The organism is Herbaspirillum sp. VT-16-41, from assembly GCF_001994935.1.
Taxonomy (GTDB): Bacteria; Pseudomonadota; Gammaproteobacteria; order Burkholderiales; family Burkholderiaceae_D; genus Herbaspirillum; species Herbaspirillum frisingense.
Map to the genome: position 1 here is coordinate 229,253 of NZ_MUXB01000099.1, position 55,863 is coordinate 285,115.

The window sequence follows — 55,863 nt, forward strand, 5'->3', positions numbered from 1 at the left end:
CCCGCACCGCACGACCGGCGCGTGAGTCGAGGAAGTTGACGACCGAAACCAGCGCCAGGATCACCACGCCCCAGATCAACAGATACATCGAGCCACCGTTGCCGAACTCGAAGCTGCCGATGCTGATCGCGGGGATGCCATTGATGCCGTCGTGCTTGCCCAGCATCTCCAGATTGCCGAACAGGTAGTACAGCGACAGCCCCCAGGCAATCGTGGACAAGGGAAGATAGTGGCCGGAGATGCGCATGGTCAGCGCGCCGATCACCAGCGCCGAGCAGGCGGTCAGGGCGATACCGGCCAACAGGCCGACCCAGGGCGAGAGGCCGAATTGCGTGGTGAGATAGGCGGTGGTGTAGGCGCCGATGCCGACGAAGGCCGCCTGCCCGAACGAGATCAGGCCGGCCACGCCGGTCAGCAAGACCAGCCCCAGGGCGACGATGGCATACAGGCCGACATAGGACAGCAGGGTCACCCAGAACGGCGGCAGGCCCAGCTGCGGCAAGGCCAGTACGATGACGAAGAACAGCACCGGCCAGGCGGCGCGATGGGTCATGAAGGATGGCATGGATGGCATGGTGGAGACCTCAGGCTTCTTCGTCGATGTGGTGGCTGGTCAGCGACCGCCACAGCAGGATGGGCAGGATGACCGTGAAGACGATCAATTCCTTGAACGAGCTGGCCCAGAACGAGGAAAAGCTCTCGACCAGGCCCACGGAGACCGCACCCAGTGCCGCCAGCGGATAGCTGGCCAGTCCGCCGAAGATGGCGCCCACGAAGCCTTTCAGGGCGATGATGAAACCCGATTCGTAATTGACGATGGTGAAGGGCGCGATCAGGATGCCGCACAGCGCACCGATGGCGGCCGCCATCGCAAAGGACAGCTTGCCGGCCTGGTTGATGCCCACGCCCACCAGCCTGGCGCCGAGCCGGTTGACGGCGGTGGCACGCAAGGCCTTGCCGGTGAGCGTACGTTCGAAGAAGAGATAGATCACCGCGATCAGCGCCGCCACCGTCACCAGCACGATCACGCTCTGCCCCGACACGGGACTCTCGCCCAGGTTGAACTGCAGATCGGTGAAGGGCCGGGTGTTGCTGCCTTCCGGCCCGAACATCAATAGCCCCAGCCCGACCATGGCCAGGTGCACACCCAGCGAGACGATCAACAGCACCAGTACGCTGGAATGCGCCAGCGGCTGGTAGGCCACGCGATAGATCAACGGCCCCATCGGCACCACGATAAGCAATGCCAGCAGGATCTGCAGCGGCATGGCCAGTGTCTGCAGATCGACGTAACGGGTGATTGCGACCACCAGCAGCGGCACCAGTACCTGCGTGACCAGCATCCAGGGCCAGCGTCGCCGCAGGCGCGCACGCGATTGCGGCAGGCGCAATGCGCTGCCGGCTTCCACCGCCAGCGTCACGCCGCCCAGTGCCAGCAACAGTAAGGCCGTGCCGGGGGCCTGGCCGTTCTGGATCGCCGCCAGCGTCAAGGCGCCAAAGGCGACGAATTCGCCCTGCGGCAGGAAGATCACCCGCGTCACCGAAAACACCAGCACCAGCGCCAGCGACAACAGCGCATAGATGGCGCCGGTGGTGATGCCGTCCTGCACCAGCACGGTCAATATGCTTGCATCCATTTGTCTCCTCCTTTTCTGCCCGGGCGTCGCAGTTCGGGCTGCGGCTGGCCGGGCAGGTCTCCGGCTCCGTCGAGCCGTTTATATTTTTTATATCATTTACGCAATCAATGACTGCCGGCATCCAGCCGTTCAGTCATGCCGCTATGCGGCCACCGGTCGCTTGGCCACCAGGGTCAGGATGTCGTAGGACGCGACCAGCTCGTCATCCTGGTTGCTGACCTCCACATCCCAGGCGACCACGCCCTGCCCCTGGCCATTGGCGTCCTTCTTGTTGCGGTCGATCTTGCGCTTGCAGGTCAGGCGGGCACGCAGGGTGTCGCCGATGCCGACCGGCTTGACGAAGCGCAGCGTGTCCAGCCCATAGTTGGCCAGCACCGGCCCGGGTGCCGGCGAGACGAACAGCCCGGCCGCCGCCGAGAGCACGAAGTAGCCGTGGGCGATGCGCTTGCCGAAGGGCGATTGGCGTGCCGAGATGTCGTCGAAGTGCATGTAGAAATGATCACCGGAGAGGCAGCCGAAATTCACGATGTCGGCCTCGGTGACGGTGCGTCGATGGGTGCTCAGCGAATCGCCGATCTGCAGGTCTTCGAAATAGTGACGGAAGGGGTGGATGTCCGATTCACGGACCTGGGCGCCGCGCACATGCTCGCCGACCACCGCCGCCAGCATGGTGGGCGAACCCTGCACCGCACTACGCTGCAGGTAATGCTTGACCGCCCGCGCCCCGCCCAGTTCTTCGCCGCCGCCGGCACGACCGGGGCCGCCGTGCTTGAGCTGCGGCAGGGGTGAACCATGGCCGGTGGATTCCGGCGCCGATTCGCGATCCAACACCAGCAGGCGGCCATGCCAGGCGGCGGCCGCAGGAATGACCCGCGCCGCCACGGCGGGTGTGCGCGTGACCAGGCTGGCCACCAGGCTGCCGCGTCCCCGGGCGGCCAGGGCCAGGGCTTCGTCCAGGTCGTCGTAGGGCAACAGGGTGCTGACCGGGCCAAAGGCCTCGACTTCATGCACCGGGCTGCCGGCGGCCGTGTCACGTGCCAGCAGCAGGGTCGGCGCGAAGAAGGCGCCCTCGGCCACACCCTCGCCCTGCGGCTGGAATGCCGTGCCGGCACCGAGCAGGATGTCGGCGCCCTGCTTCAACAGCGCCAACCGTTGCTCGACATCGCGCTGCTGGTCACGGGAAGCCAGCGGCCCCATGCGCACCGACTCCAGCGCCGGGTCGCCGACCACGATCTTGCGCAACCGCGCTGCCAGCCGTTCAGCCACGGCATCGACCTGCTGGCGCGGCACGATGGCGCGCCGGATGGCAGTGCATTTCTGGCCGGCCTTGGTGGTCATCTCGCGCGCCACTTCCTTGACGAAGAGCTCGAACTCTTCATCGTCCGCGCTCACATCCGGGCCAAGGATGGCGCAGTTCAGCGAATCGGCCTCGGCGTTGAAGGGAATGGCATTGGCAACCAGATTGGGGTGGACCCGCAGGCGGGCGGCGGTATCGGCCGAGCCGGTGAAGGTCACCACGTCCTGCGGCTGCAGGCGATCCAGCAGGTCACCGGTGCTGCCGATCACCAGTTGCAGGCTGCCGGCCGGCAGCAGGCCGGATTGCTGGATCAGACGCACTGCCGCCTCGGCCAGATAGCTGGTGGCGGTGGCCGGCTTGACGATGCAGGGCATGCCCGCCAGGAAGCTTGGCGCGAATTTTTCCAGCATGCCCCAGACCGGGAAGTTGAAGGCATTGATATGCACCGCCACGCCGCCGCGCGGTACCAGGATGTGACTGCCGGCGAAGCGCCCCTGCTTGCCCAACGCAAAGGCCGGCCCCTCATGCAGCAAGTTGGAGGACGGGAATTCATTGGTGCCGATGCTGGCATAGGTGAACAGCGTGCCGCTACCGCCTTCGATGTCGATCCAGCTATCGGCGCGGGTGGCGCCGGTGTGGGCGGAGATGGCGTAGAGCGTCTCCTTGTGTTCGGTCAGGTATTTCGCCAGGGCCTTGAGGCGGGCGGCGCGTTGCTGGAAGTCCAGCGCCAGCAAGCCGGGCAGCCCCTGCTGGCGGGCGTGATCCAGTGCTTCGCCGAAGTCGATCGCCTCGGCGTGGGTGGATGCGACGGCGCGGCCGTTGACGGCGCTGTGCAAGATCTGGGCGGGACTCTCGCCGAGCCAGCGGCCGGCAATGAAACTCTGTAGCTGCGGTGTACGTACCGTCATGGGAACTCCTGTAGACGTGAAGATGCTGGCGCACCCGGCTGAAGGTCAGCCCGGGTGCATGGCCGGCATGGGAATCAAATGGCCTGAAGAGGCCGACCTGCAAAGCGGATCAGGGCTGGTATTGCCAGGCGCCATCAACGATCTTGACCATCACCGAGGCGCGCTGGTCCAGACCCAGGTGGTCGCTGGCCGACATGTTGTAGACGCCGTGTACGCCGGTCACTTCACGGGTGGCTTCCAGCGCGTCGCGCAGGGCGGCGCGGAACTCCGGGGTACCGGGCTTGGCACGCTTCATCGCCACGGGAATGGCTGATTGCAGCAGCACGCCGGCATCCCAGGCATAGCCGCCGAAGAGGGAGACACTGTCCTTGCCGTGGGCGGCCTCATAGCGGGCGGTATAGTCCAACGCTACCTTGCGGATGGGATTGGTAGCCGGCAGTTGCGCCGCCACCAGCACCGGGCCGGCCGGCAGCAGGGTGCCGTCCAGCATCTTGCCGCCCACCCGCAGGTAGTCGGCATTGGCCACGCCATGGGTCTGGTAGATCTGGCCCTTGAAGCCGCGCTCCTTGAGAGCACGCTGCGGGACCACGGCCGGGGTGCCGGAGGCGGCGATGAGGATCGCGTCCGGCTTGGCCGCCACCAGTTTCAGGGCTTGTGCGGTGGCCGAGGTATCGGTCGGAGCGAAGCGTTCGTTCGCCACCAGCTCCAGCTTCTTCAGGCCGGCGGCCTTCTTGAATTCCTCGTACCAGCCTTCACCGTAGGCATTGGCGTAGCCGATGAAGGCCACACGCTGGTAGCCACGCGCCACCATGTCGCGGGCGATGGCCAGCGACATCATGATGTCATTCTGCGGGGTCTTGAAGACCCACTTCTTCTTGGCGTCCATCGGCTCGACGATGCGGGCCGCAGCGGCCAGGGAGATCATCGGCGTCTGCGCCTCGGCGGCGACCTCGATCATCGAGATCGAGTTGGGGCTGACGGAGGAACCGACGATGACATCGACATTGTTTTCGGTGACGAAGCGGCGTGCATTCTTGACCGCCTGCGTGGTGTCGGAGGCGTCATCGAGGACGATGTAGTTGATCTTCTGCCCGGCGATGGTGGTCGGCAGCAGCGCGATGGTGTTCTTCTCCGGAATGCCCAGCGAGGCGGCCGGACCGGTGGTGGAGACGGTGACGCCGACGTTGATGTCGGCGTGGGCGAGGTGCATGCAGCCGGCCAGGGCCAGTGCAAACAGCGGACGGAAAAGCGGCAGTCGAGGTGGACAAACAGAGGGCAGGCGGTACGGCATGGAGTCTCCTTGATGGTGTTGTCATTGTGGTGTTGCATGCCTGCAATGACGCGACCGATCAAGGGCTCACGTCATCGTTTCTTCCTGGGGACGCCGTCCAGGCCAACGGCGCCGATACCACCGAACAACAGATCGGACACGACCACCGCCATGCGCTCATGGGTCAGCTCGCCATCGGGCTTGAGCCACATGAACATCCAGTTGATCATGCCGAACAGAAGCATCGCCAGCGGCTTGGCCATGCGACTGCGATCCAGCTCCGGGCGCACCGCGCACATGGCATCGGCCACTGCCTTGACCACCTTGCGTTCGCCGGCCAGGATGCTTTCCTGGTCATCCGGCGCCAGGAAGCGCACGTCCTCGGTCAGCACGCGATGCTCGTTCTGGGCGTCGCGGTATTCCTCCACGAAGCGCTGGATCAGCAGGCGCAGGCGTGGCTCGGGTGGCAGGTCCTGCTGGGCCACTTCATCGACCAGAGCGCACAGGCGGTCGATATGGCCTTCGCAGATGGTCATCAACAGTTGATGCTTGTCGGTGTAGTAGTGATACAGCGAGGCCTTGGACAGGCCACATGCCAGTGCCACTTCATTCATCGATGTGCCGGCGAAACCGTTGCGCGCGAACAAAGCTGCCGCCTGTTCGATGATGGTCTCGCGCTGGTTGTCGTATCCCGCTGCACGCTTGCGTGGCATAAGTGCGTCCTCTTTGATATTTCCGCAAAGTCATGATTGTGCCGTAAATCAAAACTCTTACGAAACATCTACGCAACATCTGCAACCAGCACAGCGTCCGACCTCTCCAGCTGCCCTGCCCGACCATCGGTGCATCCCGAACTTTCCGATACCGGTCAGGAAAAACTTCAAAAACATTATTGACCAACCGGTCGGTCGAAATTATTATTCCCTAAAAAACAGCGACAGGCAAATGCTTTTTTCCCGCCTTCAGCCGGGAAGAAAGCAGCGCACAAGCCAGCAAGTTTCGCTGCAACGACAAGGCGGCGCAGCCCGGCAAGGGCCGCTGCACAAGGAGACGCGGTGCCCAGCTATGCGATCGAAGATGTGATTCCGGTGGTCGACCCCACGGCCTATGTGCATCCCACGGCGGTACTGATCGGCGACGTCATCGTCGGTGCCGATTGCTATGTCGGCCCGGCGGCCTGCCTGCGCGGCGACTTCGGTCGCATCGTGCTGCAGCGTGGCGCCAACGTGCAGGACACCTGCGTGATCCACGGTTTTCCCGGTCACGACACGCTGGTCGGGGAAAACGGCCACATCGGCCACGGCGCGGTGCTGCACAGCTGCACCGTGCAACGCGATGCGCTGGTAGGCATGAACGCGGTCGTCATGGATGAGGCAGTGGTGGGCGAACAGGCCATCGTGGCGGCCTGTGCCTTCGTGCGGGCCGGGATGCAGGTGCCACCGCGCACGCTGGTGGCAGGCCTGCCGGCCAAGGTGGTGCGCGAACTCTCGCCCGAGGAGATCGCCTGGAAGCAAGCCGGCACCAGCACGTATCACGACCTGACCCGGCGCAGCCTGCGCAGTCTGCGCGAGGTCAGCCCGTTGAGCGAGATCGAGGAGAACCGGCCGGTCCTTGCCGCGCCCCGGGTCCAGCCCTTGATCGCCGCCAGGCGCGCGTAGCGTTGCGACAGGACAGTTTTACCGATTTTCGATTCAGCAGTTTTTTCAGCTTTTCAGCTTTTTAGCTTTTCAGTTTCACCCACCTGAAGCGGGCCAATGCGGTCAGGACCTCGTTCGCCCGTCGCTCAGCGTGCAACCCTTTCACGGAGAAGTACCATGTATGCACAGATGGTAGACACCGGCCTGACCCAGGTGCGCAAAGCCGAGGAGATGTCGCCGGAAGAACTGGCGTTCCAGGCGCGCATCGATGCGGGCGTCAAGATCGAACCCAAGGACTGGATGCCGGAGGCGTATCGCAAGACCCTGGTACGCCAGATCTCGCAGCACGCGCACTCGGAAATCGTCGGCCAGCTGCCCGAGGGCAACTGGGTCACGCGCGCGCCCACGCTGCAACGCAAGGCCATTCTGCTGGCCAAGATCCAGGACGAGGCCGGCCATGGCCTGTACCTGTACAGCGCCGCCGAGACCTTAGGTGTATCCCGCGAAGACCTGCTGGCCGAATTGCACGCCGGTCGTGCCAAGTATTCCAGCATCTTCAACTACCCAGCCCTGAACTGGGCCGACATGGGCGCCATCGGCTGGCTGGTGGATGGCTCGGCCATCATCAACCAGATTCCGCTGTGCCGCTGTTCCTTCGGTCCCTACTCGCGCGCCATGGTGCGGGTGTGCAAGGAAGAATCCTTCCACGCCCGCCAGGGCTACGACATCATGCTGGCGCTGTGTCGTGGCACCCCCGAGCAGAAGCAGATGGCGCAGGATGCGCTGAACCGCTGGTGGTGGCCGGCACTGATGATGTTCGGCCCGTCCGACGCGACCTCGGTGCACAGCGCGCAATCGATGCAGTGGCGCATCAAGCTGTTCTCCAATGATGAACTGCGCCAGCGCATGGTGGACCAGACCATTCCGCAGATCGAATACCTGGGCCTGACCGTGCCCGACCCCGACCTGAAGTGGAACGAAGAACGCGGCCGCTACGACTTCGGCCAGGTCGACTGGGACGAATTCCACAACGTCGTGCGCGGCAATGGCCCCTGCAACCGCGAGCGCCTGTCCACCCGCAAGCAGGCCTACGAGGACGGTGCCTGGTTCCGCGATGCCCTGGTGGCGCACGCCGACAAACAGGCCACCCGCAAGGCCGCCTGATCCGCCGGTTGTCCGATCTTCAATCCCTTTCATTTCAATTCACAACAATGCCAGTGGCCGCCCCCTGAGCGGCCCGCCAACAAGGAAATCGATCATGAGCAAGGAATGGCCTCTCTGGGAAGTCTTCATCCGCAGCCAGCACGGTCTGGCCCATAAACACGTCGGCAGCCTGCATGCCCCCGATGGCGAGATGGCCATCAACAATGCCCGCGATGTCTACACCCGCCGCAACGAGGGCGTGGGCATCTGGGTGGTGCGCGCCGCCGATATCGTCTCCTCCAGCCCGGGTGACAAGGCGCCGCTGTTCGAGCCGTCCAACAGCAAGGTCTATCGCCACCCGACCTTCTTCCCCATGCCGGCCGAACTGAAGAACCTCTGAACCGGAGCCCGACATGACAAGCAAAACCGATTACGTGCGACGCCTGGGCGACAACGTCCTGGTGCTCTCGCAACGCCTCTCCGAATGGTGCGGCAAAGGGCCGGCGCTGGAAGAGGACATGGCCCTGATCAACGTCTCGCTGGACCTGATCGGCCAGGCCCGCCTGTGGTTGAGCTACGCCGGCGAGCTGGAGGGACAGGGCCGCAGCGAAGACCAGTTGGCCTTCCTGCGCGACGCCCACCAGTTCCACAACCTGCTGCTGGTGGAGCTGCCCAACGGCAGCTATGCCGATACGCTGGCGCGCCAGTTCCTGTTCGATGTGTGGCACTACTTCCTGCTGCAGGGCCTGTGCCAGTCCGACGATGCCCGCATCGTCGAGATCGCCCAGAAGTGCTTGAAGGAGGTGACCTACCACGTGCGCCGGAGCACGGACCTGGTGATCCGCCTGGGCGATGGCACCGAGGAAAGCCACCGCCGCATGCAGGTCGCCATCGACAACCTGTGGATGTACACCGGTGAACAGTTCACGCCCGACGCGCTGGACACGGCGATGCAGCAGCAGGGCCTGGCGCCTGCCCTGGATGAACTGCAGCAGAAGTGGCAGCAGCATGTGACCGAGGTCCTGCAGCTGGCCACCCTGCGCATCCCGGCGACCGGACTGTGGATGCAGAGCGGTGGCAAGCAGGGCCGGCATACCGAACATCTCGGCTACCTGCTGGCGGAAATGCAGTTCCTGCAGCGCAGCTATCCCGGAGCGGCGTGGTGAGCGTGAGCCCGGCAATCCAGGCCAGGCCGCTTCCCGCGCAGGCGGAGAGCGACCTGGAGGCGCTGCAAGCGCAGATCTGGCACTGGCTGGACCAGATCGCCGATCCCGAGATCCCGGCGATCTCGGTGGTCGACCTGGGCATCGTGCGTGCGGTGCAATTGCAGCACGACCCGGCGCAGCAGATGCACTGCACGGTGGTGATCACGCCCACCTACTCCGGCTGCCCGGCCATGGGCGTGATCGCGGCAGACATCGTGAGCACGCTGCAACAACATGGTGTCGCCCAGGTCAGTGTGCGCACCCAGCTGGCGCCAGCGTGGAACACCGACTGGATGAGCGAGAAAGGCCGCCGCAACCTGAACCACTACGGCATTGCCCCGCCGGCACAGCAGGTGATCGACATCGGCGGTATCAGCCCGCAGCGTCATGCCGCGCCGAAAGTGCCCTGCCCGCACTGCGGATCGACGCAGACCGTGTGCGTGAGCCAGTTCGGTTCGACCTCGTGCAAGGCGCTGTACCAGTGCAAGGACTGCCGCGAGCCATTCGACTATTTCAAGGCCCACTGAACCGGACCGCAGCGTGGCACCCGGTCTCACCCAGAACATGACAGAAGGCACAACAACATGAGCAAATTCTATCCACTGACCATCGACAGCGTGAAGCAGGATACGCGCGACACCATCGTGGTCTCCTTCGCCGTTCCCGGCGAATTGCAGGACAGCTTTTCCTACCTGCCGGGCCAGCACCTGACGCTGCGCTCGCAGGTCAATGGCGAGGAACTGCGCCGCTCCTACTCGATCTGTTCGGCCGTGCAGGAAAGGCGCCTGCGGGTGGCCATCAAGCGTGCACCGGGCGGGCTGTTTTCCAATTGGGCCAATGACCACCTGCAGGCCGGCCAGCAGATCGAGGTCATGCCGCCCATGGGGCAGTTCAATGTGCCGCTGGATGCGGCCAACCGCAGGCACTACCTGGCCTTTGCCGCCGGCAGCGGCATCACGCCGATGATGTCCATCATCAAGACCACCCTGCTGACCGAGCCGCGCAGCCGGTTCACGCTGGTCTATGCCAACCGGGCGTCGTCCTCGGTGATCTTCAAGGACGAACTGAGCGATCTCAAGGACAGCTACCTGGACCGCCTGAACGTGGTCTACGTGATGAGCCGCGAGCAGCAGGATGTGGAATTGTTCAATGGCCGCATCGATCGCGCCAAGTGCGATGCCTTCCTGGCGTCCTGGATCAGGCTGGACGATATCGACGCCGCCTTCCTGTGTGGCCCGCAGCAGATGGTGGACGCCATCGGCGAATCGCTGCAGGCGCACGGCCTGCCAAAGTCGCAGATCAAGACCGAACTGTTCGCCGCCAGCGTGCCGGCGCGCAACCACGCTGCGCGTCCGGTGATCGGCAGCAGCCAGTGCGAGGTGACGGTGATCGTGGACGGCACCCACAATGTCTTCACCATGGACAAGGAAAAGGAGTCGGTGCTGGAAGCGGGCCTCAAGAGCGGCATCGACCTGCGCCACTCCTGCAAGGGCGGCGTGTGCGCCACCTGCCGCTGCAAGGTGGTCGAAGGCAATGTCGACATGGACGCCAACTACGCGCTGGAAGACTACGAGATCGCCCGTGGCTTCGTCCTGAGCTGCCAGTCCTTCCCGGTCACCGACAAGTTGTTGCTGGACTTCGACCAGGACAACTGATCCGGGCCCACTGATTCCTCCTCCCTCCATGCCATGAGCTATCAAACCATCCTCTTCGAGAAACAGGACGGCGTTGCCGTCATCACCCTCAATCGTCCCGACAAGCTCAACAGCTTCACGGTGGCGATGCATCTGGAACTGCGCGAGGCCATCGACAAGCTGAAAGCCGATCCCGAGGTGCGCGTGCTGCTGCTGACCGGCGCCGGACGCGGTTTCTGCGCCGGCCAGGACCTGGGCGACCGCGCCGTCAAGCCCGGTGACGAAGGCAGCGCAGACGTCGACCTGGGCCACTCCATCGATCAGTACTACGCCCCGCTGGTGAAATCGCTGCGCGCCCTGCGCTTTCCGGTGATCTGCGCCGTCAATGGCGTAGCCGCGGGGGCCGGCGCCAACCTGCCGCTGGCCTGCGATATCGTGATCGCGGCGCGCTCGGCCAGTTTCGTCGAAGTGTTCTGCAAGCTGGGGCTCATCCCCGATACCGGCGGCACCTATTTCCTGCCGCGCCTGGTCGGCACCGCGCGCGCCATGGGCATGGCGCTGCTGGGCGAGAAGATCAGCGCCGAGCAGGCCGAGCAATGGGGGCTGATCTGGAAATGCGTGGACGATGCACAGCTGATGGAACAGGCCCGCGCCATGGCGCGCCATTTCGCCAGCGCGCCTACCCTGGGTCTGGCCGCGACCAAGGCCACCCTGTACCGCAGCCCGGCGCACACGCTGGAACAGCAACTGGACCTGGAGCGCGACACCATGCGCACCCTCGGCCATAGCCGTGATTACCGGGAGGGCGTGGCCGCCTTCCAGGAAAAGCGTGCGCCACACTTTATGGGGCAGTGAGATGGAGGCAGAACGCACACCGAAATATCTACGCGTCACGCAACGGTCGAGATTGGTACCCCAGTCGCAACCGTCACCGGGAGCGCGGGCGCTACCGGTGGACACCACCATCGCCGTGGTCGGCGGCGGCACCATGGGCGCCGGCATCGCCCAGGTCGCGGCCACCGCCGGGCACCCCGTACTGATCTACGACAGCGGCGAAGGCGCTTGCGCCCGTGCCATCGCCAGCATCCGCCTCGGCCTGGACCGCATGGCCAGCCGGGGAAAGATCACCAGGGAGCAGGCCGAGAAGGCCAACGACTGCCTGGCGCCGGCCACTTCATTGCAGGAGCTGGCCTGTGCCGGACTGGTGATCGAAGCCATCGTCGAGCAGTTGCCGGCCAAGCAGGAACTGTTCGGCAAGCTGGAAGACATCGTCAGCCCGGAATGCATCCTGGCCAGCAATACCTCGTCGATCTCGATCACGCGCATCGCTGCCTCGCTGCGCCACCCGCAGCGCCTGGTCGGCATGCATTTCTTCAACCCGGTGCCGCAGATGGAGCTGGTGGAAGTCATCCGCGGCCTGGCCAGCGACGCCGCCGTGGTGCAATGCGTGCACGACACCGCCCTCGCCTGGGGCAAAACGCCGGTGTTTGCCAGTTCCACGCCCGGCTTCATCGTCAATCGCCTGGCCCGTCCGTATTACGCCGAAGGCCTGCGGGTACTCAATGAGCGGGCATCCCAGCCGGCCACTCTCGATGCCGTGATGCGCGAATCCGGTGGTTTTCGCATGGGGCCGTTCGAGCTGATGGACCTGATCGGCCACGATATCAATTTCGCGGTCACCCAATCGGTGTTCCAGGCCTGCTTCAATGATCCGCGCTTCACGCCGTCGCTGATCCAGCAGGAACTGGTACACGCCGGCCACCTCGGCCGCAAGACCGGGCGCGGTTTCTATCATCACGGTCCGGAGCACGTACCGCCTCCGATCGAGGACGAGCTGCCCTGCAGCACGCCCCCGGTGGCACTGCAGATCTTCGGCTCCCATCCGCTGGTGGAAGTCATCCGGAAGCGCTACAAGAAGGGCCATGTTGAATACCATGGGGCACGTGCCGACAACCTGCTCCTGAAGGCTGGCCCCGGTCGGCTGTACGTCACCGAAGGGCGCACCGCCACCCAGCAATCCTACGACTACGACATGCCCGACGTGGTGCTGGTGGACCTGGCGCTGGACTATGCCACCACCAGCCGGCTGGCAGTGACCCGGTCCGACCAGTGCAGCCCGCGCGCCTATCAGGCCGTGGCCGGGGTATTGCAGGCCTGCAGCTTCGCACTCTCGCCGATGGACGATGTGCCGGGGATGATCGTCATGCGCACCGTCTGCATGCTGATCAACGAAGCCGCCGATGCCGTCAACCAGGGCGTGTGCAGCGCCGCCGACGCCGACATGGCCATGCAGAAGGGCTTGAACTATCCGCGAGGACCGCTGGAATGGGCCAATGCAATCGGTGTGGATAACGTGGTCAAGGTGCTGCAACGGCTCAGCGCCACCTATGGCGAGGACCGCTACCGCGTCTCGCCGCTGCTGCAACGCCTGCAAGCCGCAAAGAGGAAATTCCATGAATGAGACCGCACTTTCCACCTGCACCCCGGACACCGGGCCGGACCCGCAAACCCTGGCCGAGGCCACGGTCCAGGCCATGTACCCGCGTGACAACGCTTCCCAGGGACTGGGCATGAAGATCCTGGCCATCGCGCCGGGCCACGCACGCATGAGCATGCTGGTGCGCAGCGACATGCTCAACGGCCATGCCACCTGCCATGGCGGCTTCATCTTTGCACTGGCCGACAGCTGCTTTGCGTTTGCCTGCAACAGCCGTAACCTCAACACCGTGGCATCGGGGTGCAGCATCGAGTACGTGGCGCCGGCCCTGCGCAACGATGTGCTGACCGCCGAGGCGCAGGAACGCTCGCTGAGCGGGCGCACCGGTGTCTACGACATCACCGTGAACAACCAGGACGGCAAGTTGATCGCGCTGTTCCGGGGCAAGTCCTATCGCATCAAGGGAGAGGTGATCGCCGGCCTGCACACCGCGCCTTGACCCCACCCGGTCGCACCTACGGCCGCACCACCGCACCACCAGAACCAGAGATCCCGAACAACGACAACGAGACTGGAGACGAGCATGACCACCCGCAATCCCCAACCCGGCGAGCTGGACGCCATCGAGACCGCCAGCCGCGACGAACTGCAGGCACTGCAACTGCAGCGTTTGAAGTGGTCGCTCCGGCATGCCTACGACAATGTGCCGCACTATCGCCACGCCTTCGACCAGGCCGGCGTGCATCCGGACGACCTGAAGAGCCTGGCGGACCTGGCCCGTTTCCCCTTCACCAGCAAGAAGGACTTGCGCGACCACTATCCCTTCGGCCTGTTCGCGGTACCCCGCGAGCAGGTGGTGCGGGTGCATGCTTCCAGCGGTACCACCGGCAAGCCCACGGTGGTCGGCTATACGCGCAACGACATCGATACCTGGGCCACCGTGGTGGCGCGTTCGATCCGGGCAGCCGGCGGCCGGCGTGGCGACATCGTGCAGATTTCCTATGGCTACGGCTTGTTCACGGGCGGCCTGGGTGCCCACTACGGTGCGGAAAAACTGGGCTGCACCGTCATCCCCATGTCGGGTGGACAGACCGAGAAGCAGGTGCAGCTGATCCGCGACTTCAAGCCCAGCATCATCATGGTCACGCCCTCCTACATGCTCAACGTGATCGAGGAATTCCAGCGCCAGGGTCTGGACCCGGCGGCCAGTTCGCTGCGGGTCGGCATCTTCGGTGCCGAGCCCTGGACCGATGCCATGCGCGGTGAAATCCAGCAACGCGCCGGCATCGATGCAGTGGACATCTATGGCCTGTCGGAGGTGATGGGGCCGGGCGTGGCCAGCGAATGCATCGAGAGCAAGGATGGCCCGGTGATCTGGGAAGACCACTTCTATCCGGAAATCATCGATCCCGATACCGGCGAAGTGCTGCCCGATGGCGAGGAGGGCGAACTGGTCTTTACCTCGCTGTCGAAGGAGGCACTGCCCATGATCCGCTATCGCACCCGTGACCTGACACGGCTGCTGCCGCCGACCTCGCGCTCGATGCGCCGCATCGGCAAGATCACCGGGCGCTCGGATGACATGCTCATCATCCGCGGGGTGAATGTGTTCCCGACCCAGATCGAGGAGCTGATCCTGAAGTTGCCGCAACTGGCGCCGCAATACCAGTTGCAGATCGAGCGCCATGGTCACATGGACAGCATGTGCGTCTTCGCCGAACTGCGCGAGGATGCCTCCATCGAACATGTGGAGGCACTGGAGAAGGAGCTGCAGCACAGCATCAAGACCTATGTGGGCATCTCCACCAAGGTCACCGTGGTGCCGGCGGGGATGATCGAACGCTCCTCCGTGGGCAAGGCCCGGCGCGTGATCGACAACCGCAGGAAGAACGAGGGCACGCCCGCCTTGGAGGCTGCCACCTCTTCCCCGGCCGTGCCGGCCTGAACCCCGCAACTTCACGACACAAGCGACGAGAATATACATGGACGCATTCATCTGTGACGCCATTCGCACACCCTTCGGCCGCTACGGCGGCGCATTGGGCGCGGTGCGCGCCGACGACCTGGCAGCCGCACCGATACGCAGCCTGATGGCGCGCAACCCCGGCGTGGACTGGAGCCAGGTCGACGACATCCTCTACGGTTGCGCCAACCAGGCTGGCGAGGACAACCGCAACGTGGCCCGCATGGCGGGGCTGCTGGCGGGCCTGCCACTGGAGGTACCGGGTACCACCATCAACCGCCTGTGCGGCTCCAGCCTGGATGCGGTGGGCATGGCGGCGCGCGCCATCCGCTCCGGCGAGGTGCAGTTGATGATCGCCGGTGGCGTGGAGAGCATGACGCGCGCCCCTTTCGTGATGGGCAAGGCCGACACTGCCTTCTCGCGTAGCGCGGCAATCTTCGACACCACCATCGGCTGGCGTTTCGTCAATCCGCTGATGCAGGCACTGCACGGTATCGACTCCATGCCGGACACGGCCGAGAACGTGGCCGAGGAATTCGGCATCGCCCGCGCCGACCAGGACGCCTTCGCCCTGCGCAGCCAGCAACGCTGGACTGCGGCGCAGGCGGCCGGCTTCTTCGCGGGAGAGATCGCGCCGCTGGCGATCCCGCAGAAGAAGGGCGATCCGCTGCTCGTGGCCAGCGACGAACATCCGCGCCCCGAGACCACGCTGGCGACGCTGTCGCGGCTCAAGGGCGTGGTGCGGCCCGACGGCACGGTCACCGCCGGCAATGCGTCCGGCGTCAACGACGGTGCCTGCGCGCTGCTGCTGGCCTCGGCCAAGGCGGTCGACCGCTACCGCATGCGGCCACGCGCCCGCGTGCTGGGCATGGCCAGTGCCGGGGTGGCACCACGGATCATGGGCTTCGGCCCGGCACCGGCGGTGCGCAAGGTGCTGGCGCAAGTGGGCCTGACGCTGGCGCAGATGGACGTGATCGAACTCAACGAAGCCTTTGCCGCACAGGGGCTGGCGGTGATGCGTGCGCTCGGCCTGCCGGACGATGCCGCCCACGTCAACCCGAATGGCGGCGCCATCGCCATCGGCCATCCGCTGGGAGCTTCGGGTGCACGTCTGGTGACCACGGCCATCAACCAGCTGGAACGCAGCGGCGGCCGCTATGCGCTCTGCACCATGTGCATCGGCGTGGGGCAAGGGATCGCGCTGGTGATCGAGAGGGTGGCCTGATGTCGGCGCAGCCAGAACCGGAAGACATCCTGGTGGCGCGGCATGGGCCGCACGTGCTGCATCTGCGCCTGAACAGGCCGGCGCTGCGCAATGCCCTGCGCAACCAGAGCCTGCGGGAAATCGCCGGCGAACTGGCGCGCGCAGAGAGCGACGACAGCGTGCGGGCCGTGGTGATCAGTGGCAACGAGCAGGCCTTCGCTGCCGGCGCCGATCTCAACGAAATGATCCAGAAGGACGCCATCGCCACCCAGCTTGATGTGCGTGTCCAGTACTGGCGCGCCCTCGCCCGTTTCCCCAAACCGCTGCTGGCGGCGGTGAACGGCTATGCGCTGGGGGCCGGCTGTGAACTGCTGATGCATGCCGACATCGCCATCGCCGGGCGCGGCGCCCGCATCGGCCAGCCGGAAATCAATGTCGGCACCCTGCCCGGCGCCGGTGGCACGCAGCGCCTGATCCGCACGGTGGGCAAGCCGCTGGCGATGAAGATGGTGCTGTCGGGCGAATTCATCGCGGCCGAGGACGCCCTGAGCGCCGGCCTGGTGGCCGAGGTGGTGGACGATGCCGACACCCTGGGCCGCACCCTAGCGCTGGCCACCACCATTGCGCAGAAATCGCCGCTGGCGGTGCGCCTGGCCAAGGAGGCCATGCTGCAATCCTTCGAACTGGGGCTGGAGGCCGGGCTGCTGTTGGAGCGCAAGTCCTTTTCCCTGATGGCGGCCAGTGCCGATCGCCAGGAGGGCATCGCGGCCTTCCAGCAGAAACGCGCAGCGGTGTTCAGCGGCCGCTGAATTCACCGCCAGTCGGCAGACCCTTGGCGCGGATGTTTGCAGCCTGGCAACAGGCCTGGCGCGGCGACGACACTTCACGAGCTTGACATCGGGATCGGGTAAAATGCCCGGCCACGGCAGGCCCTGGCTGCGCACTTGTTGGACTTGCACTTGTACCCGCACGCGCGCCACCCGTCCCGCCCCCGATTCCAACCCGCCGGCTCCGCGCCGGCTCTTCGCCAGTGCAGCACCATGAGCAAGCAAGCCCCCAGCGCCCCCGGCCGCGACAAGCGCCGTGGCAAACCCGCCGACGCCGCCGGTGCAGCCAATGCCACCGGCCATGCCGACACTGCGCCGCAGGCGCATGAGATCCGTCCCGGCCAGTCCATCGAACTGCTCAAGGAACTGCACATCCTGACCCGCGACGGCAAGCTGAACCAGGACAGCCGCCGCAAGCTCAAGCAGGTCTATCACCTCTACCAGTTCATCGAACCGCTGCTGCAGGAAGTGCTGGCCAACCATCCGGACGTGAGCCTGGTGGACCATGGCGCGGGCAAGTCCTACCTCGGTTTCATCCTGTACGACCTGTTCTTCAAGGCGCTGGCCGGTGCGCCGCGCATCTATGGCATCGAGACCCGCGAAGAACTGGTACGCAAGTCCGAGGAACTGGCGGCGCGCCTGGGTTTTGGCGGCATGTCCTTCCTCAACCTGTCGGTGGCCGATTCGATCAGCTCACCCAGCCTGCCGGAGCGCATCGACGTGGTGACCGCCCTGCATGCCTGCGACACCGCCACCGACGACGCCATCCATTTCGCGCTGGCCAAACAGGCGAAATTCATCGTCCTGGTGCCGTGCTGCCAGGCCGAGGTGGCCTCGGTCCTGAACCGCAACAAGGGCAAGTCGCTGGCCAATTCGCTGACCGAAATCTGGCGCCATCCGCTGCATACCCGCGAATTCGGCAGCCAGGTCACCAATGTGCTGCGCTGCCTGCAGCTGGAAGCGCATGGCTACAAGGTCAGCGTGACCGAACTGGTGGGCTGGGAACATTCGATGAAGAATGAATTGATCATCGCCCAATACCGCGACCTGCCGCGCCGCCGTCCGGCCGAGCACCTGCAGGAGGTGTTGCGCACGCTGGGCCTGGAAGAGATGGGGACGCGCTTCTTCGCGCCGCAGGCGGCCTGAGCAGGCAGCGGGACAGGAACGTTTCTTGCTGGTAAAAAATCAGGCGCGGCAGCATCAAGCCGGCGCCGATGCTGTCGATATATTGCATGAGAGCAAGGCCGGCCGCCACAAGCGCAACCGGCCGCTGGGAGGCCGGGCGACCGGTCGGGGCAAGGGGCCGGCCGGGTGCCGGAAAATGCAGATGAGCACATGAGATCGACCATCGCTATGGAATCACTGATTGCCGACAACGAACAACTGCGGGCTGAACTGCAGGACCTGCTGCAGCAGGCGCACATCAACCAGTCCATCATCGAGCGTCATCAGGCGTTCGACCTCAAGCTGATCGGCGCCAGCGAATTCCGCGAACTGATCGATGTGATGCTGACCGTGATGCCGGGGGTGTTCAGCCTGGAGACGGTGACCCTGTCGTTGATCGACGGCGATTACGCGATCCAGCGCATCCTGCGCGACCTGCAGATCGGCGTGAACGAATTCCCCAAGCTGCTGTTCCTGACGCGTCCGCTGGCCTTCATCGACGACCAGCATGCCCTGCCCGAGGACAAGCCGCGCCTGGGCGAATACGTGCCGGCGCTGCATGGCCCCTTGTTCCCGCACTACCAGCCGGTCAGCGTGGCGGTGCTACCGCTGGTGCGCCAGCACCGGCTGCTGGGCTACCTGTCGCTGGGCAGCGCCTACAGCGAGCGATTCACCCGTTCGCTGGCCACCGATTTCATCGAACGGCTGGCCACCATCGCCGCGGTCTGCCTGGAAAACGTCATCAACAATGAACGCCTGAAGCACATCGGCCTGACCGATCCGCTGACCGGCGTGAACAACCGCCGCTACATCGAGCAGCGCATGCAGGAAGAAGTGGCGCGCAGCCAGCGCGACCGCTCGGCCCTGTCCTGCCTGTTCATCGACATCGACCATTTCAAGCGGGTCAACGACCAATTCGGTCACCAGAGCGGGGATGATGTGTTGCGAGAGGTAGCGGCGCGGATCAAGAAGGAGCTGCGCCTGTCGGATGCGCTGGGGCGCTTCGGCGGCGAGGAATTCGTGGTGCTGCTCACGCACGCCACCCGGGACGATGCAGCCCGCATCGCCGAGCGTATCCGTGCCGGCATCTGCAGCCGGGGTGTGATGATCGAGGGCTCGCGCGATCCTTTGAAGATCAGTGCCTCCATCGGCGCGGCCTCGCTGTCGCCGCCGGACCGCAGCCGGCCGGCGGGCGAGGTCAAGCAGTCCATGCTCAAGGCGGCCGACCAGGCGCTGTACCAGGCCAAGGAAGCCGGCCGCAACCGCGTGATGCTGGCGCCGGCGGACTGATCAGGCCGGCTGCACGGCAGGCCGACGGTCGCGCACGATCCAGGGTGCGGCCAGAATAAGGATACCGCCCACGATGTCCTGCGCACGCAGGCCGGCCGCGCCCAGCACCCAGGCCGAACTGCTGGCCACCAGGATTTCGGCCAGCATGATCACGGCCGTGATGTTGGCCGGCAGGCGCGCCACCCCATATTGCAGACACAGGTTCGATACCAGGAACAGCACTGCCCACAGCCCGACCACCGGCCACGCCGCCACCGGCACGTGCAGCGGCCAGGCGATCATGCCGGCCAGGGACAACCCCACACCCAACAGACCCGCCAATGCACCGCTACCGGCCAGCATGGCGACGGCGCGGGCGCCATCGGAAAGTCCGTGCAGGCGCCGCAGCAAGACGTTGGTGATGGCAAACAGCAGCCCGGAGAGCACGGCCATCCAGTCCGGCAGGCTCTGCGGCAGCGGCAGACCCAGGCGCGGCTGATAGAGCACGATGAAGGCGCCGCCCAGGCCCAGCGCCACCCGGGCCAGGGAGCGCGAGGTGATGGCTTCGTGCAGGACCAGGCGCGCCAGGATCACGGTCCAGATCGGCATCAGGTAGAACAGCAGGATCACCCGCACTACATCGCCATAGGCCACTGCAACGTTGAAGGAACAGTTGGTCAGGCCCGTGGCCAGGCCCACGCACCACAGCGTCGGGTGGCGCCACAGTTGAGGCAGCTCACGCCAGCGCAGCAGCACCAGCAGCAGTGCGCAGGCGCTGAAGATGGCGGCCGTGGCCCACACCGGATGCAGACCCATGCCTTCCAGCGCGCGCGTGCCGGTCCAGGACAAGCCCCAGAGGGTGGAATTGAGCAGCAGCGCGGCGACGGCGGATTTTTGCAGTGAATGCATGTTGTAGCAGGATGAAGCCGGGTCGATGAATACCGGGCGGATGAATCTGAGGCTGGCAGAAGTCTGGCATTTTCTGCACCGGGGCCGATCTGTGCCTGCCGATAGCCGGTATCAAGCCTGGCCTATGGTGTTTTCCATGCGCATCCACAAAACCAAAATGCCGTTCAGCGCGACACTGAACGGCATCTCGGAAAGGACGGCGGGAATGGAATCAGGAAGCCTTGGCCCCGGCCTGCAGGCGCTCGTACTTCTCCATCAACTGCTCGCGGCTTTCACGCCAGGCCGGGTTGAAGGGGATGCAGGCCACCGGGCAGACCTGCTGGCACTGCGGCTCATCGAAGTGACCGACGCACTCGGTACACTTGTCCGGATCGATCTCGTAGATCTGCGGACCCATGTAGATGGCCTCGTTGGGGCATTCCGGTTCGCAGACGTCGCAGTTGATGCAATCGTCGGTAATCATCAGTGCCATTGCCGCACCTCGCTTGCTTGAAACATCATTGCCCTACCTTTACCTCTTGTGGATCGCCTGGCCTTATTGCTTGGCGATCTTTTCCTTGAGCCATTTCTCGACCGAAGGAAAGACGAACTTGGAGACGTCGCCGCCCAGCTGAGCGATCTCGCGCACGATGGTGCCGGAGATGAACTGGTACTGGTCGGAGGGCGTCAGGAACAGCGTCTCGACGTCCGGCAGCAGGTAGCGGTTCATCCCCGCCATCTGGAATTCATACTCGAAGTCGGACACCGCGCGCAGGCCGCGCACGATGACGCGGGCATTGTTCTGGCGCACGAAATCCTTCAGCAGGCCGGAGAAACTCTCCACCTGGACATTGGGATAGTGGCCCAGCACTTCATTGGCGATCGACAGACGCTCTTCGAGCGAAAAGAAGGGTTTCTTGTTTTTGCTGTCGGCTACGCCCACGACCAGCTTGTCGAACAATCCGGAAGCGCGGCGGACCAGGTCCTCATGCCCACGCGTCAACGGATCGAATGTCCCTGGATATACAGCTGTGACCATGGTGTCTCCTCACCGGCTATTCAATCAGAAGGCGCATTATGCCTCAATTCGGGCACTGCTTTTGCGTTGCAATAAATGATAGAAGACCATGCCGGCCTTGTCGGCGCGGACCACTTCCCAGTCTTGCATCCACGCCGGGGCATCGTCGCCGTCGAGCGGGAATTCGGCTTCGGCATAGACCAGCCCGGATGGGGTAAGCAAAGTCATGCAGGCAGGCAACACTTTTTCCAGCCAGCCCTGGTGATACGGCGGGTCGATGAACACCAGGCTGTAGCCGCCGGGCTCGCGCTGGGCCGCATGCTGGGCGGCCGCCAGGGCGTCGCCGCGCAGGATGGCGATGGCGTCGGCCTTGAGCTTGTCGCGATTGGCTTCCAGCTGGCATACCGCCGGGCTGCTGTTTTCCACCATCACCACGCGACGCGCGCCACGGCTGGCGGCCTCGAAACCAAGGGCGCCGGAGCCGGCGAACAGGTCCAGGCAGGCCACCTGGGCCCAGTCGCCATCGATCAGGTGGGTGATCCAGTTGAAGACGGTTTCGCGCACGCGGTCCGGCGTGGGGCGCAGACCTTCGGCATCCAGCACCGGGAGCGGGGTGCGCTTCCACTGGCCGCCGATGATGCGGACCTGGTGCGGGCCGCGATTGACGGGCTTGCGCGGCTTGCCCGGTGGGGCGGACTTGGGGGAACTGCTCTTGCTCATGACTTTCCTTGCTGCTTGCTTATTGAGCCTCTATGGGGCGTCGTCACCGACGATGACCGTGGACAGCTGCGCCGGCTGCACATGGCGACGGAAGGCGGCGCGCACGTCCTGCACGGTGACGGCGCGGACGCGTTCGATCCAGTGATCCAGGTAATCCAGTGGCAGGCCGTAGAAGCCGATGACGGAGAGGTTTTCCAGCAGCTTGGCGTTGCTGTCGATGCGCAGCGCGAAACCACCGGCCAGGTTGTCCTTGGCGGCCTTGAGCTCGGCGGCGGTGGGGCCGTCCTGGAGGAATTTGTCGAGCGTGGCGCGGGTCACGCGCAATGCTTCGGCGGTCTGTTCCTTCTTGGTCTGCAGGCCGATCTGGAAGGGGCCGGGCTGGGCCAGTGGCGAGAAGCCGCTATAGACGCTGTAGCTCAGGCCGCGCTTTTCACGCACTTCGTCGGTCAGGCGCGAGACGAAACCGCCGCCACCCAGCACATAGTTGCCCACCGTCAGCGCGAAGAAATCATTGTCTCCACGCTGCAGGGCCGGGGCGCCGATGAGGATATGGGATTGCGAGGCCGGATGGGCGATGCGCGTTTCGCCGCCCTTGGGCGTGGGCACCGGTGGCAGCGCCGGCAAGGCTGCGCCCTGTGGCAACTGGCGGGTGAGCGCGCTGGCAATGGCACGGGCCTGGGCTTCGGTGATATCGCCGATCAGGGCGATGACGGCGCGATTGGCCACGTAATGGGCGCGGTGGAAGGCCACAAGGTCGTCACGGGTGATGGCCTGCAGGCTGGCTTCGTCCGCGTCGACGGCGTAGGGGTGCGTGCCATAGGCCGCTTGCATGAAGGCTTTTTCGGCGATGGCTTCAGGCTTGGTCAATTCTTCCTTGATGTTGGCGATGGCCAGTGCCTTGTCGCGATCCAGCCCGGCCTGCGGGAAGCTGGGATGGGCCAGCATACGCGCCAGCAGACCTAATGCGACGTCGCGCTGGGCCGGGGCAGACAGGGTGCGCAGGCTCACGCCGGCGCGGTCCTGGCCGGCCCCACCCTGCTGCTGGGCGGCGACATCGGCGAAGCCATCCAGGATCTGCGCTTCGGACAGGGCAGCATTGGCGCCATCAGCACCCTGGCCGGCGTCCACACCACGGGTGAGGCTGTCCACGGTCAGTTCGGCCAGGCCGGCCTTGGCGGCGGGATCACGGCGCTGGCCGGCGTCGAATTGCACGCTCACGTCCAGCATGGGGATGGAATGGTTGGCCACGAACAGTACGCGGGCGCCGTCGGGCTGGGTCCACGACTGGATGGCCAGGGCTGCCGAAGCAGGGGCGCTGCTCAGCAGGCTCAGCGGAAGGAGGAGAAAACCTAAGTATTTTTTCATAGAAGCCTGGAATCGAAACCTGCGGATCATCCGCGTTGTGCATCTTGTTCATTGCCCTTGGCGCTGGCCAGCCACTGCAGGATGGGCTGCCATTGCTCCAGATCACGCTGTACGCGGGAGGGGGCGATATCCCACAGCGTCAGGCCGTGCGCGGCCAGCTGGACGTAGTTCTGAGTGTCGCGCAGATAACCCAGCACCGGCAGTTTCAGGCCCTCGATGAAGCGCTGCAGCTGCTCGGCCGAGCGGGTACGGGCATCGACCCGCATGCCGACGATGCCGACGTCGATCTCTCCTTCGCGCACCGCCCTTTCACTGGCTAGCCGACGCAGGAAGTCCTGGGTGGCCAGGATGTCGAAGATCGAGGGCTGCAGCGGCACCAGCACCTTGTCGGCCAGCTTGAGGGCGTCGTTGAGGCGCCAGCCATGCAGCCCGGCCGGGGTATCGAGCACGACGTGGCTGGTTCCCTTGGGGGGCTTGGCGACGTAGTCTTCATTGACTTCCCAGGTGGCAATCGGACGGGCCTGCTCCGGGCGGATGGCGAGCCAGGCGCGTGAAGACTGCTGGCGGTCGATATCCCCCAGCAGGACGCCATGGCCCTGGCTGGCGAAATAGCCGGCCAGGTTGGTGGCCAGGGTGGTCTTGCCGACACCCCCTTTGGGGTTGGCGACGACGATGACGGGCATGTTTTCCTCCGGCAAGGACTGGGAAGACTCTCGGTGGCCGCTGGCGGCACGCGCCTCAGTGCAACAGCCCTGCCGGTGGCGGCGCGGGCTTCTTGCCGTCCAGCGGCAGCGGCACCAGCGTAGCCACGGTCAGGGTGTCATCGCCGAAGTATTTGCGGGCCACTTCCTGCACCTGGGCGGCGGTGACGCTGTTGAGGCGATCGATGATGCGGTCGATGTTCTTCTGGCCCAGTCCGACGGTTTCCAGCATGCCGATTTCCATGGCCTGGCCGAAGACGGAGTCGCGCTTGTAGACCTGGGAGGCGATCAGCTGGGTCTTCACGCGCTGCAGTTCCTGTTCGGAGACGCCCTCGCTGGCGATGCGGGTGACTTCGGCCCGCAGCAGGGTTTCCAGTTGTTCGGTGGTGACGCCATGGGCCGGGTTGCCTTCCAGCGTGAACAGTACCGGGCCACGTGCCACGCCGCTGTAGCTGGCGCCCACGGAGGTGGCCTGGTTGCTGGTGCGCACCAGCTGCGCGGTAAGGCGGGCGTTGTCATAGCCATCCAGCACGGCCGAGAGCACGTCCAGGGCGTAGGCTTCCTGATCCTGCTCCACCTGGCGCAGGGCCGGCACCTTCCAGGCCATCACCACATAGGGATTCTCGGCCGGGGCCTTGACGGTGACGCGGCGCATGCCGATCTGCTGGGGTTCGTTCTGCGGCCTGCCGCGTGGCAGGGCGTGGGAGGGAATCTTGCCGAAATACTTCTTGGCCAGCGCCAGCACGCGCTGGGCATCGACGTCGCCGGCCACCACCAGGGTGGCGTTGTTGGGGGCATACCACTGACGGTACCAGCTGGCGATGTCCTGCACCGTCATGTGCTGCAGGTCGTCCATCCAGCCGATCACCGGATGGTGGTAGGGATGGGCGGTCCAGGCGGCGGCGTTGAGGGCTTCATTCAGGAGGCCCATGGGCTGGTCATCGGTGCGCCAACGGCGCTCTTCCATGATGACGCGGATCTCCTTGGCGAATTCGTTGGCGTCGAATTGCAGGTTGGCCATGCGGTCGGCTTCCAGGGCCATGACCTCTTCCAGGTGGCTCTTCTCGATCTGCTGGAAGTAGGCGGTGTAGTCATTGGCGGTGAAGGCATTTTCCTGCCCGCCCAGTTCGGCCACCAGGCGGCTGAACTCGCCCACCTTGTGGTTGCGGGTGCCCTTGAACATCATGTGTTCCAGCGCGTGGGAGACACCGGTGGTGCCGTTGAACTCGTCGACCGCACCGACCTTGTACCAGACCATCTGCACCGCCGTGGGCGCGCGCCGGTCTTCCTTGACCACCACCTTCATGCCATTGCCGAGCACGAATTCGCGTGCCGGCTCGGCCTGTGCCGGGGTGACGCCACCGGCCAGCAGGCTGAAGAGGGCAGTGGCGAGAAGGGCTCTGATCTTCAAATTCATGGGCTGTGCTCTGATAAAATGCTGGATTCATTGACCCTGGCGGCCATGCGCGGGTCTTGTGGAAGGGCAATTGTAACCTGTCCACTGCGGTTGTCAGGACAGCCATGCGCGCCTCCCCTCCCGCCTTCCCGCCCCGGCCGCAGCCCGAATCCAGCCTATCGCCATCCGATGTTCAGTTTCTTCAAGAGAAAACCCAAACCGGAAGCGCAGCCCGCGCTGCCGCCCCAGCCCGAAGCGGCGCCGCAGCCGGCTCCCACTCCGGTAGAGCCCGTACCGGCAGCCCCCGTCTCACCTGCTGCTCCCGTTGCAACCGCGCCGATGGTGTCTGCACCCGCAGTCGCGCCCGTAGCGGCTTCTACCGCGGCCCCTGCGCCGCCAGTGCTGCCCGAGGCAGTTGCCCCCGTCGAGGATGCTGCCGAGGAAGAAGCCGAGATCGTCGCCGCGCCCGAGCCGGAACCGGAGGTCAAGCGTTCCTGGCTGTCGCGCCTGAAGGCGGGGCTGTCCAAGACGTCCAGCAATCTCACCACCCTGTTCGTGGGAGCGCGCATCGATGACGATCTCTACGAAGAACTGGAATCGGCACTGCTGGTGTCGGACGCTGGTGTCGAGGCCACCCAGTGGCTGCTGGACGAACTGAAGAAGAAGGTCAAGGCCGAGCGCCTGACCGAAGCCGCCCAGGTGCGTACTGCCTTGCGCACGCTGCTGATCGACCTGCTGCAACCGCTGCAGCGTCCACTGGTGCTGGGCCGCGAGAAGCCGCTGGTGATGATGATCGCCGGCGTCAACGGTGCCGGCAAGACTACCACCATCGGCAAGCTGGCCTTGCACCTGCAGGCCCATGGGCAGTCAGTGCTGCTGGCCGCCGGCGACACCTTCCGCGCCGCCGCCCGCGAGCAGCTGGCTATCTGGGGCGAGCGCAACAATGTGCAGGTGATCGCGCAGGAATCCGGTGATCCGGCTGCGGTGGCCTATGACTCGGTGCATTCGGCGCAGGCGCGCGGTACGCATGTGGTGATGGTCGATACCGCCGGCCGCCTGCCCACGCAATTGCACCTGATGGATGAACTCAAGAAGATCAAGCGGGTCATTGCCAAGGCGATGAGTTCGGCCCCCCATGAAGTGCTGCTGGTCATCGACGGCAACACCGGCCAGAATGCGCTGGCCCAGGTCAAGGCCTTCGATGATGCGCTGGGGCTGACCGGCCTGGTGGTGACCAAGCTGGACGGCACCGCCAAGGGCGGTATCCTGGCCGCCATCGCCAAGACCCGCCCGGTGCCGCTGTATTTCATCGGCGTGGGCGAGAAGATCGAAGACCTGCAACCGTTCAACGCCACCGAATTCGTCGATGCCCTCCTGAGCTGAACTGATGATTGAATTTACCCGGGTTTCCAAGCAATACGCGCGCGAGGTCTACGCCCTGCGCGACATCACGCTGTCGGTAAAGAAGGGCGAATTGATCTTCCTGGCCGGCCCTTCGGGCGCCGGCAAATCGACGCTGCTGAAGATGATCGCGGCCATCGAGCGGCCCACGGCGGGCAAGCTGAGCGTCAACGGCACCGACATCGGTGGCATCAAGGCTTCCGGCCTGCCCTACCTACGCCGCAATCTGGGGTTGATCTTCCAGCAGCAGAAGCTGCTGCTGGACCGCAACCTGCTGGCCAACGTGATGCTGCCGCTGATCGTCACCGGTTCCTCGCGCCAGGACGCCGAAAAGCGCGCCCGCGCCGCGCTGGACAAGGTGGACCTGCTGAGCAAGGCCATGTGTGAACCGCTGGAACTGTCCGGTGGCGAGCAGCAGCGGGTGGCCATTGCACGGGCCATCGTCAACCGTCCGCAGATCATCCTGGCCGACGAACCGACGGCCAACCTGGACCGCGCCAATGCCAACAAGGTGCTGGCGGCCCTGAAATCCTTCCATGGCGTGGGCGTGACCTGCCTGATCTCGACCCATGATGAGCAATTCCTGACCGGTGCCGACCGCATCGTCTACCTGGACCGCGGCCGCATCGTCGATGGCTGGCACAACGGCGTGGCCAATCCGGTGGAGGTATCGCCATGAACTGGTTGAGACAGCATTTCGCCGCCATCGCCGACGCCTTGCGCCACCTGCTGCGCTCGCCAGGCAACTTCGTGCTCAACGTGCTGGTGGTCTCGATTGCGCTGGCGCTGCCCTTTGCGGGCCTGTCGGCGCTGGAAAACGTGCGCCCGATCTCGGACCAGATGTCGGTGGAGCCGGAAATCAGCATCTTCATGAAACCCGAGGCCAGCCGCGATGCTGCGCTGGCGGTGGGCAAGACCATCAACCAGGTGTTGAAGGACGGCAATACCAACGGCAAGGTCGAGTTCATCCCGCGCGAGAAGGCCTTCGATGCCTTGAAGAGCAAGACCGGCCTGGCCGATGTGCTCAATACCCTGGGCAGCAATCCGCTGCCGGACAGCTTCGTGGTGCGACTGCCGGGCTTCGAGAACGCCATGAATGCCGGCCGCGTCGATGACATCGCGCAGCAACTGAAGAAGCAGGCCGGCGTGGATACGGTGCAGATCGACTCGGCGTGGGTCAAACGGCTGGCGGCGTTGCTGCGCATCCTGCGGCTGGTGCTGCTGTTCCTCGGCATTACGCTGGGTGCGGTGGTGGTGGCGGTGGTGTTCAATACGATCCGCCTGCAGGTGATGACGCAGCGCGACGAGATCGAGGTGTCGCGCCTGTTCGGGGCGACCAATTCCTTCATCTACCGGCCCTTCTATTACACCGGCGCGCTGCTGGGCGGATGCGCCGGACTGGTGGCGTTGGGGCTGGTGGTGGCGGCACAGCAACCGCTCAATGCGGCCATCCTCGATTTCGCGCACCTGTATGCGTCGGAATTCCAGCTGGCCCTGCCCAGCCCCATGGCCATCGCCCTGCTGCTGGCCGTGAGCGCCCTGCTGGGCCTGTTCGGGGCAATGCTGTCGGTGCATCGGCAGCTGGCCCGCAAGGCTTGAGGCTGTTCCTGGCGCCTGCAGATCCAAGCCCGCAGTAGCGGGCTTCGGTTTTTCTGGCATCGGAAACACCGGTGGAACTCCTCGCCCTGCAATAATTCCAAGTCTCGTACGTCTTCCCAAGGGTGGTCGCCAGCCTTGCCGGCAAAGCGGCACTTCTGTCTGTGCTCCCTTTTCTGCCCTGGCGTCTGCCTCTTCCCAGCCCCGTGGCGCGCTGCAAAAATTGTTACAAGTTTCTCGCCTGCTTTTGACCCGCATCGCAACTTTTGTCGCCCAAAGGCGACTAATATAAAGGGGAAATAATGCAATGAGGGACTGATCGGCAATAGTCTTCGGCTATCAACGCTTCCCAATCATGCTATTAGCACTCTGGGGTGACGAGTGCTAGAATACCTTATCGAATTGCTCCAGTTTTATGTGAGCACTGCAACAAACCGAGACGATGCGCGCCCGCTGCGCATCTGCCGCGCCAAGCCACCGGCGCCGGCGCCGGCCCCAAAGCTTACCGCTTCATACTGTTTCCGCTAGGAACGAGGAGAATCCATGAAAACTGCGTCTGCACAAACTGCACTCATGCCTGCCGAGTCCAATGCACTCGCGCTGGGTTTTTCCGGCAGCCTGGGCAATATCGACGCGTATATTTCCGCAGTGAACCGCCTGCCCATGCTGACCCACGAGGAAGAGATCAAGCTGGCCCGCGACCTGCGCGAAAAGAATGACCTGGGTGCCGCCCAGAAGATGGTGTTGTCGCACCTGCGCCTGGTCGTCTCGATCGCCCGTGGTTATCTGGGCTATGGCCTGCCGCACGCCGACCTGATCCAGGAAGGCAACATCGGCCTGATGAAGGCCGTCAAGCGTTTCGATCCGGCGCAGAACGTGCGTCTGGTGTCCTACGCCATGCACTGGATCAAGGCCGAGATCCACGAGTACATCCTGAAGAACTGGCGTCTGGTGAAGGTTGCTACCACCAAGGCCCAGCGCAAGCTGTTCTTCAACCTGCGCAGCCACAAGGAAGGCCTGGACGCGATGACGCCGGCCCAGGTCGAGGCGCTGGCCAAGACCCTGGACGTCAAGCGCGAGGAAGTGATCGAGATGGAAACCCGTCTGTCCGGTCGCGATATCGCCCTGGAGTCGCCCACCGATGATGAAGATGACAAGTTCGCGCCCATCGCCTACCTGTCTTCCGACAATTCGGAGCCGACCCGTGTCATCGAGGCCAAGCAGTACGATCGCCTGCAATCGGAAGGCCTGGAAGCCGCACTGTCCAAGCTGGATGACCGCTCGCGCCGTATCGTCGAAGCCCGCTGGCTGGCCAATGACGATGGTTCGGGTGCCACCCTGCATGAGCTGGCCGATGAGTTCGGTGTGTCTGCCGAGCGTATTCGCCAGATCGAAGCGGTCGCATTGAAGAAGATGAAGACGGCGCTGCAGGCCTATTCCTGATCCGGCTGATCCGCATCGCAGCAACAAGAAAGGCGCCCTCGGGCGCCTTTCTTTTTTCCATCTCTGGATGAGCTCTCCGGCTCAGTTCAACAGCAGCTTGATGTCATGCGTCAGGGTCTGCGGTCCCTGGCCGTGCTTGACGAACAGGCGGATGTGGCCCTGGGTGTCGAACACATAGCTGCCGGCCGTGTGGTCCATGGTGTAGCTGCCGGGCTGCTTGCCAGGTACCTTTTGGTAGAACACCTTGAATTCCTTGGCGACCTTCTCGGTCTGCGGCAGGTCACCGCGCAGGCCCAGGAAACGCTTGTCGAAGGCTGGCACGTATTGCGACAGCACTTCCTGCGTATCGCGCTCGGGATCGACGGTGACGAAGAGCACTTGCACCTTGTCCGCATCCGGCCCCAGTTCCTTCATGACATTGGCCATCTCGATCATGGTAGTCGGGCAGACGTCCGGGCATTGGGTGTAGCCGAAGAACATGACCACCACCTTGCCCTTGAAATCGGCCAGCGTGCGCGGCTTGCCGTTGTGGTCGGTCAGGGCGAAGTCCTTGGCGTAGTCCAGGCCGGTGACATCGGTATTGTTGAACTTCAGCTCAGGCTTGGACGGGCCGCAGGCCGCCAGCAGCGTTGCGCAGCCGGCCAGCAGCAGCGCCGAGAAAAATCTTTTCATGGGCTTAGAAACCGCGGAACAGGAAATAGTGATCCACCAGCAGCACCGCGAACAGGATGGACAGGTAGACGATGGAATAGGCGAAGGCCTTGCGCGCGATCAGGTCGGTGTAGCGGCGATAGATCTGCCAGGAGTACCAGAAGAAGATCGCTCCCAGCACGACCGCCGTGGCCAGATAGATCAGGCCGCTCATGCCAATGGCAAAGGGCAGCAGGCTCACGGCGAAGAGCGCGATGGTGTACATCAGGATGTGCAACTTGGTCACATCCATGCCGTGCGTGATGGGCAACATGGGCAGGCCGGACTTGGCGTAGTCGTCACGGCGGTACATGGCCAGCGCCCAGAAGTGTGGTGGCGTCCAGATGAAGATGATCATCACCAGCACCCAGGCCTGCATCGGTACATCGTTGGCGATCGCAGCCCAGCCGAGGGCGGGTGGCATGGCGCCGGCCAGGCCGCCGATGACGATGTTCTGCGAGGTGGCCGGCTTGAGGATGATGGTGTAGATGATGGCGTAGCCGACGAAGGTCGCGAAGGTCAGCCACATGGTCAGCGGATTGACCAGGTTGTACAGCACCCACATGCCCAGGCCGCCGAGTACGCCCGAGAACACCAGCGTCTGCGGTACCGTGATTTCGCCGCGCGCCAGTGGCCGGCGGGCGGTGCGGGCCATGCGCGAATCGATCTCGCGCTCGACCAGGCAATTGATGGCGAAGGCGGCCCCGGCCAGGAGCCAGATGCCGACCGTGCCGAAGATGACCTTGTGCCAATCCGGCAGATCGGGCGTGGAGAGGAACATGCCGATCACGGCACAGAACACGGCCAGCTGCGTCACACGCGGCTTGGTCAGTGCCCAGTACTGGGCGATGCGGTTGGGTTGGGCGGTCAGTGTGGTCATGGCGTGACGGGCCGGGCGGATGCTGGTGGAGCAGCGACGGCCAGGCCGGAGGGTGCGTAACGGACCTTGTAGTTTAACATGACCATGAGGATGACCAGCAGCGCCGCCCCGCCGTTATGGACCACGGCAATGGCCAGCGGCCAGTTCAGATAGATGGTCGCCAGACCGGTACAGAGCTGCAAACCCAGCACGATCAGCATCCAGCGGGCGGTCTTGCGCAAGCCCTCGTCACGCAGGGCGCGGTGTGCCAGCCATACAACATACAAGATCACGACAAAGGCAAAACTGCGGTGCACCCAGTGGATTGCGGTCAGCGCTTCGACCGGCAGGTAGTCGCCGGCCGAGGTCATGCCCAGGTGGCGCCACAGGGTAAAGCCGTGCTCGAAGTCCATCTGCGGCACCAGCTGACCGTTGCAGAGCGGGAAATCGGAACAGGCCAGCGCCGCATAGTTGGTACTCACCCAGCCCCCCAGCGCGATCTGCAGCGCCAGCAGGGCGGCGCCGATGGTGGCCGGCACGATCAAGGCGCGCCCGGCCGCAGAAACCGGCACATGGGTCTCCTGCCGCGCGCCCAGCCAGGCCAGCATGGCCAGCAATGTCAGGCCCAGCAGCAGGTGAATCGTGACGATGACGGGTTGCAGCTTCATGGTCACGGTCCAGGCACCGAAGGCCCCCTGCAGGCAGACGAAGCCCAGCAGAGCCGTAGGGAACCAGGGGCGGAACTGCAGCTCGGTCCTGCCCGATCTGATCCAGCGTCGCCACGCCGTCACCATCAGCACGATGATCAGGAAGCCCACCGCCATGGCGAAATAACGGTGGATCATCTCGATCCAGGCCTTGGCCCAGGTGACCGGGCCGAAGGGCATGGCTTCCTGGGCGGCATTGATGTGTTCATGCGCCAGCAGCGGATTGGCGTGGCTGTAGCAACCCGGCCAGTCGGGGCAACCGAGGCCGGAATCGGTCAGGCGCGTGAAGGCGCCGAACATGATCAGGTCGAAAGTAAAGAACAGCGTCACCCACACCAGCTTGCGGTATTTATTGGCCACGCCCTGTGCGCGCGAGACCAGCGCCAGGGGGATCAGGGCGACCACGAGCCCGGTCAGGCCCAGTTGTATCAGCGTCGTTGCATTCATCTTGATTCAAACTTGCGTCAGCATGCGTGCCGGCCCGGGCATCACCCGATGGCCGAAGCGCGCAGCAGCTTGGAAATATCCTTCTTCATCTTGCCGGGATCGGGGTCCTTGGGAAAGCGCATCATCAGATTGCCCAGCGGGTCGATCAGGTAGATGTGGTCTTCGACCGAGGTACCGGCATCGACCGGCAACCAGGACTGCAATTTGCCGGCGTCAACCCGAAGGATATCGGTTCCGTCGTATTCGCGCAGGAGCAGGGTCTGGATCGGTGCGCGATCGGTCACCAGCCAGACGCGTTCGACGCGCTCCATCTCCTTGCCCTGCATCAGCCGCAGCTGGCGCATGGTCAGCAGTTTCTGCTGGCAGGGCGCCCCGCATTCGCCGCGATCCACCTGCAACATCACCCACTTGCCCTTGTAATCCTCAAGCCTGGCAGGGCTGCCATCGATGGCGCTGCTGCCCAGGTCCGGAATCGGATACTGGCGCGGGTCGATCAAGGCGCCGTAGTTGTTGCGGCTCTGCGGCTTGATCACGTAGTAGGTGAAATAGGAGGCGATCAGCGGCGCAGCACAGACCGCCACGATGGCCAGCATCTTCCAGCGACCGAGGCGGCGACGGCGTGCATCTTCCAGGGGCGCCGGCTTGGCAGGGACTTCAGGCTTTGTCATGACGACCACGTTTGTATCCTGTCACGATGAAAAAAATCAGTGCCATGGCGGCCAGTGCATACCACTGCACCGCGTAACCACGATGGCGGTCGATGCCCAGCGAAGGTGCGGGCCAGTCGCGTACCAGCGCATCACCGGGCTTACCGCCCTGCTCTATCACCAGCGGCGAAAGCGCCATGCCGCTGGCCTGCGCCAGTGCGGGGATGTCCAGATTCTGCAGGATGGCCTGCGGCCGGGGTGCATCGGCCTGGCCCAGCTGCAGCACGTGGCCGGCATCATGGCGCAGCACGCCCTCCACTTCCGTCACACCCGCAGGTGGTGCCACCTGCGGTACCCGCGTGCGATCGGCGGCATCACGCGGCGCCCAGCCGCGCGCCACGACCACGGCCTGCGGGCTGCCTTCCGGCTTGAATAACGTCAGCACGTGAAACCCGACGGCGCCATTGTAGGGACGATTTTCCAGATAGAGCGTCCACTGCGGAACGAACTCTCCACGCAGCTTGATATGGCGGAATTCCATATCGCTGGTGACCGCTTCCGCGGGCAGGGTCAGCAATGGCGTTTCGCTGGCACGCGCCTGCATGCGCTGCTGCAGGGCGGTTTTCTCCGCCGCCCGATGACTCTGCCACTGGCCCAGCGCGATACCGGCGGCGGCCACCACCAGCGTGGCGCAGAAGGGGATGAGGCGGAAGCGGAATCTGGTCGGCATCGATGAAGTTTGGCCTTACAATGGCCTCAGAAGCGGGATGCAAAAAGGGATGCAAAAACTAAGTAAACCAACGCAGCATACCGCAAGCCAGCGGACCGAGACAGGAATTCTACCGCCATGAAAATCATCGTCGCCATCGCCTTCATCCTGATCCTGGCCAGCCTGGCCTCGGCACTGATCTTCCTCATGCGCGACAAGGGCAAGAGCAATCGCACGGTCCAGGCACTGACCTTGCGGGTGGGCTTTTCGGTGGCGCTGTTCCTCTTCATCCTGCTGAGCTACAAGCTGGGCTGGATACAGCCGACCGGCATCCGCTGAAACCTTCCCTCACATGAAAAGGCCGCACCGAAGTGCGGCCCTCACTTGACTGGACTGCCTGGATTGTCAGGCTTACAGCCAGTACACCACCACGTACAGACCCAGCCACACCACGTCCACGAAGTGCCAGTACCAGGCCGCACCCTCGAAGGCGAAATGGTGGGTCGGCGTGAAGTGCCCCCGCAGCAGGCGATACAGCACCACCGACAGCATGATCGCGCCCATGGTCACGTGGAAGCCGTGGAAGCCGGTCAGCATGAAGAAGGTGGAACCGTAGATGCCCGAGGTCAGCTTCAGGTTCAGCTCATGGTAGGCGTGGATGTATTCGTAGGCCTGGAAGCCCATGAAGACCGCGCCCAGCAGGATGGTGAGGAACAGCCACACCGCCGTCTGCGTACGATGACCCGCGCGCAGCGCATGGTGCGAAATGGTCAGCGTCACGCCGGAGGTCAGCAGCAGCAAGGTGTTGATGGTAGGAATGGGGAACGGTCCCATGGTGGTGAAGTTCTCCACCGTTCCCGCCGGGCCGACATTGCCCCACTGACCTGCGAAGTCGGGCCAGATCAGCTTGTGGTCGAGGTCAGCCAGCCAGGGCATGGTAATGCTGCGGGCATAGAACAGCGCACCGAAGAAGGCGGCGAAGAACATCACCTCCGAGAAGATGAACCAGCTCATGCTCCAGCGATAGGAGAGGTCGATGCGCTCGCTGTAGAGACCGGACTCGGATTCGCCGATGGCGTCGCCGAACCAGTAATACAGCACCACCAACACCATCAGGATACCGAGGATGTTGACATAGGGCGCCCACGACACCCCGTTGACCCAGGCCGAGGCCCCGATCATGGTGATGAGCATGGAAATGCCTGCCATCATCGGCCAGCGCGACGGGCCTGGAACGAAATAATGGGGCGCCTTGGCTTGCTGAGAACTCATGTTCTTCTCCCGGTACGAAATCCGATTACGGTTGCCTGGTGCTGCATTCATCTGTGGTGAATGCCATTGCGTTCCAGGTTCACTTTTTCCTGATGCTCAAATCCATCGCTGCCTCTGCCGGCCCGCTCAATGGCCACCCACGTCCCATGCGCCTCCCCACCCACCTAGCCACCCGCCTAGCCACCCGCCGCACTGGCCACCACCAGCTTGACGATGGTCACCAGGATGGCAATGAAGATGGCCGCGCCGAGGATGCCGGCGATGATCACGTGCACCGGATTGAGCCTGGCGGCATCCGATTCGTAATCCTTGCGCTTGCGCACGCCGAAGAAGGACCAGAACACCGCCTTCATCGTCGCGCCGAACGAGGCCTTGCGCTGCGCCGCCTGTTTCAGCTCATCGTCCAAACCGTCTCCTCGCAGGGCCAGCCCTGCTTCAGCCTGCCGTCTTGTCCTTGCCGTTGATCTCGAAGAAGGTATAGGACAGCGTGATCGTGGTCACCTCCTTGGGCAACTTCGGATCGATATAGAACACCACCGGCATCTGCTTGGCCTGGTTGGGCCCCAGCGTCTGCTGGGTGAAGCAGAAGCACTCCACCTTCTTGAAGAAGGCCGCCGATTGCTGCGGCGCATAGCTGGGGATGGCCTGGGCGTCGACATTGCGCGCCTGGGTATTGACCACCTCGTAGGTGACTTGCGTCATCTCGCCCGGATGCACCTGCATGCTGGTCACCGTGGGCCGGAAACGCCACGGTCCCTGGGCATTGCCATCGAACTCCACCGTGATCGTGCGCGTCTTGTCGATCTGCGTATTGGCCGGCGCCTCTACCGTCACGTCCTTGGGGGTGAGGAAATTCACCCCGGTCACTTCACAGATCTTGCGATAGACCGGGATCAGCGCGTAACCGAAACCGAACATCAGTACCGCCACCACGACCAGCTTCCTGAGCATCGTGCGGTTCAGGCCACGCTCTTCTGCTTGTTGCTCCTGATCCGATGGACGAGTCATTTGGCGAACCAGATACGGTTGATGAAAATCCCCACGAAGAAGGCCAGCGCCACCAGCCCCAGCAGCAGGCCGGTACGCAGGTTGTTGGGCTTCTTGCGTTCGCTCATGGCGGCTCCGTTGACGTAGGTTATCTTGTCCACAGGCGCTTACTTCACCACCGGCGGTTCTTCAAAGGTGTGGAAGGGCGCCGGGCTGGGCACGGTCCACTCCAGGCCTTCGGCGCCATCCCAGGGCTTGGCTTCGGCCTTCTGGCCGCCCTTGATGGACGGGATCACCACGAAGAACAGGAAGTACACCTGCGACAGGCCGAAACCGAAGGCGCCGATGGAGGCGACCATGTTGAAATCGGTGAACTGCGCCGGGTAGTCGGCATAGCGACGCGGCATGCCGGCCAGGCCCAGGAAGTGCATCGGGAAGAAGGTGATGTTGAAGGTGATCAGCGAGGCCCAGAAGTGGAACTTGCCGCGCCATTCGTTGTACATGTAGCCGGTCCACTTAGGACCCCAGTAGTAGTAACCGGCGAAGAGCGCAAACAGGGAACCGGCCACCAGCACGTAGTGGAAGTGGGCCACCACGTAATAGGTGTCCTGCATCTGGATGTCGATGGGCGTAACCGCCAGGATCAGGCCGGTGAAGCCGCCCATGGTGAAGACGAAGATGAAGCCCACCGAGAACAGCATCGGCGTCTCGAAGGTCATCGAGCCGCGCCACATGGTGGCGATCCAGTTGAAGATCTTCACGCCGGTGGGCACGGCGATCAGCATGGTGGCGTACATGAAGAACAGCTGCGCGGTCACCGGCATGCCGGTGGTGAACATGTGGTGCGCCCAGACGATGAAGGACAGGATCGCGATCGAGGCGGTCGCATACACCATGGAGGCATAGCCGAACAGCGGCTTGCGGGCGAAGGCCGGGATGATCTGCGAGACGATGCCGAAGGCCGGCAGGATCATGATGTAGACCTCGGGGTGACCGAAGAACCAGAAGATGTGCTGGTACATCACCGGGTCACCACCGCCGGCGGCGTTGAAGAAGGAGGTACCGAAGTGACGGTCGGTCAGCGTCATGGTGATGGCACCGGCCAGCACCGGCATGACGGCGATGAGCAGGTAGGCGGTGATCAGCCAGGTCCAGCAGAACATGGGCATCTTCATCAGCGTCATGCCGGGCGCGCGCATGTTGAGGATGGTGACGATGATGTTGATCGAGCCCATGATGGAAGAGGCACCCATGATGTGCATGGCGAAGATACCCATGTCCATGCCCGGCCCCATCTGGGTCGACAGCGGTGCGTACAGCGTCCAGCCGGCGGCAGTGGCGCCACCCGGCACCAGGAAGGAACCCGCCAGCAGCAGGGCGGCCGGTGGCAGCAGCCAGAAGGAGAAATTGTTCATCCGCGCGAAGGCCATGTCGGAGGCGCCGATCTGCAGCGGAATCATCCAGTTGGCGAAGCCCACGAAGGCCGGCATGATCGCGCCGAACACCATCACCAGGCCGTGCATGGTGGTCAACTGGTTGAAGAATTCGGGACGGAAGAATTGCAGACCGGGATGGAACAGCTCGGCCCGGATCAACAGCGCCAGCACCCCGCCAGAGAGCAGCATGGTGAACGAGAACCACAGGTAGAGCGTGCCGATGTCCTTGTGGTTGGTGGCGAAGAGCCAGCGCCGCCAGCCGTGGGGGTGATCGTGCGCATGATCGTGGTGATCGTCGTGAGCATGCCCATGCCCGTGATCGTGGGAATGGTCGGGGGCGTGGTCGACAGTGGTAGTCATGTCCGGTTCTCCAAACGATTACTTGCGGGCGGCCAGCACTTCGGCCGGCTGCACGATGTTTTCCGCGGCCTTGTTGGACCAGGCGTTACGCGTGTAGGTGATGACGGCGGCGATCTCGGTGTCGTTGAGCGAGCCCTTCCAGGGCGGCATGGCGTTCTTGCCGTTGAGCACCAGGTGGATCTGGTCAGCCCTGGGGCCATTGACCACCGGGCTGCCATCGAGCGCCGGGAAGGCGCCCGGCAGACCCTTGCCGTTGGCCTGGTGGCAGGTCACGCAGTTGGCGGCATAGACCTTTTCGCCACGCTGCTTCAACTCGTCCACGGTCCAGGTCTTGGTGGGGTCATCGGCCTTGGCGGCCATTTCCTTCTTCTTTTCGTCGACCCACTTCTTGTAGTCGTCATCGCTGACCACGTTGACCACGATGGGCATGAAGGCGTGGTCCTTGCCGCACAGTTCCACGCACTGGCCGCGATAGGTGCCGATCTTCTCGGCACGGAACCAGGTATCGCGCACGAAGCCGGGGATGGCATCCTGCTTCACGCCGAAGGCGGGGATGGTCCAGGAGTGGATCACGTCGTTGGCGGTGGTGACGATGCGCACCTTCTTGTTGACCGGCACCACGACGGGGTTGTCCACCTCGATGAGGTAGTTGTCGTTCTTCTTCAGCGAGGGATCGGTGATCTGCTCGCGCGGCGTGGCCAGGTTGGAGAGGAAGGAAATGCCTTCCCCTTCGCCCTTGAGGTAGTCGTAGCCCCACTTCCATTGCATGCCGGTGACCTTGATGGTGAGGTCGGCATTGGAGGTGTCCTTCATGGCGACCACCGTCTTGGTGGCCGGCAGGGCCATGCCGATCACGATCAGGAATGGCACCACGGTCCAGGCGATTTCCACGGTCGTGCTTTCGTGGAAGGTGGCGGCCTTGTGGCCGACCGACTTGCGGTGCTTGATGATGGAATAGAACATGACCCCGAACACCGCCACGAAGATCACCAGGCAGATGATCAGCATCAGGATGTGCAGGTCGTAGATCTGCTCGGCGATCTTGGTCACCGGCGGCTGGAAGTTCATCTGCAGCACGGCCGGTCCCCCCGGACTGTCCACCACTGCCCAGGCCGGCAAGCCGGCTGCCAGCAGCGAGGCACCGAGGGTCAGGGATTGAAGGCGCTTCGCAAGTTTCATGGATTTCCTCAAAAGCCCAAAATTATAAGAATGAGAGTGCAGCCGTCCCGCCGGCCCTGGCGGAGAGTGCGCGCTCCAGCTCCTGCGCGAATTCGTATCGCTTCCACTCGCTCATGAACCGTCCCACTTCCACGCGCTGCCCCTGGCTCTCCAGGGCCACCAGTGCCTGGCGTCCTGCTGGAAAAGCGATGCGCATGCCATGCAACTGCAATTTGCTGCGATGCCGATGACTACCCTGGAAGAGTTCGACCACCAGGCCATCATCGACCAGCATCACTACTTCGCGATCCGTGGCGTGACGGGCGTAGACCAGCATGGCCGCGCCCACCGCCAATAATTCAATGACTGAAAAAAACAGGATGGTCCAGGCGCCGTGGAGCGTGAAGCCCAGCGCGACCGTGAGTGAAACCGTACAAAGGATTGCGAAGACCCACGCCAGCTGACGTGGCGCAATCGAACAATTGCGCTTCAATATCCATTCCCGCGTCTCCATAGCACCTCGCCAGCATGATTGTCGGTCGAGTGTGTCTCTGTTTCGATCCGCTGCAGGATCACTCACTGGATGGCGGGGGCGGCCCGGTCTTGCTGGGTGGCCTGCCTGGTCTTGGCGCTATCCGTGGCTATCCGTTTTGCGGTCTTTATTTATTCTTGCTATTTGTTCGTGCTGGAATTTCTTTGTGTGAATTTTTTTACCCATTTGAGTATAAGGGCTAACGTCGCCATGGATCAAGCACGCACCGCCGCATTGACAACGGCAGCGCCGGCGGCCGCACCAGCACACCCCGCCGCCTGCCGCACAGCGGCCATGGACCTGGCTTGGCGGGCGACTACAGGGTGTGCAGGGGTGAGGCCGGGCGTCACGATACAGCAACTATGCGCACAGCCAGATAGTGCTGTGCGACTAAGCCTTATATGAAGTAATGGATAAAGTGGAGAACAGCCAGGGCCTATCGCGGGGGGCGTTCGAAACGGATGATGCTCTCCCCGGCCGCCGTGGTCTTGGGTACCGGACGGAAGGCGTGGCCATAGACGATCTCGAAGGTCAGCGGGATCTTGCCGTCGGGCTTGCGCATGGCGTCGAAGGCCGCCAGCAGGCGCTGGTACTGATGGCGGCTCATCATGCTGCGGCGCCGCGATTCGAGGGGATTGCCGCCCCAGGCACGCACGTCTTCCAGCAGGCGCTGAGGGGTTTCATAGGTCACGGTGATGGTCTCCATGTCCATGACGGGCGTGGAGAAGCCGGCATTGACCAGCATGTCGCCGAAGTCGTGCATGTCGACGAAGGGCAAGGTGTGCGGTGCAAGATCGATGCTCTCGAAGGCGCTGCGGACCTCGCGCAGGGTATCGGGACCGAAACAGGAAAACATCAGCAGCCCTTCCACCCGCAGCACCCGGCGCCACTCGGCAAATACCCGGTCGGGCTGGGGGTGCCAGTGCAGGGCCAGGTTGGACCAGACCAGGTCCAACGCATTGGCGGCCAGCGGCAGCTGGGCGAAATCGGCGCAGGCCAGTTGCGGACCGTTGGCACCGGCACCAGGGCCAGCGCCCAGCCATTTGTTGATGGAGCCGAAGAGCCGGTTCATGGCCGTCTGCGCGCCGCGCTGGTGCTCGGCGGCGCGGGCCAGCATGCCGTAGGCACCATCCAGGCCGATCACGCTGGCCTCGGGGTAACGCTTCTGCAGCACCGGCAGGTCGGCACCTTCGCCGCAACCGGCGTCGAGCACCTCGCGCGGTTCTATCTTCACCAGGGCCAGGCGCTCCTGCATGCGCGCCGACACTTCGCGACGCAGGAAATCGGACTCGGCCACCCGTTGCGGCTGGCCAAAACGGCGACGTACCAGGGGCAGATCGATGGGAGCGCTCAGCTTGGCGCTGGCTGTAGGCGGCGGCAGGGACATCGGGATCGGGTGTAGGGAAACAGAGGGGCAGCAGATCCGGGAGGGCTGATGCGATAATGCGCGTAGTTTAGTCGAAATCCATTTTTCCCGGGCGCCGCACGCATGGACCCCAAACCGCCAACTTCCCCTGCCAAACCGGCCCAGGCCAAGCCTGCCGGCGCTTATCGCGCCGTCACTGGCAAGCCGCCGACGTCGTCGAAGCCGTCCATGTCGTCGAAACCGTCGAATTCGGGCAAGCCGGCCGGTCCCGGCTGGCTGCAGCGGCTGCTGGCGCACATGCCGCAGTTGCTGCCCTCGTCCTGCGCGCTGTGCGGCGCGGCCGGGCGCGAGACGCTGTGCGCGCCCTGTCACAAGCGCTTCTATACCCGCCAGCACCGGCGCTGCATCCAGTGCGCCCTGCCGATGCCGGTGACCGGCAAGGAACTGCGCTGCGGCGCCTGTCTCAAGGATCGCCCGGCCTTCGACGCCACCATTGTCGCCACCGATTACTTCGCGCCGTCCGACCAGCTGGCGCTGGCCCTGAAATTCGGCGGCGACCTGCGCCTGGCGCCCTTGCTGGCCCGCCTGATCTTTGACGCCTCGCGTCGCAACCCGGTCCCCGGCAGTGATGTGCAGCTGGCCATGCCGACGCTGCTGGCACCGGTACCGCTGGGACTGGCACGGTTGCAGGAGCGCGGCTTCAACCAGGCGCTGGAGATTGCCAAGCCGCTTTCCCGGATGCTGGAGATCCCCCTCAATGGCCGCCTGCTGGAACGCAAGAAGGAAACCCAGGCGCAATCAGCGCTACCGGTAGGCGCACGGGCCCGCAACGTACGCTCGGCCTTCGCCCTGCCCTTCGCAGCGATGGACCAGGTACGCGGCCTGCACGTGGGCATCGTCGACGATGTCATGACCACCGGCGCCACCTTGAATGAAGTGGCGATCGTGCTCAAGCGGCACGGCGCGCGCCGGGTGACCAACCTGGTCTTTGCACGCACCCTGCCGACCTGAGCGGGCTGTTCCCCTTATTCCCTTTATTGCTTTTCCCATTTCCCCGCAGGAGAGTCTTTTGTTCCACGTCGTCCTGGTCGAGCCGGAGATCCCTCCCAATACCGGCAACATCATCCGCCTGTGCGCCAATACCGGCGCGCAACTGCATCTGGTCGAGCCGCTCGGCTTTCCGCTGGACGACGCCAAGATGCGGCGCGCCGGGCTGGACTATCACGAATACGCCAACATGCAGGTGCACCCCGACTGGGACAGCTTCCTGGCGCACCGGCGTGAAGACCCGCAGTTCGATGAAACCCGCATGTTCGCCATGACCACCCATGGCTCGACGCCTTTCGCCGGGCTGGCCTTCCGTGCTGGCGACACCTTCGTCTTCGGCTCCGAAACGCGGGGACTGGCGCCGGAGCGGCGCGACTCCTTCCCCACGACGCAACGCATCCGCCTGCCGATGCGCCCGGGCAATCGCAGCATCAACCTGTCCAATACGGTGGCGGTGGTGGTCTATGAGGCCTGGCGGCAGAATGGCTATGACGGCGGTAGCTGATTACCGCTTGCGCTCATGAAAAACGGCTCCCGAGGGAGCCGTTTTCTTTTTGCAGCGTCAGCTGGCTGAGGATCACCCCAGCAGCAGGGCATCGTCGGAAAGTTTCTCTCCGCGCGTCTGCTCGAACATCTTCAGCAGGTCCGGCACGTCCAGCCCGGCGCGTTCCGGACCGGAGACGTCCAGCACCACGCGACCCTGGTGCAGCATCACGGTGCGGTCGCCGTAGTCCAGTGCCTGGCGCATGCTGTGGGTCACCATCATGGTGGTCAGCTTGCTCTCGGCGACGATCTTGGCGGTCAGCTCCAGGACGAAGGCGGCGGTCTTGGGGTCCAGCGCGGCGGTGTGCTCGTCCAGCAGCAGGATGCGTGACGGTTGCAGCGACGCCATCAGCAGGCTCACCGCCTGGCGCTGGCCGCCGGAGAGCAGGCCGATGCGGTCGGTCAGGCGATTCTCCAGCCCCAGATTGAGGATGGAGAGCTTCTCGCGGAACAGCTCGCGCATCTTGCCGCGAATGGCGAAATTGAAGCCGCGACGACGGCCACGCGCCATGGCCAGGGCCATGTTTTCCTCGATGGTCAGCGCTTCGCAGGTGCCGGCCATCGGGTCCTGGAAGACACGCGCCACCAGACCGGCACGGTCCCATGCCTGCTTGCGGGTGACATCGGTACTGTCGATCTCGATCTTGCCGGTATCGACCAGCAGGTCACCGGAGATGGCGTTGAGGAAGGTGGACTTGCCGGCGCCGTTGGAGCCGATCACGGCCACGAACTGGCCGGTCGGGATTTCCAGCGAGAGGCCACGCAGGGCCGGGTTCTCGATGGGCGTACCGGGATTGAAGGTGATCTTGAGATCGGTGGCTTTCAACATCTCAGGCTCCCTTTCTCAGCAGTTTGAGCTTGCGCTTGCCCATGGGCAGCACCAGCGCCAGCATCACCAGCACGGCCGTCACCAGGTTCAGGTCCTGCGCCTGCAGGCCGATGAAGTCGCTGTTGAGCGCCAGGGCGATGAAGAAGCGATACAGGATGGCGCCCAGGATCACCGCCAGGGTGGTCCACACCAGGCGGCGCGCCGGCAGGATGTTTTCGCCGATGATCACGGCCGCCAGGCCGATGACGATGGTACCGATGCCCATGGAGATGTCGGAGCCGCCCTGGGTCTGGGCGAACAGCGCGCCCGCCAGTGCGACGAGGGCGTTGGCCAGCGCCATGCCGGCCAGCGTGGCGCGGCCGGTGGCGATGCCCTGGGCGCGCGCCATGCGGGCGTTGGCGCCGGTGGCACGCATGGCCAGGCCGATCTCGGAGGAGAAGAACCAGTCCAGCATCAGTTTGGCGATGGCCACCACCACCAGCAGGATCAGCGGACGGGCGACGTAGTCGGGGATCGCCTCCGGCTGCAGGATGGTGAAGATGGTCGGCTCGGAAATGAGCGGAACGTTGGGCTTGCCCATCACGCGCAGGTTGATCGAGTACAGCGCGATCATCATCAGGATACTGGCCAGCAGGTCCATGATCTTCAGGCGCACGTTCAGCCAGGCGGTGGTGAAGCCGGCCAGGGCGCCGGCCAGCAGCGCCACGAAGGTCGCCAGGAAGGGATTGAAGCCGGCCGCGATCATCGTGGCCGCCACGGCGCCACCCAGCGGGAAGGAGCCATCGACGGTAAGGTCAGGGAAAACCAGAATGCGGAAGGAAATCAGCACTCCGAGGGCCACCAGGCTGAAGATCAGGCCGATCTCCAAGGCGCCCAAGAGGGTATACAGCGACATAAAAAGGCTTTCTTAAAAAACACATTCGGCACGGCGCGATACGCCATGCCGAATGTCTTCTGCGTTACGCCGGCCGCGGCAAGGGTGATGCAGCCGCCGGCGGTGCATGTCCGGACCGTCAGGACAAGCTTAGTTGAGCACCTTGGTGGCCGACTTCAGGAACTCCGGCGACAGGGTCACGCCCTGCTTTTGCGCCGCCGAGGTATTGACGTACAGCTCCAGGTTCTTGACGGGCGACGAGGCGATATCGCCGGCCTTCTCGCCCTTCAGGATACGTGCCACCACCTTGCCGGTCTGGCGGCCCATATCGTAGAAATTCACGCCCAGCGCCGCCACGGCGCCGCGCTTGACGCTGCCGGTATCGGAGGCGATCAGCGGGATCTTGGCATCGTTGCAGACCTTGGCCAGCGACTCGAAGACCGAGACCACGTTGTTGTCGGTGGTGGTGTACATCACGTCGATCTTGCCGATCAGGCTCTTGGCGGCCGGGGCCACGTCCACCGAGCGCGGTGCAGCGGCTTCCACCAGGGTGAAGCCGGCTTTCTGCAGCTCGCCCTTGAGGTTGTTCAGGGCCGACACGGAATTGGCTTCGCCCGGATTGTAAACCACTCCGACGCGCTTGGCCTCGGGCACCACGCGCTTGATCACCTCGACCTGCTTGACCGGGTCCAGCATGTGCGACAGGCCGGTCACGTTGGTACCGGAGGGCTTCCAGTCCTTGACCAGCTGGGCGGCCATGGGATCCGCAATAGCCGAATAGACGATGGGGATGCTCTTGGTGGCGGCCACCATCGGTTGTGCCGACGGGGTGCCGATGGCGACGATCACGTCGGGGTTGTCACCGACGAACTTCTTGGCAATCTGGCCGGCGGTACCGGCATTGGCCTGGGCGCTCTGGAAATCCCACTTCAGGTTCTTGCCGGGCTCGAAGCCTTCGGCGATCAGTTCGTCCTTGGTGCCGTCGCGCACGGCGTCCAGCGCCGGGTGTTCGACGAAGGAAGTGATGGCCACCACCTTCTCGGCAGCCAGGGCCGAGGCACATACGGCGCTCAGCGCCAGCGCACCGGCGATGGCGCGCAGGGATTGGGACAGGGCAAACATGTTCATCTCCTCATGATGGTAGTCGGTGCCTCGGCATGATCGTGGCCGGGCATCCTGTTCGTTTTGGTCGCAGGCAGCAGGGCGCCTGATGTGCCGATCCCGCCTTGCAGCGGGATCGACAGGTTCACTTTATTGCTTGATGACGGTCTTGGCCGAATTCACCAGTTCCGGCGAGAGGGTCACACCCTGCTTGTGCGCGGCGGCGGTGTTGACGAACAGCTCCAGCTTGCTGCTGGTGGCCGAGGCGATGTCGCCCGGCTTTTCACCCTTGAGGATGCGGCCGACCACCTTGCCGGTCTGGCGACCCAGGTCGTAGTAATTCACGCCCAGGGCAGCGATGGCGCCACGCTTGACGCTGTCGGTGTCGGAGGCCACCAGCGGGATCTTGGCATCGTTGCCGACCTTGACCAGTGCTTCATAGGCCGAGACCACGTTGTTGTCGGTGTTGGTATAGATCACGTCGACCTTGCCGATCAGGCTCTTGGCGGCCGAACCGACGTCCACCGAACGCGGTGCAGCGGCTTCCACCAGGGTCATGTTGGACTTGGCCAGCAGCTCCTTGAGGGCCTTGACCACCACGGCGGAGTTGGCTTCGCCCGGGTTGTAGACCATGCCCACGCGCTTGGCATTGGGCACTACGCGCTTGATCAGGTCGATCTGCTTGTCCAGTTCCAGCAGGTCGGACACGCCCGTGACGTTGGTGCCGGAGGCCTTCCAGTCCTTCACCAGCTGGGCCGCGACCGGATCGGTCACGCCGGAATAGACCACCGGGATGCTCTTGGTGGCGGCCACCAGGGCCTGGGCCGACGGGGTGGCGATGGCGACGATGACATCGGGCTTGTCACCGACGAACTTGCGGGCGATCTGGGCGGCGGTGCCGGTGTTGCCCTGGGCACTCTGGTATTCCCACTTCAGGTTCTTGCCGGCTTCGAAGCCTTCTTCCTTCAACTCGTCCTTCACGCCGTCACGCACGGCATCCAGGGCCGGGTGTTCGACGATGGCGGTCACCGCGACCGACTTGTCGGCAGCCATGGCCGGGGCTGCGCAGACGGCAGCCAGGGACAGGGCGGCGACCATTGCGCGCAGTGTCAGCTTGTTGTTGTAGGACATGCAGTCTCCCTAGAAAAATGTGGATGGATTACCCAAAAACCCGAAAGACGGTAAGTCTAGCCTAGCGGATGTGAACAATCAATTTGGAACGGCGCATAAAAGACGCATGTTTGGCCCGCTCCAGAGGCGGCCGTCGGCCCTGCCTGTTGGCAGGATCCGCGCCCGCGAGTGACACACTCGCATTCGTTATGCGGACACCCTGAGCGATCCTGGCGACGCACAGACAGTGCATCAACCGTTGTTATAATCGCAGCCCATGTCTTCGCGCCCTTCTCCATTGACTGCATCGGCTGCATCGCGCCGCCCCTGGCTCGCGGCATGGGCCTGCCTGTCATTGGTACTGACCATGGTCGCGGCGCCCTGGTGGCAGCAGGCGATGGCGCGCACCGCCCGTGAAGCGCCGGCCATGGCCATCTGCAGCGTGGGCGGCAACACCGGCAACGGCCCCGCCCACCTGGCCGCCAGCCATTGCCCGCTGTGCTGCGGCAGCCAGCATGCGGCGACCACACCGACCGCCGCCTTCCACGCCGATGCCGTGCCGGGGATCAGTTACCCGCTGGCACTATTGGCCTCCACCGGGCGCTCGGCCAGTCCGACGTCCCTTACGCCGCAGGCGCGTGCGCCTCCGGCCTGATCGGATTCCCCCGTACCAGGCTTTCTTACGCGGGCCATGCCATCACGACGCGGCTAGCCCGCCCGATCAGGATTCAAATAGGACAAAAGGACTAAACAATATGAAACATTTCTTCCAACGCTGCGCCGGCCTGGCCCTCACCGCAGCCCTGCTGGCCGCTGCGCCCCTGTCGCAGGCCCACAGCTTCAAGCTGGGCCAACTGGAAATCGGCCATCCCTATGCGCGGGCCACGGTACCCGGCCAGCCGGCCGCCGGCGCCTACATCAGCATCGAGAACAAGGGCAGCGCTGCGGACCGCCTGGTGGGCGTTTCCTCGCCGGTCGCCAAGAGTGGTGAAATCCACACCATGGCCATGGAAGGCAATCTGATGAAGATGCGCGAAGTCGATGGCGGACTGGAAATCAAACCCGGCCAGAAGATCGCCATGCAACCCGGCAATGGCTACCACATCATGCTGATGGGCCTGTCCAAGCCGCTCCAGGCAGGCGAAAAGATCCCGCTCACCCTGAACTTCGAGAAGGCCGGCAAGATCGAGGTTGTCGTCAATGTCGAGGACCCTGCGGCGGCCGGCGCCAAGGATGACATGAAGGACATGAAGGGACATATGCACCACTGAGCCACCCCGGCCGGGCGGGCCATCGCCTGAAACGACAAGGCCGGCAGCGAGCGATGCTCCTGCCGGCCTTGTCGTTGACGGTCTTGCGTGGCGTATTCAGCCGGCCAGCTTGCGTACCTTGGCCAGCAGCTTGCTGGTGGAGCGGTCATGTTCGAAGGCGATCGCCAGTACCTGGCCGCCATAGGCCGCCACCGCCTGGCCTTCGGGGATGGCGTGCATGTCGTAGTCGCCGCCTTTGACGTAGATATCCGGATGCGCTTCCTGCACGGCTTCCAGCGCCGTGTCTTCGTCGAAGGGCACCACCAGCGCCACCGATTCCAGCGCCGCCAGGACCGCCATGCGGTCTTCGCAGCTATTGATGGGACGGTCATCCCCCTTGCCCAGCCGCTTGACCGAGGCATCGGTATTGGCCGCCACGACCAGCGAGGCGCCCTGGGCGCGGGCCTGGGCCAGATAGGTCACATGGCCGCGATGCAGGATGTCGAACACGCCATTGGTCATCACCACCGGCTTGGGCAGTTGGGCCACGCGGGCCTTGAGTTCTTCGCGGGTGCAGAGTTTGGATTCGAAATCGGCCATCGTGGTGAGCTGGGTTGGCTGTGAGGTGGATCAGATGAGCACGCCGTGGAGCGGAAGGCGGCGTATCCCATGAAAAAAGCCGCAACCTGGGTTGCGGCTTGCGATTGTACTGCCTGTGCTATCCGGTGTGCTGCATCCGCACTCAGGCTGCGGCAGCGCCCGCCGGCAGGATGCGCTGGGTCACTTCCTTGCGGTAGCGGTTCAGCTCCTGGACGTTGCTGAAGGTACGTTCGAACAACAGCGACATGTTGTGCAGGATGCGGTCCACGACCTTCTTTTCCCATTCGCCGTCGAACTTGATCTGGTTGTCCAGCCAGCGTTCCAGCCATTCCGGATCGGGCAGGCGGCTTTGCACGGTGTCGTTGGGGAACAGCGCCTGGTTCACGTGCAGGTTGGTCGGGTGCAGCGGCTTCTCGGTGCGGCGGGCCGATGCCATCAAGACACCGATCTTGGCGAAGGCCGCACGGGCCTTGTCGCCCACTTCGTTCAGGGCCTTCTTCATGTAGCGCAGATAGGCGCCACCGTGGCGGGCTTCATCCTGGCTGATGATCTTGTAGATCTGCTTGATGACCGGTTCGGTGTGCCAGTCGGCGGCGCAACGGTACCAGTGGTTCAGGCGGATCTCGCCACAGAAGTGCAGCATCAGGGTTTCCAGCGGGGGGGCGGGATCGAACTCGAAACGCACGTTGTGCAGTTCTTCTTCGGTCGGGCACATGTCCGGACGGAAACGGCGCAGGTATTCCATCAGCACCAGCGAGTGCTTCTGTTCCTCGAAGAACCATACCGACATGAATGCCGAAAAATCGCTGTCCCCGCGATTGTCGCGCAGGAACATCTCGGTCGCCGGCAGTGCCGACCATTCCGTGATGGCATTCATGCGGATGGTCTGCGCCTGTTCGTCGGTGAGCAAGGAAGCGTCGAACTTGTCCCAGGGAATATCCTTATCCATATTCCAACGGACCTGCTCTAGCGATTTGAACAATTCTGGGTACAGCATCTCAGTAGGGACCTATATGCGTTAAGTGTTTGATTTTAACAAGATTTTCCTGAACCATACTAAAACGCTCAGGTTTCAGCAATATGACAGCCGGCCGGACGCGTCTGCGCCCAGGACCAGGCAGTGCCATGGCGAGGATCAGGGGGAGATTGGCTTGCGGGAGGCTGGCTTCTTGTTTTGCCGGGATTGTACAACAGGCGTCCGGGCCGGGGCGCTCGTATTTGCCGCGCTCTTCGGGGCTTTCTTGACCGGAGGCTTCTTCGGCGCCGCCTTGACCGCCTTGCCAGCCTTGGGAGCGCCAGCCGGCTTGGCTTTGGGGCTGGCCTTGGACTTTGGTGACACTGTCTTATTTTCGCTACGCTTGGCCGGCTTGGGCGCCTTGGCGGGCTTCAACAAGGGCTCCTGGTCGGCCTGGGCGCCGGCCATCACATTGCCGACGGCATGCTTGAATTGCTCCTGCAACACATTCCACCAGGCGTTGGGATTGGCGATGGCGGACTGGAAATCGGGCGCGGGCGGGATAGCGAAACCGCCCTCTTCCCCTGGCGTGGCCGCTTCGGGCTGACGGTCTTGTCCTGCTGCAAGCTCGGGCTCCGCTTCGTCCGGGGCTTCCTCGGGCTCGTCGGCTGCGGGCTCAGGCTCGGCGCCAGCAGCAGCATCAGCAGCGGCACCCGGCCAAAGCGGGAAGCCGAAGGGGAACGGCGGCGGCGTGGCCGCCTCCTCATCGGCATCGCTGCCGGCGGCGGCTTCCGGGGTTCCACGCGAGGCCATGATGGCGCTCATGGCCTGCAGGGTGGACAAGGTGGCGCTCTGCACTTCCAGGGTCTGGATGGTGGCCTTGAGCATGTTCAGGTTCAGCTCCAGCCAGGAGGCGACGGTCTTGAGGTCGGAGATCTTCTTGTTGATATCCTCCACCGAAAGCGAGGGCGTGGCCATGGCCGGGGCGCCCATGCTGCTCCACATCTTCTTCATGAATTCGATGGTATCGCCTACCGAGCCGGCGCCCGGCATCTTGTCGTGGTTCAGCATTGGTCGCTCCTGTTGTCGTGTTCTGGTCGTCAGCGCGGCGGGCGCTGCATCTGGCATGAGCTCGGCAGTGCGGTCTGCTCGGCCGGGATGAAGCGCTCGGTGCGGAATCCATAGCCGCTGCCCTCATTGTCGAAGCGGATGCCGCCGCTATCGGCACGCTGCATCTGCATCAGGTACAGCGGCTGGATCAGCTGGTGATCCTCGGCCCGCATCGTGGCCTGGTGGAAAGCGTTCTGATAATGCGCGCCTTCCAGGGCATATGCAACCGCCTTGGGATCGGTGCTCCTGGCCTTTTCGATGGCCTTGACCAGCATCTCGATCATGACCTGCATGCGCAGGTAGAGGTAGTCATCCTTGGGCTGGGGATAGCGTTTGCGGAATTCCTGATAGTAGGCATCGCTGGGCGAACCGGGGTTCCCGCCCGCATTGGGGTGCCACTCCGCCACCGCCCGCACCACGCCCACGCCCGCCTCGCCAATGGCCGCCGGCGCGCCCAGGCTGTTGGCATAGAAGGTATAGAACTTGGCCTTGAAGCCGGCATCGCGCGCGGCCTTCACCAGCAGGGTGAGGTCATTGCCCCAGTTGCCGGTGATGACGGCGTCAGCCCCGGCGCTGCGCATCTTGGCGATGTAGGGGGCAAAATCCTTGATCTTGCCAATGGGGTGCAGCTCATCGCCGACGATGGCGATGTCGGGCCGCTTGGCCGCCAGTTGCTCTCGGGCGGCCTTGGCAACCTGGCGGCCGAAACTGTAGTCCTGGCCGATCAGGTAGACCTTGCGGGTCGCGGGATCGGCCTTGATGGCCTCGGTCAGGGCCTGCATGCGCATGTCGGCGCTGGCGTCGAAGCGGAAGTGCCAGAAGCTGCACTTCTCATTGGTCAGCGTCGGGTCCACCGCCGAATAGTTCAGGAACAGCACGCGGCGATCCGGTTCACGCTGGTTGTGCTTGTTGACCGCATCGATCAGGGCCGCCGCCACCGCCGAGCTGTTGCCCTCGATCAGGAAGGGGATGCGCTCGTCGGTCAACTGGCGCAATTGCACCAGCGAGTCTTCCACGCCGAGCTTGTTGTCGAAGGTGGAAAGCTGCAGCAGGTGCTTGCCATCGGGCAGGCTGACGCCACCGCGCGCGTTGATCCGTTCGATGGCATAGCTGATGTTGCGCACCACGGCCTCGCCGGCATTGGCAAAGGGGCCGGAAAGACCATCGATCATGCCGATGCGTACCGGTGGCAAGGCAGGCGTGCCCTGTACGCCCTGTACTGCATGTGCAGGCAACGACAGTGAAAGCGAGGAGGCGAGCAGCGCCGCGAGGGAGAGCAGACGGAAGGACAAGGACAGGTTCATCATTCGAAAGAGACAGCGTCAACAGAGCAAAGGCGCAAACGCGCATTGTACGTTGTTTGAATGACCGCTCTTTTGATCTCCGTCCCCACGACGCTGCAGGCGTGATCCGATAAACTGGCGCACATGAGCGAAGTTTCCCACCCACCCCGGCGCTGGCCGCGCCTGCTGCTGCTGATTGCACTGAGCCTGGCGCTGCACGCCCTGCTGGTGGACTGGGGACGGCGCCAGATCATCCTGCCGGGTGCCACGCAAGAACAGGCCATGACGGTGGAACTGCGCCCCCTGCCACCACCCGAGCAACCGGTGGCGCTGCCGGTTCCCAGACCGACGCAACCGCGTGCAGCCAAGCCGGCCAGTCGTCAAGCCGCGCCGGCGCGCCGCAGCGAGCCCTCCATCGAACCGCCTGATGAACCGATACGGGAGACCGTCGAGCCCATCTATACACCCGCCCCCGAAGCGCCGCATTCCGCGCCCGCCACCGCGACGGCCACGGCATCGGACGATGGCACTGGCAAGACCTCGGATGGCAAGGGCCAGGGAACGGCGGGCGCCGCCGCCGAGGGCGGCCAAGCCCAAAGCGATGCGCCCGGCAAGTCCTACCAGACCAGCGCACCACCAAGCGTACTGCTGCGCTACGACGCCACCGGCACCAAGGATGGACGGGCCAGCTACGGCCGTGGCAGCATCGCCTGGCGCAATGACGGCCCGCATTACAGCGTCGAGGGCAAGGCCAAGGTCCTGGTGTTTACCGTGCTCAACTTCACCAGCCAGGGCGACCTGGATGGAAATGGCCTGTCACCGGAGCTGTACACCGAACAGACCGGCTTCAAGTCGGCCACCAACACCCACTTCAACCGCGAGCGCAACGTGGTCAGCTTTTCTGCCTCGACCACCACCTATCCACGACGCGGCGGCGAACAGGATCGCGGCAGTGTCATCTGGCAGCTGGCTGCCATCGGTCGCGGCGACCCCGCGCAGTTCCGGGCCGGTGCGGTGATCGACATGTTCGTGGCGGGCGTGCGCGATGGCGAGGTCTGGCGCATGCAGGTGCAGGGCGAAGAAGACGTGACGCTACCCATCGGGCAGTTGCATACCTGGCATGTAGTCCGCATGCCCAAACCCGGCTCTTATGAGGATCGCGTCGACATCTGGCTGGCGCCCCAGCACGAGTGGTATCCGGTGCGGGTGCGCTATACCGAACCACCTTCCCGGGGAGGAGATTTCATCGACCTGTCGCTCTCCGGCATGGAAGCCTTGCCGCCATGAGTCCTGCCGCATTCGCGAAGTCCTGTCAAAATCCGAAACAATTGCGCACAATTGCGCCCCCGGGATAGCCGAACCGTCAGCAATGATCGCAGTCGTATCCGTAGTCATATGATTTCCGACCGCTCCGAAAGCCATCCGCTGTCTACCATCCCGATGGCCCGAACCCATCCACAGAGACCCCTACGAAGAGCTCGCCATGAACCGTATCCCCCACCGCCTCCTGACACCATTTTCCGCCCTGACCCTGGCCGGCCTGCTGGCCAGTGGCCCGCTGCTGGCCGCCGATGGCCCGCACCCGGTCGAAAAGCGTCCCTTCAATCTGCCGCCGTCGGCCGAGCTGCACTATGCCATCCAGGCCAAGCAGAGCGGACTCGACCTCAAGGGTGAGGGCCTGGTGAAGTGGACCCAGAGCAAGAGCGCCTACAGCGTCACCACCGAGACCCGGGCAATGCTCCTGGGCAAGATCCTGGAAACCAGTAGCGAAGGCGCCATCGATGCCTACGGCCTGGCGCCGTCCCGTTTCGTGGAAAAGCGCCTGCGTCGCGAACCCACCACCACCACCTTCAACCGCGAGCAGAACAAGATCACCTTCACCGAATCCGGCGAGAGTTTCCCGCTGCAGGGTGGCGAGCAGGATCGCACCGGCATCACCTGGCAGTTCGTGGCCATCGCGCGCGCCAATGCCGCCAAGATGAAGCCAGGGTCGGAATGGAAGTTCTTCGTGGCCGGACCGCGTGATGCCGAACAGTGGACCTTCAAGGTGATCGGTCGCGAAAAGATCAAGACCGCCCAGGGCGAAACCGAGGCGCTGCACCTGTTCCGCAACCCGCCGCCGGACGACCAGGCCCAGAAACTCGATATCTGGCTGGCCCCCAAGATGGAGTGGTATCCGGTGCGTCTGAAATTCACCGATCCCAATGGCGACTATATCGAGCAGGTGCTGGATTCGGTCAGCAAAACCAACTAAGCTAGCTTCCCACGCAAGGTGCGGGGCCTGGCCGGCAGGGATGCCGCCAGGCCCCGCGTCCATCGCCCCATCCTTCCATCCTCCCAGCCAGCACTGAGCCAGAAACCATGTCCTCCATGTCCGCCACCTCCGCCATCGCCCCGACCCTGAACACCCAGAGCGCCCTGGTGCTTTTCTCCGGCGGTCAGGATTCCACCACCTGCCTGGCCTGGGCGCTGTCGCGCTACCAGCGCGTGGAAACCATCGGCTTCGACTATGGCCAGCGCCACGCCATCGAACTGGAAGTGCGTCCGGCCCTGCTGGAGAAGATGAAGGGTTTTTCCGCCGACTGGCAGGCGCGTCTGGGCGAGGATCACATGATCGACCTGTCGCTGATCGGCAAGATTTCCGACACCGCGCTCACCCGCGATGTCGAAATCACCATGCAGGACAATGGCCTGCCCAATACCTTCGTCCCGGGCCGCAACCTGCTGTTCATGACGGTGGCCGCCACGCTGGCCTATCGACGCGGCCTGAACGTACTGGTGGGCGGCATGTGCGAAACCGATTTCTCCGGCTATCCCGATTGCCGTGACGACACCATGAAGGCCCTGCAGGTGGCGCTCAACCTGGGCATGGCCACGCAACTCAAGGTCGAGACACCGCTGATGTGGATCGACAAGGCCCAGACCTGGGCGCTGGCCGAATCGCTGGGCGGCCAGGCGCTGGTGGACCTGATCCGCGCCGACACCCACACCTGTTACCTGGGCGAGCGCGGCCAGTTGCATGACTGGGGCCATGGCTGTGGCACCTGCCCGGCCTGCCAGTTGCGCGCACGCGGCTACGAGCAATACGTGCAAGACGTACAGAACAGGGCAAGCAAAAAGATCGGCTGATCAGGCACAATAGGCTCACTCCAAAAAGAACGAGCCCCATGCCCAGCCCACGTACCTCCCAGCGCCTTGCCCGCGGCGCTGCTGCCCTGCTGATCCTGCTGGCCGGCGCCGAGATCGGGCGTCGTGTCGCCGATCTGCCCAGCCTGCCGGCGCTGGTCGACCTGCAGTTCGACCTGACGCCGCGCAGCCAGAGCTACAAGGTCTTCGACGCCCATCCCATCGCCCGTTCCAGTCATCCGCAAGCGCTGCCGGTGGCGTTGCGGCCGCTGGAAATCAACGTGCCATGGAAGAAGAATGGCCAGCTCAGCATGGCCGATTTCCTCAAGACCACCGCCACCCATGCCTTCGTGGTGGTGCAGGATGGCAGCGTCGTCTACGAGCGCTACATCGACGGCTTCGATGCCAATTCCCGCTTCACGTCCTTCTCGGTGGCCAAATCCTTTGTCTCGGCGCTGACCGGCGTGGCCTTGATGCAAGGCAAGATCAAGTCGCTGGACGAGCCCATCGGTCACTACCTCAAGAGCGATGAACTGGCACCCGCCTACGCCGGCATTACCATCGGCCAGCTGCTGGACATGCGCTCCGGCATCGACGTCGACGAGCGCTATGCGGGGTCGCTGACCTCACCGGTGGTGCGCATGTTCGTCAGCACCGACCTGCACAGTTTCCTGGCCCGGCGCCATGGCTTGCGCTTCGCACCCGGCGAACGGTTCGAATATCGCAGCGTCGATACCCTGGT

The 55,863-nt window shown here is 64.0% G+C and carries 59 protein-coding genes and 1 pseudogene (2 of these 60 only partly in view); 27 read left to right on the forward strand and 33 right to left on the reverse strand.

Annotation, left to right across the window (positions count from 1 at the left end):
• The 5 genes and pseudogenes from BTM36_RS09510 to BTM36_RS09530 all read right to left on the reverse strand — a co-directional run.
• Positions 1-565, reverse strand: a pseudogene (locus BTM36_RS09510) (ATP-binding cassette domain-containing protein) (its annotated part extends 827 nt beyond the left edge of the window); the annotation flags it as partial.
• Between the two features lie 19 nt (positions 566-584).
• Positions 585-1,637 (reverse strand): branched-chain amino acid ABC transporter permease, encoded by a 1,053-nt coding sequence (locus BTM36_RS09515; protein ID WP_077236057.1) that lies wholly within the window; start codon positions 1,635-1,637, stop codon positions 585-587.
• A 141-nt stretch (positions 1,638-1,778) separates the two neighbouring features.
• Positions 1,779-3,842, reverse strand: coding sequence for a phenylacetic acid degradation bifunctional protein PaaZ (gene paaZ / locus BTM36_RS09520; protein WP_077236058.1), 2,064 nt, complete (start codon positions 3,840-3,842; stop codon positions 1,779-1,781).
• Positions 3,843-3,951: 109 nt separating this feature from the next.
• Positions 3,952-5,097, reverse strand: a complete 1,146-nt coding sequence (locus tag BTM36_RS09525) for an ABC transporter substrate-binding protein (RefSeq protein WP_139347125.1) — start codon at positions 5,095-5,097, stop codon at positions 3,952-3,954.
• 107 nt (positions 5,098-5,204) lie between these two features.
• Positions 5,205-5,825: a TetR/AcrR family transcriptional regulator gene (locus BTM36_RS09530; protein WP_077236060.1), complete on the reverse strand. Its 621-nt coding sequence runs from the start codon at positions 5,823-5,825 to the stop codon at positions 5,205-5,207.
• Positions 5,826-6,167: 342 nt separating this feature from the next.
• Here BTM36_RS09530 and BTM36_RS09535 point away from each other — a divergent pair, with 342 nt between their 5' ends.
• The 14 genes from BTM36_RS09535 (at position 6,168) to BTM36_RS09600 (ending at position 19,616) form a co-directional block, all read left to right on the forward strand.
• Complete coding sequence (locus BTM36_RS09535) at positions 6,168-6,770, forward strand: phenylacetic acid degradation protein PaaY (RefSeq protein WP_077236061.1); 603 nt, start codon at positions 6,168-6,170, stop codon at positions 6,768-6,770.
• Between the two features lie 156 nt (positions 6,771-6,926).
• Positions 6,927-7,913 (forward strand): 1,2-phenylacetyl-CoA epoxidase subunit PaaA, encoded by a 987-nt coding sequence (gene paaA, locus BTM36_RS09540; protein WP_077236062.1) that lies wholly within the window; start codon positions 6,927-6,929, stop codon positions 7,911-7,913.
• Positions 7,914-8,007: 94 nt separating this feature from the next.
• Positions 8,008-8,292, forward strand: coding sequence for a 1,2-phenylacetyl-CoA epoxidase subunit PaaB (paaB, locus tag BTM36_RS09545; protein WP_006461548.1), 285 nt, complete (start codon positions 8,008-8,010; stop codon positions 8,290-8,292).
• Between the two features lie 13 nt (positions 8,293-8,305).
• Positions 8,306-9,058 (forward strand): 1,2-phenylacetyl-CoA epoxidase subunit PaaC, encoded by a 753-nt coding sequence (gene paaC, locus BTM36_RS09550; RefSeq protein ID WP_077236063.1) that lies wholly within the window; start codon positions 8,306-8,308, stop codon positions 9,056-9,058.
• The gene (paaD, locus tag BTM36_RS09555) at positions 9,055-9,624 is read left to right on the forward strand and encodes a 1,2-phenylacetyl-CoA epoxidase subunit PaaD (RefSeq protein ID WP_272901286.1); all 570 of its coding nucleotides are present in this window, start codon (positions 9,055-9,057) and stop codon (positions 9,622-9,624) included. The genes paaC and paaD overlap by 4 nt, the downstream gene beginning before the upstream one ends.
• Before the next feature lie 57 nt (positions 9,625-9,681).
• The gene (gene paaE, locus BTM36_RS09560; protein ID WP_077236064.1) at positions 9,682-10,752 is read left to right on the forward strand and encodes a 1,2-phenylacetyl-CoA epoxidase subunit PaaE; all 1,071 of its coding nucleotides are present in this window, start codon (positions 9,682-9,684) and stop codon (positions 10,750-10,752) included.
• A 33-nt stretch (positions 10,753-10,785) separates the two neighbouring features.
• A complete protein-coding gene (paaG, locus tag BTM36_RS09565; protein ID WP_077236065.1) occupies positions 10,786-11,586 on the forward strand; it encodes a 2-(1,2-epoxy-1,2-dihydrophenyl)acetyl-CoA isomerase PaaG in 801 nt (266 codons plus the stop codon).
• 97 nt (positions 11,587-11,683) lie between these two features.
• On the forward strand, positions 11,684-13,192 hold the full coding sequence (locus tag BTM36_RS09570; protein WP_077236066.1) for a 3-hydroxyacyl-CoA dehydrogenase: 1,509 nt from the start codon (positions 11,684-11,686) through the stop codon (positions 13,190-13,192).
• Positions 13,185-13,667: a hydroxyphenylacetyl-CoA thioesterase PaaI gene (paaI, locus tag BTM36_RS09575; protein ID WP_077236067.1), complete on the forward strand. Its 483-nt coding sequence runs from the start codon at positions 13,185-13,187 to the stop codon at positions 13,665-13,667. The genes BTM36_RS09570 and paaI overlap by 8 nt, the downstream gene beginning before the upstream one ends.
• A gap of 84 nt (positions 13,668-13,751) precedes the next feature.
• Entirely contained in the window at positions 13,752-15,113 is a 1,362-nt protein-coding gene (paaK, locus tag BTM36_RS09580; RefSeq protein WP_077236068.1) for a phenylacetate--CoA ligase PaaK, read from the forward strand.
• 31 nt (positions 15,114-15,144) lie between these two features.
• Positions 15,145-16,356, forward strand: coding sequence for a 3-oxoadipyl-CoA thiolase (gene pcaF / locus BTM36_RS09585; protein ID WP_305778102.1), 1,212 nt, complete (start codon positions 15,145-15,147; stop codon positions 16,354-16,356).
• Complete coding sequence (locus BTM36_RS09590; RefSeq protein ID WP_077236070.1) at positions 16,356-17,144, forward strand: enoyl-CoA hydratase-related protein; 789 nt, start codon at positions 16,356-16,358, stop codon at positions 17,142-17,144. Before pcaF ends, BTM36_RS09590 begins: the two co-directional genes overlap by 1 nt.
• A 231-nt stretch (positions 17,145-17,375) precedes the next feature.
• Entirely contained in the window at positions 17,376-18,308 is a 933-nt protein-coding gene (locus BTM36_RS09595; protein WP_077236071.1) for an SAM-dependent methyltransferase, read from the forward strand.
• A 189-nt stretch (positions 18,309-18,497) separates the two neighbouring features.
• The gene (locus BTM36_RS09600; protein ID WP_077236072.1) at positions 18,498-19,616 is read left to right on the forward strand and encodes a sensor domain-containing diguanylate cyclase; all 1,119 of its coding nucleotides are present in this window, start codon (positions 18,498-18,500) and stop codon (positions 19,614-19,616) included.
• Here the strand turns inward: BTM36_RS09600 and BTM36_RS09605 are convergent, their stop codons facing one another.
• From BTM36_RS09605 to BTM36_RS09635, 7 genes are all read right to left on the reverse strand, one after another.
• Positions 19,617-20,504, reverse strand: coding sequence for a DMT family transporter (locus tag BTM36_RS09605; protein ID WP_077236073.1), 888 nt, complete (start codon positions 20,502-20,504; stop codon positions 19,617-19,619).
• Between the two features lie 211 nt (positions 20,505-20,715).
• Complete coding sequence (locus tag BTM36_RS09610) at positions 20,716-20,976, reverse strand: YfhL family 4Fe-4S dicluster ferredoxin (RefSeq protein ID WP_006461534.1); 261 nt, start codon at positions 20,974-20,976, stop codon at positions 20,716-20,718.
• A 63-nt stretch (positions 20,977-21,039) separates the two neighbouring features.
• Positions 21,040-21,522, reverse strand: a complete 483-nt coding sequence (coaD, locus tag BTM36_RS09615) for a pantetheine-phosphate adenylyltransferase (protein WP_006461533.1) — start codon at positions 21,520-21,522, stop codon at positions 21,040-21,042.
• Positions 21,523-21,558: 36 nt separating this feature from the next.
• Complete coding sequence (gene rsmD, locus BTM36_RS09620; RefSeq protein ID WP_077236074.1) at positions 21,559-22,221, reverse strand: 16S rRNA (guanine(966)-N(2))-methyltransferase RsmD; 663 nt, start codon at positions 22,219-22,221, stop codon at positions 21,559-21,561.
• 30 nt (positions 22,222-22,251) lie between these two features.
• Positions 22,252-23,586, reverse strand: a complete 1,335-nt coding sequence (locus tag BTM36_RS09625) for a pitrilysin family protein (RefSeq protein WP_174616832.1) — start codon at positions 23,584-23,586, stop codon at positions 22,252-22,254.
• 26 nt (positions 23,587-23,612) lie between these two features.
• Entirely contained in the window at positions 23,613-24,269 is a 657-nt protein-coding gene (locus BTM36_RS09630; RefSeq protein WP_077236076.1) for a ParA family protein, read from the reverse strand.
• 55 nt (positions 24,270-24,324) lie between these two features.
• On the reverse strand, positions 24,325-25,704 hold the full coding sequence (locus tag BTM36_RS09635; RefSeq protein ID WP_077236077.1) for a pitrilysin family protein: 1,380 nt from the start codon (positions 25,702-25,704) through the stop codon (positions 24,325-24,327).
• Positions 25,705-25,872: 168 nt separating this feature from the next.
• Between BTM36_RS09635 and ftsY the strand changes: the two genes are divergently transcribed.
• The 4 genes from ftsY to rpoH all read left to right on the forward strand — a co-directional run bounded on the left by ftsY (position 25,873) and on the right by rpoH (position 30,123).
• On the forward strand, positions 25,873-27,066 hold the full coding sequence (gene ftsY, locus BTM36_RS09640) for a signal recognition particle-docking protein FtsY (protein ID WP_077236078.1): 1,194 nt from the start codon (positions 25,873-25,875) through the stop codon (positions 27,064-27,066).
• A 4-nt stretch (positions 27,067-27,070) separates the two neighbouring features.
• The gene (locus tag BTM36_RS09645; RefSeq protein ID WP_077236079.1) at positions 27,071-27,763 is read left to right on the forward strand and encodes a cell division ATP-binding protein FtsE; all 693 of its coding nucleotides are present in this window, start codon (positions 27,071-27,073) and stop codon (positions 27,761-27,763) included.
• Complete coding sequence (locus BTM36_RS09650) at positions 27,760-28,683, forward strand: ABC transporter permease (RefSeq protein WP_077236080.1); 924 nt, start codon at positions 27,760-27,762, stop codon at positions 28,681-28,683. Before BTM36_RS09645 ends, BTM36_RS09650 begins: the two co-directional genes overlap by 4 nt.
• Before the next feature lie 540 nt (positions 28,684-29,223).
• Positions 29,224-30,123 carry an RNA polymerase sigma factor RpoH gene (gene rpoH / locus BTM36_RS09655; protein WP_077236081.1) on the forward strand — a complete coding sequence of 300 codons (900 nt, stop codon included), beginning with the start codon at positions 29,224-29,226 and terminating at the stop codon, positions 30,121-30,123.
• A gap of 81 nt (positions 30,124-30,204) precedes the next feature.
• On the opposite strand, the gene BTM36_RS09660 is transcribed toward rpoH, so the two are convergent.
• The 5 genes from BTM36_RS09660 to BTM36_RS09680 are packed head-to-tail and all read right to left on the reverse strand — an operon-like array spanning position 30,205 to position 34,203.
• Positions 30,205-30,795: an SCO family protein gene (locus BTM36_RS09660; protein ID WP_077236082.1), complete on the reverse strand. Its 591-nt coding sequence runs from the start codon at positions 30,793-30,795 to the stop codon at positions 30,205-30,207.
• Positions 30,796-30,799: 4 nt separating this feature from the next.
• Entirely contained in the window at positions 30,800-31,693 is an 894-nt protein-coding gene (gene cyoE, locus BTM36_RS09665; RefSeq protein WP_006461523.1) for a heme o synthase, read from the reverse strand.
• Positions 31,690-32,826 (reverse strand): heme A synthase, encoded by a 1,137-nt coding sequence (locus BTM36_RS09670; protein WP_077236083.1) that lies wholly within the window; start codon positions 32,824-32,826, stop codon positions 31,690-31,692. Before BTM36_RS09670 ends, cyoE begins: the two co-directional genes overlap by 4 nt.
• Before the next feature lie 41 nt (positions 32,827-32,867).
• On the reverse strand, positions 32,868-33,494 hold the full coding sequence (locus BTM36_RS09675) for a cytochrome C oxidase subunit I (RefSeq protein WP_077236084.1): 627 nt from the start codon (positions 33,492-33,494) through the stop codon (positions 32,868-32,870).
• Positions 33,481-34,203 carry an SURF1 family protein gene (locus tag BTM36_RS09680; protein WP_077236085.1) on the reverse strand — a complete coding sequence of 241 codons (723 nt, stop codon included), beginning with the start codon at positions 34,201-34,203 and terminating at the stop codon, positions 33,481-33,483. The genes BTM36_RS09675 and BTM36_RS09680 overlap by 14 nt, the downstream gene beginning before the upstream one ends.
• Positions 34,204-34,320: 117 nt before the next feature.
• On the opposite strand from BTM36_RS09680, the gene BTM36_RS09685 reads away from it, so the two are divergent.
• Positions 34,321-34,521 carry a twin transmembrane helix small protein gene (locus BTM36_RS09685; RefSeq protein ID WP_006461519.1) on the forward strand — a complete coding sequence of 67 codons (201 nt, stop codon included), beginning with the start codon at positions 34,321-34,323 and terminating at the stop codon, positions 34,519-34,521.
• 72 nt (positions 34,522-34,593) lie between these two features.
• Here BTM36_RS09685 and BTM36_RS09690 read toward each other — a convergent pair whose 3' ends face one another.
• From BTM36_RS09690 to BTM36_RS09720, 8 genes are all read right to left on the reverse strand, one after another.
• A complete protein-coding gene (locus BTM36_RS09690) occupies positions 34,594-35,454 on the reverse strand; it encodes a cytochrome c oxidase subunit 3 (RefSeq protein ID WP_039873976.1) in 861 nt (286 codons plus the stop codon).
• 176 nt (positions 35,455-35,630) lie between these two features.
• Complete coding sequence (locus tag BTM36_RS09695; protein ID WP_006461517.1) at positions 35,631-35,861, reverse strand: DUF2970 domain-containing protein; 231 nt, start codon at positions 35,859-35,861, stop codon at positions 35,631-35,633.
• Positions 35,862-35,889: 28 nt separating this feature from the next.
• Positions 35,890-36,462 carry a cytochrome c oxidase assembly protein gene (locus tag BTM36_RS09700; protein ID WP_039873973.1) on the reverse strand — a complete coding sequence of 191 codons (573 nt, stop codon included), beginning with the start codon at positions 36,460-36,462 and terminating at the stop codon, positions 35,890-35,892.
• A complete protein-coding gene (locus tag BTM36_RS28740) occupies positions 36,459-36,569 on the reverse strand; it encodes a cytochrome oxidase small assembly protein (RefSeq protein WP_006461515.1) in 111 nt (36 codons plus the stop codon). The genes BTM36_RS09700 and BTM36_RS28740 overlap by 4 nt, the downstream gene beginning before the upstream one ends.
• Positions 36,570-36,608: 39 nt before the next feature.
• On the reverse strand, positions 36,609-38,237 hold the full coding sequence (gene ctaD / locus BTM36_RS09705; protein ID WP_077236086.1) for a cytochrome c oxidase subunit I: 1,629 nt from the start codon (positions 38,235-38,237) through the stop codon (positions 36,609-36,611).
• 18 nt (positions 38,238-38,255) lie between these two features.
• Positions 38,256-39,416: a cytochrome c oxidase subunit II gene (gene coxB, locus BTM36_RS09710; RefSeq protein WP_077236087.1), complete on the reverse strand. Its 1,161-nt coding sequence runs from the start codon at positions 39,414-39,416 to the stop codon at positions 38,256-38,258.
• Between the two features lie 22 nt (positions 39,417-39,438).
• The gene (locus BTM36_RS09715) at positions 39,439-39,909 is read right to left on the reverse strand and encodes a DUF2244 domain-containing protein (protein ID WP_077236088.1); all 471 of its coding nucleotides are present in this window, start codon (positions 39,907-39,909) and stop codon (positions 39,439-39,441) included.
• 454 nt (positions 39,910-40,363) lie between these two features.
• The gene (locus tag BTM36_RS09720; RefSeq protein WP_077236089.1) at positions 40,364-41,314 is read right to left on the reverse strand and encodes a methyltransferase domain-containing protein; all 951 of its coding nucleotides are present in this window, start codon (positions 41,312-41,314) and stop codon (positions 40,364-40,366) included.
• A 207-nt stretch (positions 41,315-41,521) separates the two neighbouring features.
• Between BTM36_RS09720 and BTM36_RS09725 the strand changes: the two genes are divergently transcribed.
• A complete protein-coding gene (locus BTM36_RS09725; protein ID WP_254426970.1) occupies positions 41,522-42,304 on the forward strand; it encodes a ComF family protein in 783 nt (260 codons plus the stop codon).
• A 58-nt stretch (positions 42,305-42,362) separates the two neighbouring features.
• A complete protein-coding gene (locus BTM36_RS09730) occupies positions 42,363-42,845 on the forward strand; it encodes a tRNA (cytidine(34)-2'-O)-methyltransferase (protein WP_077236091.1) in 483 nt (160 codons plus the stop codon).
• 72 nt (positions 42,846-42,917) lie between these two features.
• Here the strand turns inward: BTM36_RS09730 and BTM36_RS09735 are convergent, their stop codons facing one another.
• The 4 genes from BTM36_RS09735 to BTM36_RS09750 all read right to left on the reverse strand — a co-directional run bounded on the left by BTM36_RS09735 (position 42,918) and on the right by BTM36_RS09750 (position 46,818).
• Positions 42,918-43,712: an ABC transporter ATP-binding protein gene (locus BTM36_RS09735; RefSeq protein ID WP_006461508.1), complete on the reverse strand. Its 795-nt coding sequence runs from the start codon at positions 43,710-43,712 to the stop codon at positions 42,918-42,920.
• Position 43,713: 1 nt separating this feature from the next.
• A complete protein-coding gene (locus tag BTM36_RS09740; RefSeq protein WP_006461507.1) occupies positions 43,714-44,607 on the reverse strand; it encodes an ABC transporter permease in 894 nt (297 codons plus the stop codon).
• 129 nt (positions 44,608-44,736) lie between these two features.
• On the reverse strand, positions 44,737-45,708 hold the full coding sequence (locus BTM36_RS09745; protein ID WP_006461506.1) for an ABC transporter substrate-binding protein: 972 nt from the start codon (positions 45,706-45,708) through the stop codon (positions 44,737-44,739).
• A gap of 129 nt (positions 45,709-45,837) precedes the next feature.
• Positions 45,838-46,818, reverse strand: a complete 981-nt coding sequence (locus BTM36_RS09750) for an ABC transporter substrate-binding protein (protein ID WP_077236092.1) — start codon at positions 46,816-46,818, stop codon at positions 45,838-45,840.
• 256 nt (positions 46,819-47,074) lie between these two features.
• Between BTM36_RS09750 and BTM36_RS09755 the strand changes: the two genes are divergently transcribed.
• Both BTM36_RS09755 and BTM36_RS09760 read left to right on the forward strand, forming a co-directional pair.
• Entirely contained in the window at positions 47,075-47,452 is a 378-nt protein-coding gene (locus BTM36_RS09755; protein ID WP_077236093.1) for a DUF2946 family protein, read from the forward strand.
• Between the two features lie 100 nt (positions 47,453-47,552).
• The gene (locus BTM36_RS09760) at positions 47,553-48,068 is read left to right on the forward strand and encodes a copper chaperone PCu(A)C (protein WP_077236094.1); all 516 of its coding nucleotides are present in this window, start codon (positions 47,553-47,555) and stop codon (positions 48,066-48,068) included.
• 96 nt (positions 48,069-48,164) lie between these two features.
• On the opposite strand, the gene rfaE2 is transcribed toward BTM36_RS09760, so the two are convergent.
• The 4 genes from rfaE2 to BTM36_RS09780 form a co-directional block, all read right to left on the reverse strand.
• A complete protein-coding gene (rfaE2, locus tag BTM36_RS09765; RefSeq protein WP_006461502.1) occupies positions 48,165-48,647 on the reverse strand; it encodes a D-glycero-beta-D-manno-heptose 1-phosphate adenylyltransferase in 483 nt (160 codons plus the stop codon).
• 142 nt (positions 48,648-48,789) lie between these two features.
• Positions 48,790-49,644 carry a diiron oxygenase gene (locus BTM36_RS09770; RefSeq protein WP_006461501.1) on the reverse strand — a complete coding sequence of 285 codons (855 nt, stop codon included), beginning with the start codon at positions 49,642-49,644 and terminating at the stop codon, positions 48,790-48,792.
• A gap of 138 nt (positions 49,645-49,782) precedes the next feature.
• Positions 49,783-50,673, reverse strand: coding sequence for a PhaM family polyhydroxyalkanoate granule multifunctional regulatory protein (locus tag BTM36_RS09775; RefSeq protein ID WP_077236095.1), 891 nt, complete (start codon positions 50,671-50,673; stop codon positions 49,783-49,785).
• Positions 50,674-50,702: 29 nt separating this feature from the next.
• Positions 50,703-52,016, reverse strand: a complete 1,314-nt coding sequence (locus BTM36_RS09780) for a branched-chain amino acid ABC transporter substrate-binding protein (RefSeq protein WP_077236289.1) — start codon at positions 52,014-52,016, stop codon at positions 50,703-50,705.
• 123 nt (positions 52,017-52,139) lie between these two features.
• Between BTM36_RS09780 and BTM36_RS09785 the strand changes: the two genes are divergently transcribed.
• The 4 genes from BTM36_RS09785 to BTM36_RS09800 all read left to right on the forward strand — a co-directional run.
• Complete coding sequence (locus BTM36_RS09785; protein WP_077236096.1) at positions 52,140-53,282, forward strand: DUF3108 domain-containing protein; 1,143 nt, start codon at positions 52,140-52,142, stop codon at positions 53,280-53,282.
• 196 nt (positions 53,283-53,478) lie between these two features.
• The gene (locus tag BTM36_RS09790; protein ID WP_077236097.1) at positions 53,479-54,249 is read left to right on the forward strand and encodes a DUF3108 domain-containing protein; all 771 of its coding nucleotides are present in this window, start codon (positions 53,479-53,481) and stop codon (positions 54,247-54,249) included.
• Positions 54,250-54,365: 116 nt separating this feature from the next.
• On the forward strand, positions 54,366-55,124 hold the full coding sequence (queC, locus tag BTM36_RS09795) for a 7-cyano-7-deazaguanine synthase QueC (RefSeq protein ID WP_077236290.1): 759 nt from the start codon (positions 54,366-54,368) through the stop codon (positions 55,122-55,124).
• Positions 55,125-55,162: 38 nt separating this feature from the next.
• Positions 55,163-55,863, forward strand: the 5' portion of a protein-coding gene (locus tag BTM36_RS09800) for a serine hydrolase (RefSeq protein ID WP_077236098.1). The gene runs 487 nt beyond the window's last position; the window shows 701 of its 1,188 coding nt (coding positions 1-701); the start codon lies at positions 55,163-55,165; its stop codon lies off the right edge, out of view.

Coding starts and splice junctions, on each gene's coding strand:
- BTM36_RS09515 (WP_077236057.1), bottom strand. CDS start 1,637: ATGGATGCAAGCATATTGACCGTGCTGGTGCAGGACGGCATCACCACC.
- paaZ (WP_077236058.1), bottom strand. CDS start 3,842: ATGACGGTACGTACACCGCAGCTACAGAGTTTCATTGCCGGCCGCTGG.
- BTM36_RS09530 (WP_077236060.1), bottom strand. CDS start 5,825: ATGCCACGCAAGCGTGCAGCGGGATACGACAACCAGCGCGAGACCATC.
- paaA (WP_077236062.1), top strand. CDS start 6,927: ATGTATGCACAGATGGTAGACACCGGCCTGACCCAGGTGCGCAAAGCC.
- paaB (WP_006461548.1), top strand. CDS start 8,008: ATGAGCAAGGAATGGCCTCTCTGGGAAGTCTTCATCCGCAGCCAGCAC.
- paaC (WP_077236063.1), top strand. CDS start 8,306: ATGACAAGCAAAACCGATTACGTGCGACGCCTGGGCGACAACGTCCTG.
- paaE (WP_077236064.1), top strand. CDS start 9,682: ATGAGCAAATTCTATCCACTGACCATCGACAGCGTGAAGCAGGATACG.
- paaG (WP_077236065.1), top strand. CDS start 10,786: ATGAGCTATCAAACCATCCTCTTCGAGAAACAGGACGGCGTTGCCGTC.
- paaI (WP_077236067.1), top strand. CDS start 13,185: ATGAATGAGACCGCACTTTCCACCTGCACCCCGGACACCGGGCCGGAC.
- paaK (WP_077236068.1), top strand. CDS start 13,752: ATGACCACCCGCAATCCCCAACCCGGCGAGCTGGACGCCATCGAGACC.
- BTM36_RS09590 (WP_077236070.1), top strand. CDS start 16,356: ATGTCGGCGCAGCCAGAACCGGAAGACATCCTGGTGGCGCGGCATGGG.
- BTM36_RS09595 (WP_077236071.1), top strand. CDS start 17,376: ATGAGCAAGCAAGCCCCCAGCGCCCCCGGCCGCGACAAGCGCCGTGGC.
- BTM36_RS09600 (WP_077236072.1), top strand. CDS start 18,498: ATGAGATCGACCATCGCTATGGAATCACTGATTGCCGACAACGAACAA.
- BTM36_RS09605 (WP_077236073.1), bottom strand. CDS start 20,504: ATGCATTCACTGCAAAAATCCGCCGTCGCCGCGCTGCTGCTCAATTCC.
- BTM36_RS09610 (WP_006461534.1), bottom strand. CDS start 20,976: ATGGCACTGATGATTACCGACGATTGCATCAACTGCGACGTCTGCGAA.
- coaD (WP_006461533.1), bottom strand. CDS start 21,522: ATGGTCACAGCTGTATATCCAGGGACATTCGATCCGTTGACGCGTGGG.
- rsmD (WP_077236074.1), bottom strand. CDS start 22,221: ATGAGCAAGAGCAGTTCCCCCAAGTCCGCCCCACCGGGCAAGCCGCGC.
- BTM36_RS09625 (WP_174616832.1), bottom strand. CDS start 23,586: ATGAAAAAATACTTAGGTTTTCTCCTCCTTCCGCTGAGCCTGCTGAGC.
- BTM36_RS09630 (WP_077236076.1), bottom strand. CDS start 24,269: ATGCCCGTCATCGTCGTCGCCAACCCCAAAGGGGGTGTCGGCAAGACC.
- BTM36_RS09635 (WP_077236077.1), bottom strand. CDS start 25,704: ATGAATTTGAAGATCAGAGCCCTTCTCGCCACTGCCCTCTTCAGCCTG.
- ftsY (WP_077236078.1), top strand. CDS start 25,873: ATGTTCAGTTTCTTCAAGAGAAAACCCAAACCGGAAGCGCAGCCCGCG.
- BTM36_RS09645 (WP_077236079.1), top strand. CDS start 27,071: ATGATTGAATTTACCCGGGTTTCCAAGCAATACGCGCGCGAGGTCTAC.
- BTM36_RS09650 (WP_077236080.1), top strand. CDS start 27,760: ATGAACTGGTTGAGACAGCATTTCGCCGCCATCGCCGACGCCTTGCGC.
- rpoH (WP_077236081.1), top strand. CDS start 29,224: ATGAAAACTGCGTCTGCACAAACTGCACTCATGCCTGCCGAGTCCAAT.
- BTM36_RS09660 (WP_077236082.1), bottom strand. CDS start 30,795: ATGAAAAGATTTTTCTCGGCGCTGCTGCTGGCCGGCTGCGCAACGCTG.
- cyoE (WP_006461523.1), bottom strand. CDS start 31,693: ATGACCACACTGACCGCCCAACCCAACCGCATCGCCCAGTACTGGGCA.
- BTM36_RS09670 (WP_077236083.1), bottom strand. CDS start 32,826: ATGAATGCAACGACGCTGATACAACTGGGCCTGACCGGGCTCGTGGTC.
- BTM36_RS09675 (WP_077236084.1), bottom strand. CDS start 33,494: ATGACAAAGCCTGAAGTCCCTGCCAAGCCGGCGCCCCTGGAAGATGCA.
- BTM36_RS09680 (WP_077236085.1), bottom strand. CDS start 34,203: ATGCCGACCAGATTCCGCTTCCGCCTCATCCCCTTCTGCGCCACGCTG.
- BTM36_RS09685 (WP_006461519.1), top strand. CDS start 34,321: ATGAAAATCATCGTCGCCATCGCCTTCATCCTGATCCTGGCCAGCCTG.
- BTM36_RS09690 (WP_039873976.1), bottom strand. CDS start 35,454: ATGAGTTCTCAGCAAGCCAAGGCGCCCCATTATTTCGTTCCAGGCCCG.
- BTM36_RS09700 (WP_039873973.1), bottom strand. CDS start 36,462: ATGACTCGTCCATCGGATCAGGAGCAACAAGCAGAAGAGCGTGGCCTG.
- BTM36_RS28740 (WP_006461515.1), bottom strand. CDS start 36,569: ATGAGCGAACGCAAGAAGCCCAACAACCTGCGTACCGGCCTGCTGCTG.
- ctaD (WP_077236086.1), bottom strand. CDS start 38,237: ATGACTACCACTGTCGACCACGCCCCCGACCATTCCCACGATCACGGG.
- coxB (WP_077236087.1), bottom strand. CDS start 39,416: ATGAAACTTGCGAAGCGCCTTCAATCCCTGACCCTCGGTGCCTCGCTG.
- BTM36_RS09715 (WP_077236088.1), bottom strand. CDS start 39,909: ATGGAGACGCGGGAATGGATATTGAAGCGCAATTGTTCGATTGCGCCA.
- BTM36_RS09720 (WP_077236089.1), bottom strand. CDS start 41,314: ATGTCCCTGCCGCCGCCTACAGCCAGCGCCAAGCTGAGCGCTCCCATC.
- BTM36_RS09725 (WP_254426970.1), top strand. CDS start 41,522: ATGTCGTCGAAACCGTCGAATTCGGGCAAGCCGGCCGGTCCCGGCTGG.
- BTM36_RS09735 (WP_006461508.1), bottom strand. CDS start 43,712: ATGTTGAAAGCCACCGATCTCAAGATCACCTTCAATCCCGGTACGCCC.
- BTM36_RS09740 (WP_006461507.1), bottom strand. CDS start 44,607: ATGTCGCTGTATACCCTCTTGGGCGCCTTGGAGATCGGCCTGATCTTC.
- BTM36_RS09745 (WP_006461506.1), bottom strand. CDS start 45,708: ATGTTTGCCCTGTCCCAATCCCTGCGCGCCATCGCCGGTGCGCTGGCG.
- BTM36_RS09750 (WP_077236092.1), bottom strand. CDS start 46,818: ATGTCCTACAACAACAAGCTGACACTGCGCGCAATGGTCGCCGCCCTG.
- BTM36_RS09755 (WP_077236093.1), top strand. CDS start 47,075: ATGTCTTCGCGCCCTTCTCCATTGACTGCATCGGCTGCATCGCGCCGC.
- BTM36_RS09760 (WP_077236094.1), top strand. CDS start 47,553: ATGAAACATTTCTTCCAACGCTGCGCCGGCCTGGCCCTCACCGCAGCC.
- rfaE2 (WP_006461502.1), bottom strand. CDS start 48,647: ATGGCCGATTTCGAATCCAAACTCTGCACCCGCGAAGAACTCAAGGCC.
- BTM36_RS09770 (WP_006461501.1), bottom strand. CDS start 49,644: ATGCTGTACCCAGAATTGTTCAAATCGCTAGAGCAGGTCCGTTGGAAT.
- BTM36_RS09775 (WP_077236095.1), bottom strand. CDS start 50,673: ATGCTGAACCACGACAAGATGCCGGGCGCCGGCTCGGTAGGCGATACC.
- BTM36_RS09780 (WP_077236289.1), bottom strand. CDS start 52,016: ATGAACCTGTCCTTGTCCTTCCGTCTGCTCTCCCTCGCGGCGCTGCTC.
- BTM36_RS09785 (WP_077236096.1), top strand. CDS start 52,140: ATGAGCGAAGTTTCCCACCCACCCCGGCGCTGGCCGCGCCTGCTGCTG.
- BTM36_RS09790 (WP_077236097.1), top strand. CDS start 53,479: ATGAACCGTATCCCCCACCGCCTCCTGACACCATTTTCCGCCCTGACC.
- queC (WP_077236290.1), top strand. CDS start 54,366: ATGTCCGCCACCTCCGCCATCGCCCCGACCCTGAACACCCAGAGCGCC.